Source organism: Ruegeria jejuensis, assembly GCF_041537905.1.
Lineage (GTDB): Bacteria > Pseudomonadota > Alphaproteobacteria > Rhodobacterales > Rhodobacteraceae > Ruegeria_C.
Genome location: NZ_JBGRUO010000002.1, coordinates 111652 through 166348 on the forward strand (window position 1 = coordinate 111652; position 54697 = coordinate 166348).

The following is a 54697-nucleotide window of genomic DNA, read 5'->3' on the forward strand; positions in this document are numbered from 1 at the left end:
CTTCAAGCGATCCCAACCGATTGAAACAGGCAGAGATCATCTCCGGCAAGCGCTCAACCCGTTGAATCATATGCAGATATCCGCGCGGACGCAAACGGCGCGCGGCGGTGTCGAACCACCAATCCAGCGGCGTCTCCTCCCCCAGCGCCTTGCGACGCCCCGAGTCTAAGGCTGGGCTGTGCGCGCCACCGCGAAAATAGGGCGGGTTGGCGAGGACATGATCGAACTGAGTGTCGCGCAGCGGCGCAGACAGGTTAGCCAAATCTCCTGCAACCACATCCAGAACGTAACCGTTATGCGCGGCATTGCGACGCGCCAATGCCGCATAGGCGGGCTGAATTTCGACGCCAGAAAGCGCAAGATCGGGCACGCGGGCGGCCAGCGAAAGAATCGCGGCCCCGGCCCCGCATCCCAGTTCCAGAATCCGTTGACCGGGCCGGGCCGGAACGCTGGCCGCCAGAAACACCGGGTCGACACCGGCGCGATAGCCCTTTTTCGGCTGGAAAAGATGCAATCGCCCGCCCAGAAAGGCATCGCAGCTTAAGTCCTGTTCAGTGAATTCAGTCATTTCCCCAGCGGGATATCATTGTCCTGCATCACCCGGATCGCGCGGTCATAATCATCCTGCCGCACCATCATACGACGCGGGAAAATACCTATGCCACCTTCGAGGATGCTCATATTTACGTCCATCTGAAAGCAGTCTATACCCTCGCCTTCAAGAAGGGCGGTTGCGAATGCCATGATGGTCGGATCGGTGCTGCGCAGAAGCTCTTTCATGGGGCAGGATGTAAGGGCAAGGTGGGACCAATGTCGAGCCTTGCAACGGGAGTGTGATGGACAGCGCCACGATCTCGAAACCGCATGAGCGGTTGGCCGAATTGCTTGAAACCGAGATGGAGGGGGTGAATACCCTGATCCGGGCGCGGATGGCGTCGCGCCATGCGCCGCGAATTCCCGAGGTCACCGCGCATCTGGTCGAGGCAGGCGGCAAGCGTTTGCGCCCGATGCTGACACTGGCAGCGGCGCGGCTGTTTGAGTATCCCGGCGATCACCACATCAAGCTGGCCGCAACGGTCGAATTCATCCATACAGCGACCCTTCTGCATGATGATGTAGTCGACGAAAGCGGTCAACGGCGCGGGCGTCCGACCGCCAATCTGCTCTGGGACAACAAAAGCTCGGTTCTGGTGGGCGATTACCTGTTCGCGCGCAGTTTCCAGTTGATGGTGGAAACCGAGTCGTTGCGGGTTCTGGACATTCTGGCCAATGCCGCCGCTACCATTGCCGAGGGCGAAGTGTTGCAGATGACCGCAGCCAGCAATCTGGCCACCGACGAAGAGGTCTATCTGCAGGTGGTGCGCGGCAAGACTGCCGCGCTGTTCTCAGCCGCGACCGAGGTGGGCGGCGTGATCTCTGGTGCGTCACCGGCGCAGATACAGGCACTCTTCGAATTTGGCGATGCGCTCGGCGTAGCCTTTCAGATTGCCGATGACCTGCTGGATTATCAGGGCGATGCCAAGACCACCGGCAAGAATGTCGGTGACGACTTCCGTGAGCGCAAGCTGACCCTGCCGGTGATCAAGGCCGTGGCGCAAGCCACAGAGGACGAGCACGCCTTCTGGCAACGCACAATCGAGCGGGGCCGTCAGAATGAGGGCGATCTGGAACAGGCGCTTGCTTTGATGGACAAATACGGCACGCTGGAGGCGACGCGCGCAGATGCCAACCGCTGGGCGGACAAGGCCCGCACGGCGCTTCAAGCCCTGCCGGAACATGAGATCCGCACACTGCTGTCCGATCTGACCGACTACGTGGTCTCGCGCCTCAATTAAGCGCAACCGCGCGGCACCACCAATGAGGGTGCGCCGCACCGATTTCGTAAGCGGCAAAATGGGCGGCTTTCATGGTGGGGTAGAGCGCAAAGCAGCTTGATCCCGAGCCGGACATGCGCGCCAGCAAGGCATTGGTGGTCGCGCCAAGTGCGTCAAGGACACGCGCAATCTCGGGTGCCACGCCGATGGCCGGGGTTTCCAGATCGTTGCGTAGATCACCAAGCCACATTGCGCAGTCCTGAGGCGTTTCAAACTCGGGCATGTCGACAGGCATTGCCGGGTTCGCGCGTGAGGCAAGGGCAGCGAATACCGAGCCAGTCGGTACCGGTACCCCCGGATTGATCAATACCGCTGGCAGCGATGGCACTCTGACGGGTGTGATCCGTTCGCCAATTCCCTGCATGCGCGCGGCTTTTGCCGCCACACAGACGGGCACATCCGCCCCCAGTAACAGAGGCAATTCGTCCGGGATATCCACTCCTTGTTCGGACAAGACCCGCAAGGTCGCGGCCGCATCCGAGGAGCCGCCCCCGATCCCCGCACCATGGGGCAGAACCTTGTTCAAGCGCACGGAACCCGTCCAGCCGACAGCCTGCGCCGCCTGCCAGATCAGGTTGCGATCATCTGCAGGAACACCCTCGGCATGTTCGCCGGTGACATCGATGGACATTCCCGGTCCAGCGGCAAACTCCAGATGATCGCCGATATCCGCAAATACGACCAGAGAATCCAGCAAGTGATAGCCGTCGTCTCGCTGGCCGGTCACATGCAGGGTCAGGTTGATCTTGGCTGGCGCAAAGGTCCTAACCGTCATTGGCCACTTGCAGCGGTTCAGCGCCCTCTTCGGACAGGACCGCGTCCAGACCGACCTCGATCTTGCGCCGAATGCGGTCAGGGTCGGCCTCACCGTCGGTCTCTTCGGGGTTGATGAAGGACAGTGCCCGCTTCCACTGGAACTCTGCCTCGCGCGTGCGCCCCACGGCCCAGTACACATCGCCCAGATGATCGTTGACCACCGGGTCGATGGGCATCAGTTCCACCGCCTGTTCCATATGGCCCACCGCTTCGTCATAGCGGCCTAAGCGGAACAGAACCCAGCCCAGACTGTCGACGATATAGCCACTGTCGGGGCGGCCCGCCACGGCGCGCTGGATCATGTCCAGCGCCTCGTCCAGCTTGATCTGCTTTTCGACCAGCGAATAGCCGAGATAGTTCAGCACTTGTGGTTGATCGGGGTTCAATTCCAGCGCCTTGCGGAAATCCGCTTCAGCCTCGTCCCAGTGATCAAGCCTCTCATGCGAGATACCGCGCGCATAAAGAACAAACCACAGTCCGGGATTATCCGATGCGGTCAACTCCAGCGAGCGGTCATAGGCCGATACGGCGGCTTCGTACTTCTCTTCCTGCCGCAGCAGGTCGCCCAGGGATGAAAACACCATCGGCTGATCGGGATAGTCGAGCGAGAGTTGTTCCAGCACTTCGATCGCCGCATCCGGTTTGGCCGAACGCCGCAGCGCTTCGGCCCGGCCAAGCTCGGCTGCGTGGTGGTCGGGGCTGCTTGCCGGGACCTGTTTGTAGAGATCAATCGCCAGATTGAGCTGACCCAGATCTTCAAGCAATTCGGCAGACAAGAGCAGAGCGTCGATATGATCGGGGCGCAGATAGCTGGCGGTGCGGATATATATCAGCGAGTAGTTGTCCGCCGCCTCGCCGTTAAGCGCCGCGCCGATGGTAAAGAAGACCTCTGCCATGCCTTCCTTGGCATTGCGCGCCTTCGAAAATGGCAGCCGCTCGCCGGCCTCCAAACGCTCGATCACGTCATCCAGACCGGGATCGGTGCGCGAGCCAAAGACCTCACCCATCATCGCCAGTGCGTCGTCGTTGCGGTCAAGTTGCGACAGAATCTCGGCCCGCGCGATGGCGGCACGGCGCGAAATGGTGGTCAACTGCCCGTCATTGGCCGCGAACAGCGCCTCTGCTCCTTCGAAATCTCCGACCGAAGCAAGCGCCAGCGCCTTGTGGTAGAGCGCAAACCCCTGCAAGCCGTCCTGCGCCGCAACCGCGTCAAATTGCTCCAACGCCTTGGCGGCGGCACCGGTTCCCAGATGCGCCCAACCCGCCAGCAAGCCGTCGATCAGCGGGCCAACACCCAGCTTTTCCGGATCGCGCGCCAGCAGCGCGTCATAATCTTCATCTGCGATCAGGCCGGCAACAGCGGCCATATGCGCGGCCTGGCTGCGCAGGCCCGCCTCTTCAAGCTGCTGCGCCACCGGCAGCGCGCCGTCGATATCGCCAATCGCAAGCCTGGACTGGACAACCCGTTCCATCAACGCGGGGTTGTTCGCGTCTTCGGACAGGGCGCGGGCATAGTAGCGCGCGGCAACCTCGAAGTCGCTGGTATAAACCGCCTGACGCCCGGCAAGGTAAGCACCCGCGCCGGAATCGGCCATGACGCCCTGGGATGTCATCAGGGTCAGCGCGATGGCGGCACATGCCGCCGGTCGAAGGAAGGAATACACGAAACCGCCTGCCTTTTATCATTGCTCGGCAGTCAAGCTAAGGATTCGCATGGCAAGAGGCAATGGCGCAAGCCTCACGACTGCGCCATTATCAGTGTCACGCCGAAGTGCTGCCTTTCTATTGCTTAACGACTGGACCGGCCCGCGCAGAGTGCGGCGGGTTTACTCTTATAGGCAAATCAATGCGATAGACCCTAATATTATGATCGGAAACAGAACCAAAAGCGCAAGATCGTACCGCACGGATTTTCTGATCACATGGTCGGGATAGTCATAGCTCCAACGACGAGTTTCTGCACACCGAGCCAAATCGTCCAATGTGATGGGCTGAAACGGAATAACCTGCCCATCTCTCGCGATCGGCAAAAGTCGGCGAAAAAACGGAGGTTCGTCGGCGATGTAATGAAACTCCCAGCGAAACTCTGAGAAATCAACGCCGAATTTCGCTCCGAAGTCATCCAAAAACTCGCTAGCATCATCGCCAGCCAAACCAAAGGCTCCGAGAAAGTCAGCTTCCTCGGAGCCATTTGAGTCACTGCCTGAATGGACGCTCGCGAGAGCAATAATCTCCTCACGCAGCGCCATAGCAATCACATATTTGGATAATTCGGCCCGTCTCCGCCCTGCGGCGTGACCCAGTTGATGTTCTGGCTCGGGTCCTTGATGTCACAGGTCTTGCAATGCACGCAGTTCTGGAAGTTCACCACAAAGCGCGCGTCCTTGCCGTCCTCTTCGACCACCTCATAAACCCCGGCCGGGCAGTAGCGCTGCGCGGGTTCTGCGAATTTGGGCAGATTGACCGAAAGCGGGATGTTTGGATCGGCCAATTGCAGGTGGCAAGGCTGGCTTTCCTCGTGATTGGTCATCGCAAAAGAGACATTGGTCAACCGGTCGAAGGACAGCTTGCCATCAGGCTTGGGATAATCGATCGGCTTGTGCTTGCTGGCCTCTTCGGTCGCAGCCGCATCGGTCTTGCCATGCTTCAGCGTACCGAACAGCGAGAAGCCCGCCGAATTGGTCCACATATCCAGCCCGCCCAGTGCCAGCGACGGCACAAGGCCCCATTTCGACCACATCGGCTTGACGTTGCGCACCTTCTTGAGGTCCTTGCCGATGGCGCCTTCGCGCACCTCGGTCTCATAGGCCGACAGTTCGTCGCCCGACCGCTCGGCCTTGATCGCGCCAAAGGCTGCCTCAGCCGCCGCTTTGCCGCTCAGCATGGCGTTGTGGTTGCCCTTGATGCGCGGCACGTTGACCATGCCCACCGAACAGCCCAGCAACGCCACACCGGGCGCAACCATCTTGGGCATCGACTGATACCCGCCTTCGGTGATTGCACGCGCGCCATAGGCCACGCGCTTGCCGCCTTCTAGCAGCTCAGCCACCATCGGGTGATGCTTGAAGCGCTGGAATTCCATGTAGGGGAACAGATAGGGGTTCTTGTAGTTCAGGTGCACCACGAAGCCCACATAGACCTGGTTGTTGTCCAGGTGATAGATGAACGAGCCACCTCCGGCATTGCTGCCCAGCGGCCAGCCCATCGTGTGGGTCACGGTGCCCGGCTTGTGCTTGGCCGGGTCGATTTCCCAGATTTCCTTCATGCCGACGCCGAATTTCTGCGGCTCTTTTCCGGCTTGCAGATCATATTTCGCGATCACTTCCTTGCTGAGCGAGCCGCGCACGCCTTCGCCCAGGAAGACATATTTGCCGTGCAGTTCCATACCCGGCTCATAACCCGGCCCCGGCGTGCCGTCGGGGTTCTTGCCAAACTCACCGGCAACCACGCCCTTCACTTCGCCATTGTCACCATAGACAATTTCCGAGCACGCCATGCCGGGGAAGATCTCGACGCCCATCTCTTCGGCCTGCTCGGCCATCCAGCGGCAGACATTGCCCATCGAGACAATGTAGTTGCCGTGATTGTTCATCAGCGGCGGCATTGGCCAGTTGGGGACGCGCAGCTTGCCCGCCTCGCCCAGCATATAGAAGTTGTCTTCTTTGACCGGCACGTTCAGCGGCGCGCCTTTTTCCTTCCAGTCGGGGATCAGCGCATCCAGGCCGCAGGGATCAAGCACAGCGCCGGACAGGATATGCGCGCCCACCTCAGAACCTTTTTCCAGGACAACGACATCCAGGTCCGCATCCAGCTGTTTCAGACGTATCGCCGCCGACAAGCCCGCAGGGCCTGCACCGACGATCACCACGTCATATTCCATCGCTTCGCGTTCAATCTCGGCCATCGCGGGCTCCTTGGTTCCTGTCCGAACTCGCCCTTCGGGCGCAACTTTGTTTCGAGGCTGATTACCTGCTGAACGACCTTCGGGTCAATCAGAACACGGCGTAACACCGCTGCAATGCGGCAAAATCAGACATCAGGGCGGTCCCCGAGCAAATATCTAGGTCCGCTGCCCTTTGCTTTTGCCGTGTCATCGGGATTGTAGAGCTTGCATTTGGGCAGGCTCAGGCAGCCGCAGCCGATGCAGCCATCCAGATTGTCCCGCAATCGCAGCAACGTGTCGATTCGCGCATCCAGATGCTCGCGCAACAATTCCCCGATCCGCGCCCAATCTTTCGGCGTGGGGGTGCGATTGTTGGGCAGGCCGGCCAGAACCTCGCGAATATCGGGCAAGGACAACCCGAATTGTTGTGCGATCATGATGAAGCTGAGCCTGCGGATATCGGCCCGCTGATAACGGCGCTGCCCGCCCGCATTGCGCCAGGGCTTCAGCAAGCCCTGCGCCTCGTAATAGCGAATGGCCGACACCGCCAGCCCCGTACGCCCGGCAAGCGCGCCGATCGGCAAGCCTTCTGATACCGCCATCTGATCCTCCAAAAAATACCTTGACCTAAAGTTAAGTTTAGAAATTAGAGTGGACCGTGGCAATGACATTTTCCGGAGAACGCAGATGACCGCCACGCTTGAACATACCAATTTCACCGTCGCCGACCCCAAAGCCACCGCCGCGTGGCTGGAGTCCGTGTTCGGTTGGAAAATCCGCTGGGAGGGCGCCGCGATGGATAGCGGCTACACGGTGCATATCGGCACCGGGTCCAGCTATCTGGCGCTCTATACCCCGCCCAGCGCGTCGCTCTCAGCCGAGCGCAGCTATGACGTGATCGGCGGGCTGAACCATCTGGGCATCGTCGTGGACGACCTGGACGCCATCGAGGCGCGCGTTATCGACGCAGGCTTCACGCCAAAATCCCATGCCGATTACGAGCCGGGAAAGCGGTTCTATTTCGACGATGACAACGGCATCGAGTTCGAAGTTGTGTCCTACAGATAGGCTGCAATCCGCCCGTAGCCGGGCATTGAACCCTTGCAATCCACCCCCGCTTTGGGTCAGGTAAACGACGACCCTTCCTGTCGCCCCGGCGCTTTGCGCGACGGGGCGACTCAATTTGTAGCGTGCGGGCAAGACGACCATGGAAAAAATCCCGATGACACCAGCCGGGTTCGCCGCGCTGGAAACCGAACTCAAGCAGCTCAAATCTGTCGAGCGTCCGGCCATCATCAAAGCCATCGCCGAAGCCCGCGAGCATGGCGACCTTTCGGAGAATGCCGAATACCATTCCGCCCGCGAAAAGCAGTCCTTTATCGAGGGCCGCATCAAGGAGCTTGAGGGCGTACTGTCGCTTGCCGACGTCATCGACCCGGCCAAGCTGAGCGGCGCGATCAAGTTCGGCGCAACGGTCACGCTGGTCGATGAAGACACCGACGAGGAAAAGACCTGGCAGATCGTCGGCGAGCACGAGGCCAATATCGAGGCCGGCCTGCTCAACATCAAATCGCCCATTGCCCGTGCCCTGATCGGCAAGGAAGAGGGCGACAGTGTCGAGGTCCGCACCCCGGGCGGCGAGCGGTCCTACGAGGTTCTCAAAGTCGCCTACGCCTGACGGAGCGATGCCATGACCGGCAAGAAACCCGGCGCCAAAACGTCACGCCCGACCCAGTTGGGAATCTATGACCGCCCTCCGGCGCGGCCTTCGATTTCCGGGATCGAGATCGCCGCTCTGGCGCTCAGCCTCGCGTGGCTGACGATCTCGGTGATCTTCTTTGTGGTCGTGCCCGTGGACGACACCAATTCCGGCGGTGTCAGCATGTTTGTCACCATGCTGGCGATTTTCATGCCAGTTGCGATGATCTGGGTCGCCGCGATGGCCGCACGGGCCAGCCGGGTGATGCGCGAGGAAAGCCAGCGCCTGCAAGCCGCCATTGACGCCATCCGCAACGCCTATGTCAGCCAGCAGCAAAACGCCGCGATCAGTTCCGAGCCGTCGGTGACCCGCAAGCTGGATGAAATCGTCAAGACCGCGAAGAAAACCGAAACCACGCTGGCCACCTTCTCGACCAAACGACGGGGCTCGGATCAGCCAAGCCCGGAACCCGCAGCCGAGCCCACACCGGCGGAGACCGACGAGCAGGCCACATTGGCCCTGGGAAATGCGCCCGAAGACATGGCACCGCCTATGCCGCGCGGGGATTTCATCCACGCGCTGAACTTTCCTGAAAGCGCCGACGACACGGCTGGATTCTCCGCGCTCCGGCGCGCCTTGAAGAACCGCCAATCGGCGCAGCTGATCCAGGCGGCGCAGGATGTTCTGACCCTGCTCAGCCAGGAAGGCATTTATATGGACGATTTGCGCCCCGACATGGCCCGCCCCGAGATCTGGCGGCAATTCGCACAGGGCGCGCGCGGCCGCGCAGTGGCGTCGCTGGGCGGCGTGCGTGATCGCTCGTCTCTGGCGCTGACTTCGGGCCGGATGAAGCAGGACCCGATCTTTCGCGACGCCGCGCATCACTTCCTGCGCCGGTTCGATCAGATGTTCACTGAATTTGAGCAGGATGCGAGCGATGCGGAAATCTCGGCGCTGAGCGAAACGCGAACCGCGCGGGCCTTCATGCTGCTGGGTCGGGTCGCGGGGACCTTCGACTAAGGGCCAAAGCTGGCATATGGGATGTATCGCACCGCGTCACCCGGCCTGATGTGGCAGGCGCCATCCCCCAGTTCGACAAGTCCCTCGGCCCAGCTTAGCCCACTGATCCGACCGGACCCTTCCGAAGCGAAGACCTCGACCCGGCCCTCCCGAACCCGGGCGCGCAGATATTCGCGGCGGCCCGGTTTCTTGCGCTTTTCAAACGCGGCGGGCAGGTCATAGCCCTGCGGGTCCGGCCACCCTGCCCCGGCCAAGAGTGCCAGCGCCGGTCGGGCAAAGATCAGCGTGCAGACCATCGCCGCGACAGGATTTCCAGGTAGCCCAAAGACCGGCTTATCCTGCCAAAGCCCCAGCGCCAGAGGCCGCCCCGGTTTGATCGCGATACGCCATTCCTGCATCGCGCCTGCGTCGCGCAACAGCGCCGACATATGATCCTCATCCCCGTCCGACGCGCCGCCACTGGTCAGGATCGCATCCGCCGCCTGCGCGGCCGCGTCCAAACGCTGTCGCAGCGCCGCGCGATCATCGCCAACCCGGCCTATATCCACCGGCTCAAACCCGAAGGCGCGTAGCGCGGCCAGCAGCATGGGGCGATTGGCGTCATAGATTCCGTCCCGCCCGGCATCTTCGCCGGGATCGGTCAATTCATCGCCCGTGGAAAGCACCGCCACTTTCAGCGTCTTCCGCACGCGCAGACGGGCGATCCCGACAGCGGTGACCAGTGCAAGATCGGCGGCACTCAGCACTCGACCTGCCTCCAGCACTATATCGCCCTGCACCACATCCTCGCCTGCCTGCCGCGCATTCGCACCCGGTTTGAGCGGCCCGTTCAGCGCGATCCGGTCCGGTTGGACCGTGACATCCTCCTGCAGAGCGATGGTGTCGACCCCTTCGGGTAGGGTGGCTCCGGTCAAGACGCGGATGGCATGGCCCGCAGGAACCGCCCCTGCAAACGCCGCGCCTGCGGCAGCGCGACCTTCGACCAGAGGCAGCACATGCGCGCCCTCGGGCAAGCCGCCCCAAAACCCATAGCCATCAACCGCCGTATTGGCCTGTGGCGGGTTGGACCGCAGAGCGATGCAATCTTCGGCCAGAACGCGACCCATTGCGTCCATCACCGGGACCTCTTCGATGCTGGTGACCGCGCGCAAGCGGTCACGCAACAGCGCCAGAGCGTCGTCGACCGGCGTCCAACTCACCCCGGCAGGCAGCGCGAAACAATCGTTGCGCAACGGCGGTGGCGTTATCGTGCTCTGGTTCTGATCCACACCCAATATCCACCCCTCTTCCGGTGCCTCCACGGTCAACCGGCGCGTCAACTCTTCGGCTGGCAACCCTGCCAAGTCACGCGCGACATGTTCGACCTGCCACGCATCCCTGATCCGATCCGCCGGAGACGCGCCCAGCGTCAATGAGGGCCAGATTTCGACAAAGGCAACGGGTTTGTCCAGCGCCTCGAACGGCCAAGCGGCGATTTGTCCGGCGAAGCGGTGGCGCAACCGGGTCAGAACCGGCAGCCCCATCATCACCTGGCCGCCAACCGCCCCGGCCCCTGACATCTGCCAGCAGGTGAAACTGCCCTTCGCCAGATGTTCGACCGCACGGCGGTCCGGGAACGGGTTCTGATACCCGGTTTTGTTACGCGGCAGACCCGCGATATCGCGCTTCAGGCCATTGCCCCAGAACGGCCCCACCCCGCCAAAGCGGCGGTTGATCTGCCCCGCCAGATCAAAGCGGTTGTTGTGTTCCGGCGTGTCCTCGATGTGGTCCGCGAACCACTCCCAAAGAGTCAGCGGATCATCCGTGCCGGTGATCGAGCGCGCAAAACCCGCCGGGTAGCCAAAGGGGAAGTCAAATCCCAGCATCAGGCGGCGACCGGCTGCCAGCTCCGTTTCGATCAAATCGCCAAGCCATGCCTCTGCCAGGACACGGTTGCGCAGATAGACGGGTGCCTCGCAAGCACCAGCCCGGAGGATACAGGCCCAGATCGCATCCTTTCGTGGCCTGGGTCCGGTGTCGTTGCCGCCTGACCAGTCGACCATCGCAATGGTCTGGAACGGTGTCACAACCCGACCTCGGAGAGGATGAAATCGGCGATCCTGCCTGTGTCGTCCAGATCAAAGACCGGGCGGTCGATCTCCAAAGCGCAATCGCTTGCCACCGCCCGGATGGCGGGATCATTTGGCGCGATCAATGCATGTCCTGCCTCGGCCCTGAACGCCTCGATCTTGGGGTGCGGTTCGCGCTTGTAGCCCTCGATCAGCACCAGATCGACCGGGGAGAGGCGACCCAGCAAGTCCGACAGCGGCGGCTCGGGCGCGCCACGCAGCTCCTGCATCAATGCCACGCGATGGGCCGAAGCCAGCAGCACTTCCTGCGCGCCTGCCACACGATGCCGGTAGCTGTCGCGCCCGGGCTTGTCCACATCGAACGCATGATGGGCGTGTTTGACGGTAGAGACAGAATGGCCCCGGCCAGTGATCTCGGCCACCAACCGCTCCATCAGCCCCGTCTTTCCGGCATTTTTCCAGCCGGTCACGCCATAGATCTTCATCCGCGCTCCAGCATCTGTTCGGCCCGCGCCAAATCCTCGGGCGTGTTGACATTGAAGAAGGGATCGACGCTGCCGGTCTCAAACAGCGCCTCGCGGCCCTGATGCGCCTCGGTCCAGAGCACAACCTTGCGCAAGCCCCCCGCCAGCGCCGCGCGCAGATCGTCGCGCAGGGCAACTGGCCACAGCCCGAAGGTGGGTTGCCGCGCAATGCCCCGTTTCGGGTCGGGCGTCGCTGCGAGTGCCAGCGGATGGTGCATCCCCTCCGCCGCCAACAGCAGGCGGGGCACCAGATCGCAGGGAAAGAAAGGCGTGTCCGCCGCCGCTGTTACAATCGTCTCCGCGCCCTGTTCGGCGGCCCAATCGAGCCCCGCCAACACCCCTGCCAACGGCCCCGCGAACCCCTCAATGCTATCGGCAAGGATGGGCAGGCCCAGCTTGGCAAACCGCGCCGGATCGCCATTGGCGTTCAGGGCCAGCCCGCTGACCTGCGGGTCCAGCCGATCAATCACCCGATCCAGCAGAGTTGTGCCGCCCAAGGATAACAGCCCCTTGTCGCCACCGCCCATGCGTGTGGCCAGCCCTCCGGCCAGAATGACGCCGAGCGGCTGTTTCATGATATTGCGTCCCCTGGCATCACTGCGCACTCTTGCGACGGTGTTTCTTGTCCTCGATCGGCACGGTGGCGGGATCAACGTCGCGCACCAATCTTTCCTCACCCGCAAGGCAGACAAAGCGCCGCCCGCGCATGCGTCCGATCAGGGTCAGGCCCAGCTCGCGGGCGATCTCGACCCCCCAGGCGGTGAAGCCGGAGCGTGAGGCAAGCGCCGGGATGCCCATCATCGCGGTCTTGATCACCATTTCCGAGGTCAGCCGCCCGGTGGTGTAGAGGATCTTGTCATCTGCCTGCACACCCTCGGACAGCATCCATCCAGCGATCTTGTCGACAGCATTATGCCGCCCGACATCTTCCATATAAACCAGCGCGCGGTTCTCCTTGCACAGAACTGTGCCGTGGATGGCCCCGGCCTCAAGGTAGAGCGACGGGGTACGGTTAATCTTGGACGCCAGTTCATAGAGCCACGAGGTGCGGACGGTGGTCTGCGGCAGGCTGATCCCCTCCAGCCCCTCCATCATATCACCGAATACGGTGCCGACCGCGCAACCACTGGTGCGGGTCTTTTTCTTGAGCTTGTCCTCGTAAGAGGTTTCACGCTGCGTCCTCACCACCACGGTCTCAAGCTCTTCGTCGAACTCGACCCCGGTGATCTCATCATCCTCCAGCAACATGCCCTGATTGCGCAGAAACCCCAGCGCCAGATAGTCGGGGTAATCACCGATGGTCATCGCGGTGACGATCTCTTGCGCGTTGAGGAAGATAGTCAAAGGTCGTTCCTCGACCACCGAGATAACCTCGGCTGAACCGTTCTGATCGACGCCTTCAACCGAGCGCGTAAGGCGGGCCGCCTTGGGGTCGGGGGCGATTATATAGTCCGAGACACTGTCCGATCTGGCCAATTGCAACCCTTTCGCAAGCCCGTTACTCCGGTGTTGGCCAACTTAGGATCGGATCATGGCAATCACCACCACGAAATCCTACTACTGGAGAGGTTTCCTCGATGGGTCGCCCTTTCTGCTGATGGCGCTCCCGTTCGGCATGCTCTTTGGCGTGTTGGCGACCGAGGCGGGCCTGAGCGTGGTGCAGACCATGTCATTCTCGGCCGCTGTCTTCGCCGGGGCGGCGCAGTTCACCGCGCTGCACCTGCTGAATGACAACGCCCCCACGATTGTGGCGATCCTGTCCGCCTTGGCCGTCAATCTGCGGGTGGCGATGTATTCGGCCTCGCTGACGCCCTATCTGGGTGCTGCACCGCTCTGGCAGCGGGTGTTTGCGGCCTATTTCACGATTGACCAGAGCTATGCCTGTTCAATGATGCAATTCGAAAAAGAGCCCAGGATGAGCGTGTCGGAGCGTCTTCGCTACTTCTTTGGCGTCGTGTCCCCGCTGACCCCCGCCTGGCTGGTGGCCACCTATCTGGGTGCGGTGGTCGGCACGCGCATTCCCGAAAGCTGGGGGCTGGATTTCGCGCTGCCGATCACCTTTCTGGCCATGATCGGCCCGATGCTGAGAACCCCGGCACATGTGGTCGCCGCGCTGGTCGCCATTGTTGTCGCATTGCTGACCACCACGGTGCCCTTCAACCTCGGCCTGCTGATCGCGGGCTGCGCCGGGATGATGGCGGGCGCGCGCTGCGAGTTGATCCTTGACCGGCGGAGGGCCGCGGCATGAAAAATCTCGACCCGACCACGATCTGGATCGTGATCGCCAGCCTTGCGGTCGGCAGCTTTGCGCTGCGGTTCGTGTTCATCGGTTTTGTTGGTGGGCGCACCATGCCGGACTGGCTGCTGCGACACCTGCGCTACACTGCGGCTGCAATCATCCCGGCCATGGTGGCGCCGCTGGTGGTCTGGCCCAGTGCCACGGATGGCAAGCCGGACCTCGCCCATATGAGCGCTGCATTCATGGCGCTGGAAGTTGGCTATATCACCAAGAACGTGATCTTCGGGATCGTCGCCGGGGCCGCCACGCTCTACGGGCTACTCTATCTGGCGAACTGACGCCTAACCCTGAGCCTGCTGGTTCAGGGCGGTATTTCCGTCGGTCAGGCCCTTTTGCAGGTCCTCATCGTCATTTTCGTAGTAGCGGTCGGTGACCACGCCCGGAATTTGCTCGAACTGCTCCTGCAGTTTGACAGGCTGATAGACCACATCAATCTGTTCAAACCCCGGCACCTGCTTGAGAAGGCGCGCGGTGGCGTTTGAGCAGAACGCGCCCATCACCCGACCGTTCTGTTTGGCAAGTTGCAGCGCGATCTCGGCCTGTTCCGGCGTCACTTCCACCCGTTGGCGCACCACATGATAGGTGCTGCGCGCATGGGCACCGCGATAGGCCTGCTCAACCGCAGGCGTAATCCCATAGAGCACGTCATTATATTCCGGCACGATATCAGCGTGAAATGATCCGGCCGGATCGAAAATCACCCGCTCGCTGCCATTGATCAGCAACGATGAATGACCGCCGCCGCCGGTCCGGTTGTTCACCATCGTGTAAAGGGTCAGATAGGCTGGCCCCGCATCACGGTAAGACACCGCCGCAATGGTTTGCGGATCGGCATTGGGCGCGCTTTGGGTGCAGCCGACAAGTGTCAGCGCAACGGCGCAGGCCAGAAGCGGGCGGAACAAGGGGAAATCCAGCGTGATCAGGTGGCGAAAACGGCCAGGAACACCAGGATCCCGAGAATCGCGACAACGGTCCAGGTGGTGAACTTGACGAAACCGTCAAAGGTCGAGATCTGTTCCTTGATGTCCATTTCGCCGTGCTTATGGTCTGCCATGGGTCACTATCCTATTCGCGTTTTAACAGGTGGATACTGGATTCGCGGGCCCATGTCACCACGTCAATCGCGCGCAGGGCTGGTCCAGCCGAAGGGATCGCAGGACGGATAGCCATAGCCCCAGCGCCACGGCAGGCCAGAGCATGGCCCGCCACCAAACCGCACCGCAAGAAACATCGCCCCCGCGATATTTGCGTAGGCCTGCCGCACGGTGTTCCGCGAGACATCATATCGATCGGCGAGCGCCTGTTCCTGCTCGGCCCCGGTGGCAACCACACAGGCGCGCAGGGCCTGATCGGCGACCAGCCGTGCCTCATAGCTCTGATCTGCCTCTTGCGTACCTGAAGCATCGTGATAGGCGCGGTCATGGGTGACGCAGCAATCCTCCCATGGCGGGGCACCGTCGAAGCTCTCCTCGAAATCGGGGAAGGTTTCGGCGACCAGTTCCCACGAACTGGACAAACCGCCGGAACAACCATCGGTTTCGAACGGGCGCAGCTCGGCCGTTGCGCGAAGCGCCATCAACGTGCGATGCGCAGGCATTTCCAGCGCTTTGCCGACGTCCTGCGCGGAGGCGGGCAGCGCCAGAAGGCAGAAACCGAGGACGAGATTACGGGCTGTTGTCACGATAGCTGCCCTGTGTAAGATCGACGCCCATTTCCTCGACAAACCACAAAAGAACCCGCTCACTCGGGCCTAGTTCCTGCCGGATGCGGATCACTTCCTTGGCCAGCGCGGGCTCATCGGTGATCAGCCCGTCCACCCCCAGCGAGATCATCTTGGACATTTCCAGCGGGTCGTTCACCGTCCAGACATAGAAATCCTTGCCCGCCTCCTGCACCGAGCGGATCAGGCCGGGACGCGCCGTTGTGGTGCTGACGGCGACGAAATCGCCCTCCAGCCCCGCCAGATCGCCAACGGCTGTTGCCGCCAGCACGCCGGTGCGCCAATCGGGGCGCAGCGCGCGCATCTTCTGCACCGCTTGGTATTTCAATGACATTGTGGCGATCTGGTCGGCCATGCCCAAATCCTCGACAATGTCGATCACCCGGTTCTCCAGGTCTTCGTCATGACCGTAATATTTCAGCTCGATCAACACGTTGGATTTGCCGCGTGCGGCGGCCAGAACATCGCGCAGGGTAGGCGTGCGCTCTTCCCCATAAGCAGGATCGAACCAGCTGCCGATATCGATCTCGTCCAGATCGGCCATGGTGGCGTCCCAGATTTTCAGATCGACGCCGGACAGCTTCATGTAATCGCTGTCATGCATGACCACGACCACGCCATCTGCCGTTTCCTGCACATCGATCTCGACCCAGTCGGCCTGATCCTCGATGGCTTTCTGCACCGACGCCATGGTGTTTTCCGGACGCAGACCCGCAGCCCCGCGATGGGCGATCACCGCGACCGGCTTGTCATCCTGCACCCGCGCCAGAACCGAATTGCCGACCCAGCCGCCCGCAACCACAGCCAGCACCGACAGACAGGCCGCCAAGATCAGACGACCCCTTAGACCCGCCTGCCCCTGATGCGGTTTCAGATGCACCGGATGATCCAGATATCCGTCCAGCAGCACCGCCAGCGCCCCCAGCGCCGTGGCCGCCAGCACAAGGCCCAGCACCGCCCAGAGGACAACCACCGCCATGCTCAGTCGCAATACAAGGGTCAGCCCACCCCCCTCAGGCACCGGCATAATACCCAGCGCTGCGCCTGCCAGCGCGGCGATCAGTACGGCAATCGCGGCCCGCAGGGCCAGCCACAGCGCCAGCCGCAGCTTGAGTGCGGTCTGCTTGCCCTGCATCAAGGATACGCTCACCGCAAAGGACGCCTTGGGGCGCATATCTTCGAACAGCACCATGTGAAGCGCCAAGGCCCAGCCCGACAGCCGCCGGATCAGAACCCAGGCCATGACAAGGACCACCAGACCAATCAGACCGGCAGCTATCAGAAACGAGGGCGGCTTGAAGGTCAGGTAGTAGTTGATGTCATATTCCGTCAGGGCCCACCACGCGATGAACCCGGCAATAGCGGCAAACGGCACCACCAGCAGCAGCACCCGCAGCACCAGCCGCAGCGCAAATTCGAGCAGCCGCATCAGCTTGCCCAAGACAAGCCGCAGCGCCACCGACCCCGCCTGCCAGAGATTGCCGGTCTCGACCCGCAAGCAGGCGGTCATGACGGCAAAACCCAGAATCTCGGCCACCAGCACAATGCTCAGAACAACGACACCAACAACGAACCCCACCGGCGAGAGCAGGAAGAGCGCAATGTCCTGATCGGTCAGCGCCGATTGATGAGACAGCGACACCGCAAGGTTGATGGCAAGGGCCACGCCCGGCGCAATCAGGGCAACAGTCAACAGGCGGAGAACCACATAAAGCGGCACAAAGATGCGCCGCCTTTCCCAGGCGTCGCGATACGCCCGCACCACTGCGGTCAAATGCGCCATATCTGTCCCTCCGTCCGTTTGCCCTCATAGAATCGGTCAACGGCCCGGAGGGCAAGCGAAACCGCTCAGCCCGTGTTGTTTTCCAGATCAGCAGCCAGCCGGAAACCGATGCGATTGGCCGGTTCTTCTTCGGACGGGATCGGCAGCGCCCGCAGCATCACGTTCAGCTGGCTTACGTGCTGGACCAGCTGGGTTTTTGCGCCGCTCCCATCACTGCCGTAGAACGTGACGATATCGGGGTCGTAATAGCCCATGCCCTCGATCCGCAGCACGCCGGCATCGCCGCCGGTAAAGCCCATGGCAACCTCGTGCCTGGCATCGAGCTGTTTCTCGAAATTACGGATATAGATGATCAACCGCTCATAGGCCCATTGCGCCGGGCTTTTCTTATGCGCGGGTTCCGGCACCGGGTGCGGTCCCTGATCCATCCGCGCGGGGCTTTTGGGATCGGCATGCACCTCGTGGCAGCGCGGCAGCGCATCGCTTTCGATTGCTTCTGCAGCCGTCTCGATCTGGTCACCCATGCTTTACCCCTTGCACTGATAGAGCCAGGCGCCATCGGCCCGGCGGTCACGTTCGACCTCTCCAATGTGGTAAAGATGGTTGAGATGCGCAACTGCTTCGACCAGGGCCAGCCCATACTCGCCCTCGCCGATCTTGCGTTTGAACAGCGGCAGGAAACAGTCCGAGGCTGGTTTCGGCACATCCAGATGGTCCTTGAGCCGGTCCAGCGCGCTGTGATGATTGTCAACCAATTGCCGCATGCGGAAGGGCAACCCGGTGAAGGGCAGCTTGTGCCCGCCCAGCGCCAGATGTCCGGGCTGTGCAAGGCCCGAGAGCCGCTCGCAGCTTTCCAGCCATTCCGCCAGCGGGTCAGCCATCGGCTCGGTCGGGTAAACGCCGATATTGGGGCTGATGGAACTGAGGATCTGATCTCCGGTGAGTACCAGATCGCCGTCTTTGCTCCACAATGTCGCGTGTTCCGGTGCGTGGCCGTTGCCTGTATGGACCTCCCAGTCGCGCCCGCCAATGCGGATCTGGCTGCCCTGCTTGATCCGGGTAAAACCCAGCGGCATGGGATAAACCATATCGGCAAAGTTGAAGGGCCGCTGCGCCATGCGCGTCTCAAGGATTTCAGATGCCATCCCGGCGCTGCGGTAGAAATCCAGTGTCTCTTCGGGCCAGACCTCCTGCACATCCAGAGTCAGCATCCGGGCAAACAACCAGGAAGTGCGGGTGGTGACCAGTTCGGCGCCGAACTCGCTCTGGAACCAGCCTGCATTGCCAATGTGGTCGGGATGGTGATGGGTGACCAGAACCCGCCGTACGGGCTTGCCCGCCAGTGGCCCGTCAATCAGCCCCTGCCAGATCGCGCGGGTTTTTTTCGACGAAAAGCCGGTATCAACCAGCGTCCAGCCATCGCCGTCATCCAGCGCATAGACATTCACATGATCCAGCTTCATCGGCAATGGCAGGCGCATCCACAAGACGCCCTCCGCCACCTCGATTGTCTCCCCCGGCGCGGGCGGCTCGGGCCAGGGGTAACGGATACCGGTTTGGGGCGTGCCGTCCATCAGGCAGCCAGATCGTCGGCGCTGAGCGCAAAGAGGTCAGCCGCCCCGTTTTGCGCCTGCACCAGCAGACCGGAATATTCCGGCAGCAGCGCGTGGATGTAGAACCGTGCCAGCTTGGCTCGCGGTCCCTCGGGCTCGGCCAGTGCCGCAACCAGATGGTAATGCGCGCCCAGCACCCGGGCAAAGGCCCGCAGATAGGGCAGCGCGCCCGCAAAGCGGTCGTTCATATCGCCCTGAGCGACCAGCCACTCGGTGGTTTCACGCAGCGATTCCGTGGCCTCCCAGACTGGCTCTGCCAGTTCCGGCAGGGTGGCACGGGCCTGTTCGGCGTGATCTTCGATCTCGTCCAGCAAGTGCGCCGCCGCCTCGCCACCATCCATCATCTTGCGACCCACCAAGTCCATCGCCTGAATGCCGCTGGTCCCCTCATAGATCGCTGTCACGCGCACATCGCGATAGAATTGCGCCGCGCCGGTTTCCTCGATAAAGCCCATGCCGCCATGAACCTGAACGCCGGTCTCCGCCACGCGGATGCCCGTTTCAGTGCCGAAGGTCTTGGCAATCGGCGTCAGGAAGGCCGCCCGGGCGATCCAGTTCGCATCACCGGTGGCGTGGCCCATGTCGATGGCACCGGCACAGGCCAGCAGAATGGCCCGCGCAGCGAACGTGTCGGCGCGCATCTCCATCAGCATGCGGCGCACATCGGCATGATCGAGGATGGTTCCGGTTGGCGCGCTGCGCCCCTGCTTGCGTTCCTGCGCATAGGCCAGCGCGTGCTGATAGGCCCCTTCGGCGATGCCGACACCCTGCCCGCCAACACCCAGACGCGCGTTGTTCATCATGGTGAACATGGCCGCCATGCCCTTATGCGGCTCACCCACCAGCCAGCCCTTGGCGCCATCATACTGCATTACGCAGGTCGGCGATCCGTGCAGGCCCAGCTTGTGCTCCAGCGAGACCACTTTCAGCGTGTTGGCCACACCAGCTGCGCCGTCTTCATCGGGCAGGTTGCGCGGAACCAGAAACAGCGAAATCCCCTTGGTGCCCGGCGCGGCATCGGGCAGGCGCGCCAGCACGAGATGGCAGACATTATCGGTAAAGTCGTTATCGCCCCAGCTGATGAAGATCTTCTGACCGGTCACCGCATATGTACCGTCATCGTTCGGCTCGGCCCGCGAGCTGAGCGCGCCAACATCTGATCCGGCCTGCGGTTCGGTCAGGTTCATGGTTCCGACCCATTCGCCGGAAATCAGCTTTGGCAGATAGAGTGCCTTGAGCGCGTCGCTGGCGTGGTGTTCCAGCGCCTCGATCTGGCCTTGCGTCATCAATGGTGCGATCTGCAGCGACAGGCAGGCCGCGCTCATCATCTCGTTCACCGCCGTGGTGACCGCCATCGGCAAGCCCATGCCACCGAATTCGGGATCGCTGCTCATGCCGACCCAACCGCCTTCGGCAATTGCCTGCCAGCCATCACCAAACCCCGGAGACGTGCGCACCACGCCGTTTTCCAGCACTGCCGGGTGCAGATCGCCGACGCGGCGCAGCGGCTCCAGCACATCCCGGCACATCTTTCCGGCCTCATTCAGGATGGCGGAAACGACATCACGATCAGCATCGCCAAACCGATCAGTGGCGGTGATCCCGCCCAGATCCGCAACGTTGTAAAGCAGGAATTCGTAATCAGAGAGCGGTGCTGTATAGGACATGGGAACCTCGGTCACGGAAGGCGTGTCTGCCAAGCTGGCAGGGCAACGCCTGAGTCAATTCTGTATTGAACTTGGTTTTGTAAATAACTAACCGGCACCCTATTGCAAGCAACCTGAACGCGGCGTCACCGACAATGATGGGCAAAAAAACCGAACGTCTGAGCGCCGCACCCGACGATATCACGCGGGCGGCACGGATTTTGAGCACCGGCGGTCTGGTCGCCTTCCCGACCGAGACGGTCTACGGGCTGGGCGGCGACGCCCGCGATGATCGCGCCGTGGCCGCGATCTATGAGGCCAAGGGACGGCCAAGCTTCAACCCGCTGATTGCGCATCTGCCCTCGGTTGAAGCCGCAAGGCGCTATGTGGCTTGGTCCGATCAGGCCGAAGCGCTTGCGCAGGCCTTCTGGCCCGGACCGCTGACGCTGGTTCTGCCCTTGCGCGATGGGCATGGCATATCGTCTCTGGTCACTGCCGGGCTCGACACGCTTGCGGTGCGGGTGCCCGCGCATCCGGCAGCACGCGCGTTGCTGAGCGCCTTCGATGGCCCGGTTGCAGCGCCCTCGGCCAACCCCTCGGGTCGGATCAGCCCGACTACGGCAGCACATGTCAGCGCCGGGCTTGATGGGCGCATCGACGCCATACTGGATGACGGCCCCTGTACGGTCGGGCTGGAATCGACGATTCTGGGACTGTTCGAGCACCCCGCTTTGCTGCGCCCCGGCGGCGTCAGCGCCGAAGAGATCACGCAGGTGCTTGGCTCCGCCCCGCAGGTCCATGACGGCGCCAAGAAAATCACCGCGCCGGGTCAGTTGCAGTCGCATTATGCGCCCGCCTCCAGCGTCCGACTTAACGCGTCTGAACGGCGGGGCAATGAGGTCTTGCTGGGATTTGGCGATATGGCGTGCGATCTGAACCTGTCGCAATCAGGTGATCTGGTTGAGGCAGCGTCTCGGCTTTTTGCAGCGCTGCATGCGCTTGACCGGACCGGCCGTCCGATTGCGGTGGCCCCGATCCCGCAGGAGGGGCTGGGCGCGGCGATCAACGACCGGCTTGGCCGGGCCGCAGCACCGCGCGACTCAGGCGTGCCCGGCGCTGGCTGAAAGGGTCAGCGGGTCGATCCCCAGCAGCTTCAGCGCTGCTTCCCATTTGCGGTCATCGGCAATGTCGAACACCAGGGCCGGGTCGGCCTGAACCGTTAGCCAGCCGTTTTCGCCAATCTCGCTTTCCAATTGCCCCGGCCCCCAGCCCGAATAGCCCAGCATCAGCAGCCGCTGCGCGGGCCCGGCGCCATTGGCCATGTCCTCGAGAATGTCGAGGGTCGCGGTCATGCTGAACGCGGCATCCACATTCATCGAATGCAGGTTGGCGTCATAGTCGGTGGAATGCAGCACAAAGCCACGCGCGGTTTCGACCGGCCCACCAAACCGCACCGGTGTGTCATTGACAACCGGTATCTTGCAGGGAATGTCCAACTGCGTCAGCAGGGCCGAGACGCGCAGGTCGGCAGGCTTGTTCACGATCAGGCCCATCGCCCCATCTTCGCCATGACTGCAGATATAGACAACCGAGTGTTCAAAGCGCGGATCGCCCATGCCCGGCATGGCGATCAGAAGCTGTCCGGTAAGGTCCATCATGTTCCGGCAAATCTCCTTACTGTAACAACAATGGCCCCGCCTGCTGCCGGACGCAAGAGCAGCGGCACGCATGGGTTGAAAATACCCACGTTAACCTTAACGTGAGTTGGAATTTTCCGGGCAAGACCGCATGTAGGAACCATGATGAAACACGCGTTCCCCTTTCTGATGCTCGCCACGCTGGCGACCACCCCGGCCCTGTCGCAAAACATGGACGATATCGTGCAGCTCGACGTGCTGGACGGGGGCCGGACCGAGGATGGTACCTATCTGGGCGCGCTGCGCCTGACCCTGGCCGATGGCTGGAAGACCTATTGGCGCGCGCCCGGCGATGCCGGGATACCGCCGCGCTTTGACTGGGGCGCCTCACGCAATCTGGGCGGGATCGACATCACCTGGCCAACGCCTGAAATCCACGACCAGAACGGAATGCGCAGCATCGGCTATACAGACCAGCTTGTCCTGCCGGTCGAGATCTCGCCGCGAAACGCCAACCAACCGGTTCGCCTGCGCGGCGAAATGGAGCTTGGCATCTGCAAGGAGGTCTGCATCCCCAGCACGCTCGATTTCGATCACAAGCTCGATTCCGATGCGGGTCGCAACCCGGCGATCATCGCGGCCTTCGCGCAGCGGCCCTATTCCAGCAAAGAGGCCGGTGTGACCTCGGTCACCTGCCGCCTGCAGCCCACCAGTGACGGCGTCCGTATCGAAGCGCAGATCGCCATGCCCTCGGCGGGCGGTGCCGAGGTTGCCATATTCGAGCCCGGCGATCCGGCGATCTGGGCTGCTCCGGCGCAAACCCGCAGACAGGGCAATACGCTGATCTCTTCGTCGGAATTCGTGGGTGAGAGCAATCGCCCGATGACGCTGGACCGGTCTGAGATTCGGATCACCGTGCTGGGTTCGAAACATGCGGTCGACATTCAGGGCTGCCCGGCGGCGCCCGGATGACGCAGCTTCCCAGGATCGGCGCGCTGGCCGTGGTTCTGCGCGACGGTGAGGTGCTGCTGGCCCGACGCCGCAACAAGCCCGATGCCGGGCTTTGGGGGTTTCCCGGTGGCCATGTGGAATGGGGCGAGACCGTGCTTTTGGCCGCAACGCGCGAGCTGCGCGAGGAGACCGGCATCCATGCCGAGCCGATCGACTACCTGACCAATCTGGACCTGTTGCAGCATGGCGAGGATGGCAGTGTCGATCTGCACTACCTCCTCGTTGGCGTGGCCTGCCGTTACATCGGTGGAACGCTACAGGCGGCGGACGATGTCTCGGACGCGCGCTGGTTCAAGACCAAAACGGTGCTGGCCGGAGACCTGCCAATGAGCATCCGTGTGCCCGACCTGCTGCAACTGGCGCTCAGGAGCGGGTTCTGGTGAGGCGCGCCGCATAAAGCGCCGAGATCAACCAGCTCAACAGCAGGATCACCAACGCCCCGACAAAGAACAAAACCAGCCCGCTGCGGATTCCGCCACCGGAGGTGACGGATGCCAGTGGCGCGGGCAGCGCGCCAGTGACCAGCGGCCAGATCATGGTGGGAACCAGCCAGCCGAATGTGACAAGCCCGCTGATCAGGATCGCCAGCCCAACCCTTGGATCAGCGCCGCGCAGCGCGCGCCGCAGCGCGCTGACCGGCCGCCCGATATCGCGCTGAATGGCGATCAGAGCCGGTACCAGCAGCAGCACCATGAAGACACCAAAGCCCAAGCCATAGACCAGCGTGATCACCGTGGGTTTGAGGAACTGCGCCTGCTGTGACCCTTCATAAAGCAGGGGTGTCAGGCCCAGAACGGTGGTCAGCGTGGTCAGCATCACCGGGCGTAGCCGGTCGGCTGCGCCTTCGATGATCGAAGGGACGAGGCCGCGCTCTTCGGCATATTGATCAATTGTCGTGACCAGCACGATCGAGTCATTGATGATGATCCCGGTCATCCCCAGAAGGCCGACCACGGTGAACATGCTCAACGGCACATCCTGAATGTAATGACCCCAGATTGTACCCACGAGGCCAAAGGGGATCACCGCCATCACCACCACCGGTCGGGTCCAGCTGCCAAAGACCCAGGCCAGAACCAGATAGATACCCGTCAGGCAGAGGATCAGCCCGGTGCGGGCATCAGACAGGAACTCGTCCTCCTGCTCGCTCAGCCCGGCCAACCGCCACTCGACCTGCAGCGCGCTGGCGATCTCGGGCAGGATTTCGGTGCGCAGGGCGGACTCGATCTCTGCCGCGCGCGCCGGGTCATCTTCGGAGATATCGCCAGTGACGGAAATCACCCGCACGCCATTCTCTCGCCGCACGGTCGAAAACCCCGTCCGCTGCTGGACCGAGACAATATCGGCCAGCGGCACGTAAGTGCCTTCGGGCGAGCGCATCAATGTGCGTTCCAGAAAATCGGCGGTCAACTCGTTCTCGGGCAGTTCCACGCGGATTTCGGCACTGCGCGGGCCGTCGGGATAGGTGGCCGCCTCGATCCCGTTCAGCCGGTTGCGCAGCGCGCGGCCCAGCGTTTCGATGGTAAAGCCCAGCGCCTGCCCCTGCGCGGTCAGATCCAGTATCACCTCTTCCTTGTCATAAGCCAGATTGTCCTCGACCGCCGACACTTCCGGATAGCGCAGCACGGCAGCCTGCAGAGCTTCGGACGCCGCTTTCAGTGTGCTGACATCGGCACCATAGAACTGCACATCCAGCGCATCGCCACCGGGGCCGGACCGCCAGCCGCGGAAACTGACCACCTCTGTCAGGGGATGGCGGCGGATTTCTTCCTGCAGCTGGGCAATGAACTGGAAGCTGGAATAGGGAACGTCGTCGTTATCAAGGCGCAGGTCGGCATCAATCAGTTCGATCGAAAGACCACCCAGCAGGTCGGTTTCCTTGCCCTCCATCCCCGACAGGGCGCGCCCGGCATTGCCGCCGACCTCGACCATGACATAGTCAACGGGATACCAGCCATATTCCTGCTCAAGCCGGGTCGAGACCGCATCCGTGGCGCGTTGCAGTTCGGCCAGCATGTCCATCGTATCAGCGCGGCTCGCCCCCTCGACCATGGCGATATTGCCGGTGACAGAGCCGCGCTCGGGCGCGTTGAAGAAGCGCCATTGCACATCGCCCTGAATGAACAGCGCGATCTGGCTGGCAAGCAGCACCAACGCGCCTGCGATCACGACGTAGCGGGCGCGCACCACCCCTGCCATCAACGGCCGGAACCAGGTGTCGCGCACCCAGCGGAAGCCACGATTCACCACCCGGTTTGGCGCATCATACCAATGCTGCTTGGCCGAATGGGCAATGGCATGGGACATGTGGTTGGGCAGGATCAGGAAACATTCCACCAGCGAGGCCGCCAGAACGGCGATCACGGTGAAGGGGATGTCCTGGATCAACTCTCCAAACCGCCCACCGATTGCGGTGAGACCAAAGAAGGCGATGATCGTGGTCAGTGTCGCCGCCAGAACCGGCATCGCCATGCGCTGCGCGGCGCGTTCCGAGGCAACGATCGGGTGTTCCCCCAGACGACGGGCGCGGAAATCGGCGTGTTCGCCCACAACGATTGCATCATCGACCACGATGCCCAGCGTGATGATCAGACCAAAGAGGCTGACCATGTTGATGGTCAGCCCGCCAATATACATCAGCGCAATGGCTGCAAACATCGCGGCAGGAATGCCCGCCGCGACCCAGAAAGCGATACGCGCGTTCAGGAACAGGAACAGCAGGCAGACCACCAGACCAAGCCCGACCAGCCCGTTATCGACCAGGATGTTCAACCGCCCGGTGATCGCCTCCGCCCGGGTTCGGATCAGCTCGACCGTCACGCCTTGCGGCAGGCTGGCCTGCATTTCGGCGGCAACCTCTTCGACCACGCGCTGCACGTCGATGGCGTCTCCGCCATCGGCGCGATCGACGCGGATCGACATGGCCGGGTTCTCTGCCACGAAATAGCTGCGCTCGCGATCCACACCTTCGACCCGGATGGTGGCCAGATCGCTGACCAGCAGTTTCGAGCCATCGGCGTTGGAGCGCAGGACAATGCCTTCGATATCCTCGGGCGAGCGTTTTTCAACGCCGGTGCGCACGCGCGCATTGGCGCCGGTCACGTCTCCGGCGGGGTTGGTATCCACCTCGCCCGCAATGGCCTCGGCGATCTGCGCCATCGTGATGTCATTGGCGATCAGCTGCATCGTCGGGACTTCGACGATGGTGCGTGGCGCGGCGGCTCCGCGAATGGTCGTCCGGGCCACGCCAGCGGCAAAGAGGCGGGTGACCAGCTCATCCGCCAGCAAGCCAAGCTGCGCGGGTTCGACCGGGCCGGTGATGACCACATCGGTGACCCGGTCGCGCCAGCCGCCGCGCCGCACCTTGGGCTCCTCGGCGTCTTCGGGCAAGGTCGTCAGGCCGTCAACTGCCGCCTGCACATCGTCCGAGGCGCGCGACATGTCCCATCCGGGTTCGAATTCCAGCGTCAGATCTGCCCGTCCCTCGCGCGATCTGGCCTCGGAACCCGCAACGCCATCCAACGCCAGCAGCGTAGGTTCCATCACCTGCACGATGGCGCTGTCCACATCTTCGGGACCTGCACCATCCCATTCGACGCTGATGCGCATATCCTCGATGATCACATCGGGAAAGAACTGCGCCCGCATGTTGGGGATCGCCGCCGCGCCCAGCACCAGCAGTACCACCAGCAACAGATTGGCCGCCGTGCGATGCCGGGTGAAGTAGCTGAGCAGCCCGCCTGCCGCGCCTGGGATCTCGCGGACCATGGCGGGTTATCCTTCCATCCGGGATTCGATCCGCAGCACCAGATCTACGGGCACGCGCAGTTCAGCCAATTGCTCCAGCATCTGCGCCTTGATCTCGGGCGGCATGTCGTCGCTGCCTTCGACAAACGCCACAAGCCGGGCACGCCGCTCGTCGCTGAGTTCAAGCAGCGACGCCGCGGGCATTGCCTGCACCTCCTCGCGCACGGGCCGGACCTTGATCCCCGGCCCCAGCAGGGGCGTGCGCCCGACAATCACCTCGCGCCCGGCCAGCCCTTCGCCGCGCAGCAGCACCTCATCGCCCTGGCGGCGCACGAGACGGACGGGCAGCAACTCCAGCCGGTCCTCCGCGCCCAGGATCAGAACAGTCCCGGTGGCGTCATAGGCCGAGGCAGGCAACCGTGCGACCTCCTGCAAGGTGGGTTCCTCGACCGCGACGGTGACGAAATCCCCGGGTTTGAAGCCTCGTGCCGCCTCCAGCCGGGCAAAGATGAGCCGCCCGGACTGGCCCTCGCCCGCAGCCGCGCTGTCGCGGCTGATCACGCCGCGCGCGGTCAGGTTGGTGCCGGTAATTTCAAGCGAGGCAATGACAGGTGCCGCAATCAAATCGCCCTCGTCATCAAGCAGCCTTGCATATTGCGCGGTCGAGACCCGGAACGCCACTTCCAGCGCGTCGGGGTCGATCAGCTCGGCCAGCTTTTCATTGGCCGCGACCAAGCGCCCCTCAACCAGATTGACGTCATTCAACGTCCCGTCGAAGCGCGCGGTCACGGTTGTTTCGCCAAGATCCCGTTCAGCCAGGGACAAGGCACTGCTTGCCCGCATCAGGCGGGTTTCGGTCTGATCCACCCGCGCCTCGGCCTGCGCGACCGCGATCCGGCGCGCCAGAACCGCCTGCCGCGAAGATGCGGCCTCCAGCTCGGCGGATTCGACCGCCGCAGCCGTGCCAACGCCGCGCTCGGCCAGATCAAGCTGTCGTTGCAGCGCCTTGTCGCGCAGCTCTGACTGATCGATGGCCGCCTGCAACTCGTCGCGGGCCAGAATGAGCGAACGCTCGGCGTCGCGCTCTTCGGCCTCGGCATCCATCATGTCGGATTCGGCGCGATCCCAGACCGTCTGGGCATCTGCCGGATCAATGCGCACCAGCACGTCACCAGCACGAACGGTGCCGCCTTCCTCGAAATCCGGTGACAGTTCCAGCACCCGCCCGCCCGCTGCCGCGCGCAGTTCCAGCGTGCGGCGGCTTTGCACCTGACCAAAGGCTTCGAGAACCGGGATCACATCCTGCAATTCGGCGGTTTCGACATTGACCGCAAACACCCGCTCGCGCGCCTCGACGGGCCGCGCCTTGTCGGCCAGGCTTGTGCGCACCGCGTCAAATACCAGATGGCCGGCATACAGAAGCAGGGCCAGCGTCATGGACACCAGAAACACGCCGAGCAGACTCTGGCGTAAAAACCGCATCTTACATCCTTCTCCGGTGGCTTTTCGCTGCCTCACCAAAGGTTAGCGGGCCTGGTGAATTTGCCAAGCCTAACGACGCCTACAAGGCCTTTAACGTACGAAGAGTTTACTTCCGTCGCAAATGTTCGTCCAATCTGGGCATAATCTCGACGAAATTGCAGGGGCGATGGCGGTAGTCGAGCTGTTTTTGCAAGATCCCGTCCCAGGCATCCTTGCAAGCCCCCGGACTACCCGGCAGCGCAAAGAGATAGGTGCCACCCGCAACGCCCCCGGTCGCCCGCGACTGCACCGCCGATGTGCCGATTTTTTCCATGGAAATCAGGGTGAAAACGGTGCCAAAGGCGTCGATCTCTTTCTCATAGACATCCCTGTGCGCCTCGACCGTCACGTCGCGGCCCGTCAACCCGGTGCCGCCGGTCGAGATCACGACATCGATATCGGGGTCCTGCACCCATGCGCGCAATTGGTCAGCAATCGCAGTGCGTTCATCGCGCAGGATTTTGCGGTCGGCCACGGAATGTCCCGCCGCCTCGATCCGGTCCACAAGGGTTTGCCCGGACTTGTCCTCTGCCAGCGCGCGCGTGTCCGAGACCGTCAGAACCGCGATGCGGACCGGAAGAAACTCCGTGCTTTCATCAATGCGCGACATCTGTGGTCATGCCCTTTCCAAAACGGCCAAACGAACGGCAAGCGCCGCAAAGATACCACCCGTGATCCAGCCAAGAATGCGCCCGGCGCGGCGATTGCCGACAAGGTGCCTGCTGGCCCCGCCCGCCATCAGCCCGACACCCGAATTGACAAAAAACCCGCCCAGCGCGATCACCGCGCCGAGAATCAGGAACTGCATCAGGATCGGGCCTGCGCCGGGGTCGATGAATTGCGGGATGAAGGCGAGCACGAATAGGATCACTTTCGGGTTGGTCAGATTGACCACAAGCCCTTCTCGGAACGCATGCTTGGCGGGCTTTCCGGGGGCATCGGGCGGTGCGGCCCCGTTGCGGATCGCCGAGCCCGCCAGATAGAGTAGATACCCGACCCCGACCCAGCGGATCACATCAAAGAGCCACGGCATCGCGGCCACCACCGCACCCAGCCCGAGCCCGGCCAGCGTGACATGCACCAGCGAGCCCAGCGAAACCCCGGCACCGGCGGCGATCGCGGCGCGCGGACCGGACCTGAGCCCCTGGCCGAAACAGAACATCATATCCGCCCCGGGCGTCAGGTTCAGGGCCAGCGCGGCGGGCAGGAAGGCGATCAGCGTTACCGGATCGATCATGCAAAGACCTCGAACCAGTTGACCGTCGGACCCAGATTGGCCACCTGCGTTACCCCGATCCTGCCCCGCGCGCCCCAGCTGTCATGGATATGTCCGCAGACGGACAGTTTGGGTTGCAGCCTCTCGATGGCATCGCGCACAGCGGTCGAGCCGACAGACACCCCTTGCGAGGTCACATCCCCGGTTCCCTTCGGCGGAGAATGGGTGATCAGCACATCGGCGCGCTGGCAGCGATCCAGCAGTTCCGCCGCTTCCGCCTCGCTCAGATCGCAGGACCATGATCCGAAGGGCGTCATCGGGACGCCATAGCCCAGCCCGAAAACGGACAAGCCGTCGACTTCTACGGCCTGACCATGCAGCACATGCACGCCATCACGAGCCGCATCACTGAGTTCCTCGGCGCTTTCGGCGTTACCCGGCACCAGAACCAGCGGGGCAGAGATGCCCGACAGCATCTCCATCGCCTCCGCCAACCCCTGCCGCATGTTGCAAAAATCGCCCGCTCCGATCACCAATTCGGCCTCGGCACTGGCCTCGACAATCGCGGCGGCTTTTTTGCGGGCCATATGCAGGTCGGAAAAGGCCAGAATGCGCATCGCTATTGTCCTTCGAGCTTGGCGTTCAGTTCCAGCAAATCCGCCCAGGCTTGCCGCTTCATCTGCGGCTGGCGCAGAAGGTAGGCGGGATGGAACATGGGCATCACCGGCAGGGTCATCGCCTGATCCCATTTGCCGCGCAACCGGGTAATGCCGCGTTTGCCCAACACCGCCTGGCAACTGATATTGCCCATCAACACCAGCACGTCAGGCTGTGCCAGCGCCACATGCCGCTCCAGAAACGGCACCATCATTCCAATCTCATCCGGTTTCGGGTCGCGATTCTGCGGCGGCCGCCAGGGCAGGACATTGGTGATGTAGACCGAGCTGGCGCGGTTCAGACCGATCGCGTCCAGCATCCTGTCCAGCAATTGCCCGGCGCGACCCACAAACGGCTTGCCTTCGCGGTCCTCGTCGCGGCCCGGCGCCTCGCCGATGATCATCACGCGCGCATCAGGCGTACCATCGGCAAAGACCAACTGGCGCGCACCTTTCTTCAACTCGCAGAGATCAAAGGCCTCCATCGCGGCGCGCAGTTCAGCCAGCGACCCGGCGGAGTTCGCCGCCGCTTTGGCCACGGCAACCGGGTCGCGCGCGGCAATTGGCTGCGCCGCCTGCGCAACCGGCGCAGCCTTGGCTTTGGGCGCCTTGTCGGCCAGCGCGTAGCGGTCCACCGGCATATCGGCGATGGCATCTGTCGCGCCCAGTTCCACCTGCCATTCCAGCAGGGCCTTCGCCGTATATGGGTCAAACACCGATTCCATGCGGCCAGTCTAAACTCTAAGTGATCGGAGGAAAGGCGATAAGCGCTTGTCAGCGACGCCATGTCGCCCGACCATACGGGCATGTCACGATTGCTTGCTTTGTTCTGGTTCGCTTTGCTGATGTGCTGGGGTGTGCCCGCCCTGGCGCAGGGGTTCGGAGAATGCCGCGCCGGGCAGTTGCAATGTGGCGCCAACAATTGCTGCAGCGCCGGTCAACGCTGCAGCTTTGACGGTCATTGCGTCCCGCTTGGTGGTGAGTATTGCGGCGGCGGGCGCAGTTGCCCGGCGGGCCAACTCTGCATGAATGGCGGCCTGCGCTGCGCGCCGCAGGGATCGACCCGATGCACCGATGGCACCGTTTGCACGCCGGGTACGGTCTGCGCGGGCGCGGGCCGATGCAAACCAAAGCCCGGCACCCAGGATATCCAGCGCCCCGTTGACCGTTCGGACCCCGGTGGCTGCCTGCCCGGTCGCTGCCCTCGCGCGGGCTGGTTTTTGTGCGAAGAGACCGAATCGCAATGCCGTCCCGGCTTCAAGTGCTCACGCGGGCGCGGATGCGTTCCGGTCAAGGCGGTGGATTGCGGCTATGGCCGCTGGTGCAAGCCGGGCCAGCAATGCGGCACGGACGGCGCCTGCCTTGAGGCGGCAGATTGAGGCAGGCGGGATATTGCTCCGCCCCGCCGAGCTTTCTATAAGCGCTGGCAACACCGGTTCGGAGCCAAGCCATGTCTTTTGCCCATCGTCACCTTCTTGGCATCGAACAACTGTCCCAATCCGACATTACCGCGATCCTTGATCTGGCCGAGAAATATGTCGAACTGAACCGACAATCGCTGAAGCACGCGGATGAACTGGCGGGCCTTACCCAGATCAACATGTTCTTCGAAAACTCCACCCGCACGCAGGCGAGTTTCGAACTGGCTGGCAAGCGGCTGGGCGCGGATGTGATGAACATGGCGATGCAGGCCAGCTCGATCAAAAAGGGCGAGACCCTGATCGACACGGCTATGACGCTGAACGCGATGCATCCCGACCTGCTGGTGGTGCGCCATCCACAGTCCGGCGCGGTGGATCTGCTGGCGCAGAAAGTGAACTGCGCGGTGCTGAACGCGGGTGACGGGCGGCACGAACACCCCACCCAGGCGCTGCTGGACGCGCTGACCATCCGCCGCGCCAAGGGACGGCTGCACCGACTGACCGTCGCGATCTGTGGCGATGTCGCCCATTCGCGCGTCGCCCGGTCAAACTTGATCCTGCTGGGCAAGATGGAAAACCGCATCCGCCTGATCGGCCCGCCAACCCTGGTGCCCGGGCATTTCGCTGAGTTCGGAGCCGAACTCTACGAGGATATGAGCGAGGGGCTGAAAGACGCCGATGTGGTGATGATGCTGCGGCTTCAGAAAGAGCGGATGGATGGCGGTTTCATTCCGTCCGAGCGGGAATATTACCATCGCTACGGTCTCGACGCCGCCAAACTCGCGCAAGCAAAGCCGGACGCCATCGTAATGCATCCTGGGCCAATGAACCGCGGGGTCGAGATCGACGGGACGCTGGCCGATGACATCAACCGATCCGTCATTCAGGAGCAGGTCGAAATGGGCGTCGCCGTACGTATGGCCGCCATGGAGTTGCTGGCCCGACATCACCGGGAGGCTGCCGCATGAGCGATCCGGTCACGGTTGATGCAAACGAGTTTGATTACCTGCGCCTTTATGCGCTGGATGTGGCGCCGGAGCACGCCAAATTCCTGCGCGAGCCGGGCGCGGCTGAGCAGTTGCTAGGGGTTGAAGGACTCGACTCGAACGAGATCGAGATCTTTCCGGTCTGGGACCTCGAAGGGTTCGGTTTGCATGGCTACATGTCCGAAGGCTGCGGCATTCCCGAGGATCAACTGGACGCGGAGGCCCTGGACAAGATCATGGGTTGGGTCATGCTGGTGCGCAGCGCGGCGTTCCGGGGCAAGGCGATGGACCTGACGCTGGACAACCGCCTGGAACCGGTCGGCTGCTTTAGCGAGGACCGGATCGACTGGTCGGCGGAGCCGCTGATCACCAAAAGCGCTGAACCCTATTCGGCTCCGCGCACCCCGCCGCGCGAGGCGCGCGCCAGATCGGTTCGCATCGGCCTTGCGATCTTTTCCATCGTGATGATCGCCGTCCTTGCCGGACTTCTATGGCTGATCCTGTGATCCGCTTCGTGCCCGACAGGCAGGCTTATATCCGGGCCCATGCCTGGCTCGCCGCCTTGGGCATGGCGCTGGCGATGGCCCTGCTGTGGATGATGGGCAACCCCTATGTCTGGACCGGCGCGCCCGCCGGATTGGCGGCAATTGTCCTGCGCGGCTGGTATATGTCCTCGGAAGAGCTGAGCGCGGTTTGGGAACTGCGCGACGGTGCCCTGCGCGGCCCGGTGCAGACGATCCCGCTGCCTCAGATCGAAACCGTCCGCACGTTGGGCAGTGCCGTGCAGGTGATCACCCGAACGGGCGACAAGTATCTGATCAAGTTCCAGGCCGACCCGGTGGCCACCAAAGCCGCGATTGAAGGCGCACTGACATGACCTCAACCCTGTTCACCAATGCCAGTCTTATCGACCCCGAGGCGGAAACCGACGGCCCCGGCTGGCTGCTGGTCCGCGACGGTGTGATCGCCGCGCGGGGCACGGATGCGCCGCCCACGAGTGATGGCGCGGTGGTCGATTGCGGTGGCAAATGCCTCGCGCCCGGTATCGTCGATATCGGCGTCAAAGTCTGTGAGCCAGGCGAGCGGCACAAGGAAAGCTATAAATCCGCAGGTCTGGCGGCAGCGGCGGGCGGGGTCACCACGATAGTGACCCGCCCCGATACGCTGCCGGTCATCGACACGCCCGAGACGCTGGAATTTGTCACCCGCCGGGCGCAGGCGGATACGCCGGTCAACGTCCTGCCGATGGCGGCGCTGACCAAGGGCCGCGACGGGCGCGAGATGACCGAGATCGGGTTCCTGATGGATGCCGGTGCGGTGGCCTTCACCGACTGCGATCATGTGGTCAGCAACACCAAGGTGTTTTCACGCGCGCTGACCTATGCGCGCTCGTGCGGCGCGCTGGTCATTGCCCATCCGCAAGAGCCTGGCCTCAGTCAGGGCGCGGCTGCCACCAGCGGAAAGTTCGCAACGCTCTATGGCCTGCCCGCCGTGTCACCGATGGCCGAGCGTATGGGGCTGGATCGCGACATCGCGCTGCTGGAGATGACCGGCGCCCGCTATCACGCCGACCAGATCACCACCGCCCGCGCCCTGCCCGCGCTGGAGCGCGCCAAGCGTAATGGACTCGACATCACCGCAGGCACCTCGATCCACCACCTGACCCTGAACGAGTTGGACGTGGCCGACTACCGCACCTTCTTCAAGGTCAAGCCGCCGCTGCGCTCGGAAGACGACCGGCAGGCGGTGATCGAAGCGGTACGGAGCGGGCTGATCGACATCATCAGCTCGATGCACACCCCCCAGGACGAGGAAAGCAAGCGGCTGCCCTTTGAAGAAGCGGCCTCGGGCGCGGTGGCTCTGGAAACCCTGCTGCCCGCAGCGCTGCGGCTCTATCATGGTGAGCAGCTTGACCTGCCCACCCTGTTCCGCGCCATGTCCCTGAACCCCGCGAAACGGCTGGGGCTGGATACCGGCCGATTGGCCCCGGACGCGCCAGCTGATCTGGTGTTGTTCGATCCGGACACGCCCTTCATCCTCGACCGGTTCACACTTCAGTCGAAATCGCAGAATACGCCGTTTGACGGCCAGCGGATGCAAGGTAGGGTGCTGGCAACTTACGTGGCCGGGGCGGCCGTTTACCGGAGAGATTGATGTTCGCAAGCGACACGACAACCGACGCGCTGATCCTGTGGGTCGTCATCGGATACGGGCTGGGCTCGATCCCGTTCGGTATGGTCTTTGCGCGGGTCATGGGTCTGGGCAATCTGCGTGAGATCGGGTCGGGCAATATCGGCGCAACCAATGTCCTGCGCACCGGAAACAAGCTGGCCGCCGCTCTGACCGTTCTATTCGATGGCGCAAAAGGCGCGGTTGCCTTGCTGCTGGCGCGCCACTTTGCAGGCGAACAAGCCGCGCAGTTTGCCGCGCTTGCCGCCTTTCTGGGCCATTGCTTTCCGATCTGGCTGGGCTTCCGGGGCGGCAAGGGTGTGGCCACCTTTCTGGGCATCTGGCTGGCACTGGCCTGGCCCGTCGGCATCGCCTGCTGCCTGACCTGGCTGGCGGCAGCGGTCGTCTCGCGGATGTCTTCGGTCGGCGCGCTTGTCGCCGCGGCCTCCTCGACGCTATGGGTGATTTTCCTGGGCTTCGGGAACACACTTGTTCTTGGGATTATCCTGACCTTGTTGATCTATCTTCGCCATCTCGAGAACATCGCCCGGATCAAGTCCGGAACCGAACCCAGGATCGGCTCGAAATCCTGACCCGGCGCTGATCCAGCAAGTCTCTTGATCGAATCATTGTTATCTGTAATTTCTGATAATACAGAAGTTACAGGAACACATGATGCAACTATCGCAGGCCATGCAGGATTTCATCCTTCACTGGGGGGATATGGGCACCAAATGGGGCGTGAACCGCTCTGTGGCGCAGATCCATGCGCTGCTTCATATCGCACCCGACCCGATGACCGCCGATGAGATCTGCGACACCCTCGGTCTTGCGCGCTCGAATGTCTCAAACGGGTTGAAAGAGCTGCAAAGCTGGAAGCTGGTCAAGGCCAGTCGACAACTGGGGGATCGCCGCGATCATTTCCATTCGATCCGGGACATGTTCGATCTGACCAAGGCCGTGGTCGAAGGCCGCAGAGAGCGGGAATTTGCACCAACGCTGGCCGCGTTACGCGAAGTGGCGAAAGAGGCCGAAACCGACGGCACGCCGGTCAAAACCCGCGCGCGCATCGACGAGACGCTGGAGACGATGCAGATGTTCGACGACTGGTATGTCGATATGCGCAGGCTGCCGCGCGGCATACAGCTTGCCGTCGTGAAGCTGGGCGGGCGCATTGCCCGATTGTTACCGAAGGGGCAGAAGGAGACGTCAGAATAAAAAATTTTGACTAATAATTTCACTGATAACAGAAATAACCGTCATTGCCGTAAGACCATAAGGGCGGTTCACACGAAACAGGTTACGAAGGGAGCTTGCAGATGACCGATTTGAACAGACCCCACCAACCGGAACGCCCGCCCCGCGGCATCATCTGGACCGATCTGGTGACGCTGAGCCCTTGGGTGAAGGTGAAGGAATTGATGCTGCCGCTGCCCTGGCTGCTGCTGTCCCTGACACTCTATGGCACATCCCTGTGGCCGCTGGGCGGCATCGGCAGCTTCATGTTCTTCCTCTGTGCCCTGCGCCTCAATCACGAAGCGATCCATGGCAATCTCGGGCTGCTCCGCAAGGGTGACAATCTGGTGATGCATGTGCTGAGCGCCCTGATGCTGGGATCGAACCATGCGTTCAGCCATTGTCACCTGCTGCACCACAAACACGCGATGGGACCCGGCGATTGCGAAGGGAAATGCGGGCATATGTCCCTGCCCCAGGTGCTGATCTACGGCCCACGCTTTCCGGTGGATATCAATCGCGCCGCCTGGGCAGGCGCAAGCGCGAAAGGTCGCAGGCGTATCCTGATCGACTGGGGTCTCGTGCTTGGCGTTGTCGCCACCGCGCTCCTGACCGGATCGCAGATTCTGCTGCTGCATGTGGCCGCCATGAGCGTCGCCCAATGTCTTGCCGCCCTCTTCGCGGTCTGGATCACCCATCAGGGCACTCATGGCAGCGGTGTTGCGGCACGCAGCCAGCGGGGCGTGCTGGCGCGACTGGCCTATCTGATGTTCTACCATCGTGAACATCACCTGTTCCCGAAAGTCCCGGTCAGTCGCCTGCCGATTCTGGCGGATCGTCTCGACCGCTCGGTCGCGGGGTATGCCGCCAGCCGCAAACCCGTGATCGGGTGGCTGGAGCCGCGCCGCTTCAAGATTGAACCCTAGCTGCGTTGCCTAGACAGCGCGGGTCTGCGGCACCCGGAAAACACCGAAACCTGAGCGTCGCTGCACAGGTTTCGTTCGCTGACACACAATCACCATTACTTGTTTTGAACGTGAACACCCGGATGATCAGGTGAAGCTGCGTGAGGGCAAATTACGGGCCCCACAGAACCACATAGGCATCATCCGTTTCGCATTTCCGACAAAGGCCGGTGCCCCCCAATAGAAAGGTTACCACCATGAACAAGGTCAAAACTCTTATCAGCGGCGTCGCACTTTCGGTTGCTATGGCGACCACTGCACTGGCGGCAGGCGTTGAACTGAACGCGTCCTCCACCGGTCTCGCGCTGCAGGGACATGACCCCGTTGCCTATTTCACCGAAGGTGAGGCCACGCCGGGCAACTGGAAGATCACTTCAAGCTATAATGACGCCACCTACCGCTTTGCCTCGGAAGAGAACAAAGCCGAATTCGAGCGTAACCCCGAGGCCTACCTGCCGGTCTATGGCGGCTATTGCGCCTTTGGCGCCGCGATGGGCTTCAAGTTTGACGGTGACCCGAATGTCTGGAAGATTGTCGACGACAAGCTGTATCTGAACATTTCGCCCGACATTCAGGAACGCTGGGAAACCGACATCCCAGGCTTCATCGAAAAGGCGAGCGCAAATTGGGAAGATATCGCCGACAAGGAGCCTGCCTCGCTGCAGCAGTGATGCGACACTAGGACGGTACTTAAAGGGCGGTGAGGAAACTCACCGCCCCTTTTGCTGTCCTAGCACAGTAGAAACCGCTCAGCGCCGTCGTAGCAATACCGTCAGGTGCCAAATTTCGCAGGCATATCGGTCCGTGTGCTCGCGATAGAATGCGTCGAACCGGCGATAGAACTCATCCGCAAGCGCATCTGGGTCTTGCGGGCTGCGCGCAGCGGGTTCGAAAAGCTGGGTTCGCAGGGTGGAGTCAGCGAAAGCCTTTACACACCCGGTATAAAGTCGCGCGTATTCAACAGGATCGCCGATCGCGTCATGAAACAGATCGGTGGGGTTGGTCAGGGCGGGTGTTACCTCAATACCTTCGACCTCGACCAAATCCGACAAAACCTTGTCGGCGCCGATCCAGTCGCGCGCCTCTGCTTCTGTCATGAACCAGAACGGAAATACGAACCCGTTAAGCACATCCGGGTCGAGCATCCCGTCTTCGACCATGGCTGATGCAACCGCTTGGATGGCGCGATAAATGCCGCGCCCGGCAGACGCAGCGCCGTTGGGTTCTGCCGCGTCGGGAACCGATCCCATCATCGATGCCAGCAGATAGCCGCCTTGCCGAAGTTCCGCCGCGCGGTGACGCAGGAAGGTACACCAGTCGCGCTGCGCCACCTCAGTCAGCTGTGCGCGGGCTGCACCTTGCAGGTGGTCGAACAGAACCGTGCCCGGCGCATCCAGTCGCACCGCATGGCTCAGCCAGTGACTTGCAAAGAAACAGGTGCCCAGCGACACGGAGTTTTCCGCCGCCAGCCGCTCATAAAAGGACCCCACCGCCGCCTCGACACGCAGCGGAGCATTCCCCGCAAGATACCCGCCCGGACCAGCGACCAGCCCAAAAAGCGCGTTCCAGTCATTGCCCGCTTGATCCGCGTGGCAGACCACAATCGGCGCATCTGGATGGCGTGCACGATAGGCCGCAATCGCCGGGCGCACGGTTTCGATCGCACTCATCCCCGGGCCGCAGCCATAGTCGACCAGCCGCAATTCCGGCTCAACCCGGCCCAGCTTGCCCACCAGCCTCCGAATATGGTCGGCCTGCATGATCGCGTGCTGCTGCTGCGCGGTGGAGTTCCGGTTGTAATCAACCATGCCTTCGGTCGATTTGCGCGTCTCAATCGGATCGCTGGTCATGAAACTCCTTCGAGACCGTTTGACGGCAAACACGGCAGCGCTCAGCACCGTCGCTTCAATAGCTGAACTCGCGATAAACCCGGGTCAGATCGCCGTTCCAATCACCATTATAGTGATCGAGCAGTTCATCGGCGGGCACCTTGCCGGTCTCAAGACTGTCCTTGAGGGCGTTCAGGAAATGGGTCTCATCGGGCACCAGGCCGCCCACACCGGGCCGGGCGCGTGCCTTCAGGCCCGCCTCGGAAATCGCCACCACCTCGCGCGCCAGTGCATGCATGTCGATATCACGAACCTGCGCCTGCAAACCGTGGACCGACGCCTCAACCCGCAAGTTTTCGCGTGTCTCTGCATCCCAGCCCTTGACCAACTCCCAGGCCGCATCCAGCGCGCTCTGGTCATACATCAACCCGACCCAGAACGCCGGCAAGGCGCAGAGCCTGCGCCACGGTCCACCATCGGCGCCGCGCATCTCCATGAATTTCTTGATCCGTGCCTCGGGGAAGAGCGTGGTCAGATGATCACCCCAATCGCTGAGCGTCGGCGTTTCGCCCGGCAGCGCGGGCAGTTCGCCCTTCAGGAAATCACGGAAGGACTGGCCCAGTGCGTCGTGATAGACGCCATCGCGATAGACAAAATACATCGGCGTATCGAGCGCATATTGCACCCAGGCCTCGAACCCGAATCCGTCGTCAAAAACAAAGGGCACCATACCAGTTCGGTCCGCGTCCAGATCGCGCCAGACCCGGCTGCGCCAGCTTTTGTGACCATTGGGTTTGCCCTCGAAAAACGGCGAATTGGCAAACAGCGCGGTGGCGACGGGCTGCAAGGCAATTGCCACGCGCAGTTTCTGTACCATGTCCGCTTCGGAGGAGAAGTCGAGATTGACCTGCACGGTCGAGGTGCGCCGCATCATCACCCGGCCCATCGTGCCGACCTTCTGCATGTAGCTGTCCATGAGCTTGTAGCGGCCCTTGGGCATCAACGGCATGTCGTCATGGGTCCAGATTGGCGCGGCCCCAAGCCCGATAAAGCCCACGCCGATCTTGTCGGCGATGTCCTTCACGTCGCTCAGATGCGCGTTCACCTCGTCGCAGGTCTCATGAATGGTTTCCAGCGGCGCGCCGGACAGTTCCAACTGCCCGCCCGGTTCCAGACTGACATTGGCCCCGTCCTTTTCCAGCCCGATCAGCTTGCCGCCCTCCTCGACCGGAGCCCAGCCATGGCCGTCGCGCAGCCCCTCAAGCACCGCCAGGATCGAGCGCTCGCCCTCAAAGGGCAGCGGTTTCAGCGTGTCCTTGCAATAGCCGAACTTTTCGTGCTCGGTCCCGATACGCCACTGGTCCCTGGGCTTGCATCCGTCCGAAAGGTATTCGGCCAGTTGTTCGTGCCGTTCGATCGGCCCGCCGCCGGATTGGGGAATGGACATGGCTCGCTCCGATGTTGACTGCTTCGCTTAAACGCCAGTCGTGGTCACAAACGCGGCGGGTGTCAATGCAGCCGCATCTGTGGCGGGCGGCTTGAATGTCGTTCCCAGATCACAACCGGGTGTGGGGACCTGCCGCCAAGCTCTGCCAGCATGGCCTCGGTGCGCAGCCCCGGCAGCGCCGCGAACACATCAAACAGCGCCTCGGACCCTTCGGCATTGACGGGAATGTGCAAAGGGGACTGACCCGGTTGGCGCAGCACCCAATGTGCGGGTTTCGACGTCGGGTCGAGCGTCAGCTGATCCAGGTCAGCGGCTGCAACAACGCCGCCGGTCAGAGGGCCGAAATAGCTGATCTGTCCTTCGTCAACCAGCACCACGCCCGGCCCGCCACTGCCCGACCGGAAGCGCGCACGCTGGATACCGATGACGATCAGCGCAACGCCTGCGACCAGCAGCAGCCAGCCCAGCCATGCCAGCAACCCACCGGGTCCGACGATCCAGCTGAGACCGACCAGCAGCAGCGCCGCCGCAACCAGCACTTCGCGCCACTTCCAGAGGGCCAGCTTTGCTTCGGGGCGGATAAAACTCATGCGTCCGGCCTTTTTTCAGTGACATGCGCGTGGGCGGCTACGTCAATATGGTTAAAGTGTGCAGTGCCGTAAAATCTTCAAGCCCCAGGTGATCGCGATGCGGGATCAGCCGACCCGCTCGGGGTCCCTGAACAGACACATCGAATAAGACCCGATGATCCTGAAACCTGCGCGCTTGTAGACCCCCGCTGCCGCCTCGGAGGCCGCAAAGAGAATCGCGCGCATCTTGCCATCGCGAGCGGCCTCAGCCAGATGCAGGTGAAGCGCCCGGCCCGCGTAGCCACGTTGTCTGAGGTCCTTGGGTGTAAAGACCCCTCCGACCTGAACCACATCGCCACAAATCGCATTGAAGCCGGTCATGGCGACCGGGTCGTCTTCGATAAAAAGAGCGCGATGGGTATCCGCCCCGATGTAACTCTCGATATCGCGGCGCGCTACCGCCTCAGCCTGATCGGCCGGGGTGCCCAGAACCTCCCGGTGATAGGCCGCGCGCCAGCCTTCGATGATCTCTCGTGGCGCGGCTGCAAGCGGTACGAGCCGACCCACGCCCTCCTGCTCTGCCAAATCGCTGAGGTTCATTCGCATCAGCGGTTCATCATTGTCAATATTCATCTGCCGATCCTGCAACCCGCAGGCCATCAGCAGCGCGCGGACCTGATCGGTTTCGCCAAGGCAGCCTATCAATGGCCGGTCCAACAGCAAGGGTTTCAGCCGAGCCCACTCCCTGAAACCCGGCAGTTGCGGCAGGATCATGCCCTCACGCGTGACCGCAAGCATTCCGCCGGTGTCCAGGTCGATCCAGACCGAGATTGCGCGGGGATGCGATCCATCCAAGCCGTGGGTTCGCAGGTTGGAGAGGGGAAACATCGACGTCTCGATATGGGCCGCGAGGAACCGGTCAATCGCGGGGGCATCAGCTTGCGTCGCGCGCCGCATCTACCAATCTCCCAACACCTGCTGCCAGACCGTCATCGCCGCCACCGCCGCCGTGTCGGCGCGCAGGATGCGTGGCCCGAGGCTGACCGCGTGGGCGAAGTCGGCCCGCGTCAGCCGTTCTCGTTCCACATCGGAAAACCCGCCCTCTGGGCCGATCAAGATCGCCCATGGCCCCGGCCCCGCATCACGCAACGCCTCTCCGGCACCCACCAGAGCCTCGTCGCAAAACATTAACTGGCGATCCTCGGGCCACTCGGCAAGCAGGCGATCAAGCTTCTGCAACGCACCCACTTCGGGCACGAAAGTGCCACCGCATTGTTCCGCCGCCTCGACGGCATGGGCCTGCAACCGGTCCTGCCGGATGCGGTCGGAATTGGTGAAGGCGGTCTGCACCGGCATGATCCGCCGCACACCCATCTCGGCGGATTTTTCGACGATGAAATCCGTGCGCGCCTTCTTGATCGGCGCAAAGAGCAGCCAGAGGTCGGGCGGCATCTGCAGCGGCTTCGTCTGCTCGATACAGGTCAGAGACCCGCCGCGCTTGCCCGCCTCGACCACCTCAGCCAGCCATTCGCCATCACGTGAGTTGAACAGGGCAACAGACGCGCCCACCGCAAGCCGCATCACCCCAAACAGGTAATGCGCCTGATCCCGCGTCAAAGGAACCGATTGCCCCAGCCCCAACGGGTGTTCTACATACAGCCTGATCTTTGCACTCATGAGAGCCTACATATGCAAGGCGATGCGCCAACACCAGACGGTCAGGTCTCTGACTCGGTTTCGGGCAATTGGGTCGACAGCTATGCCCCCGGTTTTGCCCGCCCCTATCTGCGGCTCAGCCGTGCGGACAGGCCCATCGGTACGTGGCTTTTGCTGATCCCCTGCTGGTGGGGTCTGGCGCTGGCCATATTGGCGGGTGGCGATCCGGGCATGGGCGATCTGTGGATCGCGGCAGGCTGCGCCATCGGCGCCTGGCTGATGCGCGGCGCGGGCTGCACCTGGAACGACATCACCGACCGCGAGTTTGACGCTCAGGTCGCACGCACAAGATCGCGCCCGATCCCGTCAGGTCAGGTCACGGTGACCGGCGCCTATGTCTGGATGATCCTGCAATGCTTGCTGGCGCTGCTCATCCTGCTCAGCTTCAACCGGGCCGCGATTGCGATGGGTATTCTCAGCCTGCTGCCCGTCGCGATCTATCCGTACGCCAAACGCTTTACCTGGTGGCCGCAGGTGTTTCTGGGCCTTGCCTTCAACTGGGGCGCACTACTGGCCTGGACCGCGCATAGCGGATCGCTGGGATGGCCTGCGATCATCGTCTACGGTGCCGGGATCGCCTGGACGCTGTTCTATGACACGATCTACGCCCATCAGGACACCGAGGACGATGAGCTGATCGGCATAAAATCGACCGCGCGGCTGTTCGGACAGAATACCGCGCAATGGCTGAAGTATTTTCTGGTCGCAACCGTGGCGCTGATGGGTTGGGCCGTGATCGAGGCCGCGCTGCCCGACGCGCCGCTGATGGTGCTGGTCCTGGCGCTTGCCGGGCCCTGGGCGATGGGCTGGCATATGGCCTGGCAATTGCGCGGGCTCGACATTGAGGACAATGCGAAACTGCTGCAGCTGTTCAGGGTCAACCGCGACACCGGCCTGATCCCGCTGATCTTCTTCTGCGCGGCCCTGCTGGTTTGATTGCACCCCGGCAAACACCCTTGTAAGACATCCTGACCCAAAGGACGACAAACCGACTCGGCCCATGCGTATTTCTCAGACGTTCATCGTTGCCCTGACCTTTGCGCTGGCTGCCGGGCTTTGCATGATCGCTGCCAGTTTCGCGGTTCAGGCGGTCGAGGACGCTTCGGAAATCTCGGTGCGCCGCGCGCTTGATCTTGGTGGCCATGACTGGGCCGAGGTCGAGGCGGACGGCCTTCGGGTGGTGCTGACCGGTACCGCCAGCGACGAGGCGACGCGGTTCAACGCCCTGACCGTTGTCGGGGACGAGGTCGATGCCTCGCGCGTCATCGACGAGATGGAGATTGTTCCAACCGCCAATCTGCGTGCGCCACGGTTTTCGGCCGAGATTCTCAGGAATGACAGCGGCATCTCGATCATCGGGCTGGTGCCCTCGTCCATGGATCGCGAAGGGCTGATAAACCAACTGCGCGGAATTTCCGACAGAGGTCCCGTCACCGACCTGCTTGAAACCGCCGATTACGACGAGCCCGACGGCTGGGGCGAGGCGATAGAGTTTGCGGCGACGGCACTGTCCGTGTTGCCGCGATCGAAGATTTCGCTCGGGCCGGACCTGGTCAGCGTCACCGCGATTGCCGACAGCCCAGAAGACAAGACCCGCATCGAAAACACGCTCAACCGCGTGGCACCAAGCGGGCTGCGCATCCGGCTCGATATTTCCGCCCCGCGTCCGGTGATCACCCCTTTCACCTTGCGGTTTCTGATCGACGAGGACGGCGCCCGGTTCGACGCCTGTTCAGCGGACACAACGCAAGCGCGGGATCGGATCGCGGCGGCGGCCCGGCGGGCGGGCATCCTGGGCGAAAACAGCTGTGTGATCGGCCTTGGCGTGCCCTCGCCAAAATGGGCCGATGCCGCTGAACTGAGCATTGATGCGGTGCGGTCGCTGGGGCTGGGCTCGGTCACGATTTCGGACGCGGATATCACGCTGATCGCAGCCGAAGGGGTCGCGCAATCCGACTTTGACCGGATCATTGGTGAGCTTGAATCCGATCTGCCAGCGGTCTTCGCCCTGCACGCGGTGCTGCCCGAACCGGTCGAGGCCGACCCGGCCGGCCCGGTGGAATTCACCGCGACGCTCAGCCCCGAGGGTCTGGTGCAACTGCGCGGACGCCTCACGGACGAGAACATGCGCCGCATGGTGGACAGCTATGCCAAGGCCGCCTTTGGCTCGGACGTGGTGCACACCGCCACACGGATCGTGCCGGACCTGCCTGCGGAATGGCCGGTGCGGGTGCTGACCGGGCTGGAAACCCTGTCGCTGCTGCGCAATGGCGTGCTGACCGTCACCCCGGAGAACGTGACGCTGCAAGGCATCAGCCATCGCGAGGATGCAAGCGCCGAAGCTGCGCGGATGCTGGCCGAAAAACTGGGCGAGGCGCAGGGGTTCGACCTGTCGATCATCTATGAAGAGCCGCCCGAACCTGCCGACAAACCGCTCGATCCCGACGTGTGCGAAAGCCGGGTGGCTGAGATCCAGAGCGAGTCGAAGATCACCTTTGAGCCCGGTTCAGCCACCATTGCCGGAGAGTCACTGGATACGATGAACCGGATCGCCGATGTGTTGGATCAATGCGGTGGCATCCGGATGGAGATTCAGGGCTATACCGACAGTCAGGGCCGCGAAGAGATGAACCAGCAGCTCAGCCAGGCCCGCGCGCAATCGGTGCTGAACGAACTGCGCGCACGCCGGGTGCTGACCTCAAGTTTCACCGCTGTCGGGTATGGCGAGAACGACCCCATCGCCGACAACAAGACCGAAGAGGGCCGCGAAGCCAACCGGCGCATCAATTTCCATCTGATCCGCCCTGAACCGATCCCCGAGACCCAGACCGGGCTGGAAGCGGTCGAGCAGCAGCCCGATGCGGCGGTCGAAGAGGACGCGGAAAGCGGACAGGACGAGTAAATGAACAGAACCGAGTTTATCATCACCACAGCGATCATCCTGTTCGTCGCCTTTGCCATGGGCTGGTTCGCCAATTGGCTGGTGCATCGCTTTACCCGTGTCCGCCAAAGCGACGTCGCCGATCTGGACCGGATGAGCCAGGAACTGCACGAGGCCGAGGAAACCCGAGATCAGGCCATCACCTATCTGCAGCAGCGTGAGGCAGAACTGAGCAACCAACTGACTCAGACCGAGGCCGAGTTGCGCGCGGCGATGGAAGGGCTGCGCGACGCAAGACAGGAAGCGGAAGAACTGCGCGCAAGGCTTAACAGCGTCAACTGACTACCAGCGGTCGAGCGCGGCCTCGTCCTCATCCTTTGCGGCGACCCAATCGCTGCCCTCGCCTGAAATCTCTTTCTTCCAGAACGGCGCGCGGGATTTCAGGTAATCCATCAGGAATTCCGCCGCATCGAACGCATCCTTGCGGTGGCGCGCGGCGGTTGCGACCATCATGATCCTGTCGCCCGGTGCCAATCGGCCATAGCGATGGATCACCAGAACATCCGCCAATGACCAGCGCTGACGGGCGTCCTCGGCAATCGCGGCAATCGCCTTTTCGGTCATGCCCGGATAATGCTCGATCTCCATCACATCCAGATCGCCCTGCGCCAGATCACGCACCACGCCGGTAAAGGTCACGATGGCCCCGCTGCCGGTATCACCCGCCGCAAAGCGGTTGGCCTCGGCGCCCAGATCAAATGGCTCTTGCTGAACCGAGACGCGCATGCGCCTATCCGCCTGTCATGGGCGGGAAAAACGCCACCTCGCGCACGCCGGTCAGGGGCGCATCAAAAGCGCTGAGCTCCTGATCCAGCGCCACGCGCAGTGCGGAAAGATCGGCAAAGGCCGCAGCATAACGCTCTTCCCGGGCAACCAGTTCGCTTACCAGATCGGCCACTGTCGCGGCGTCTGTTTCAACATTTTCCTTCGGGATGCCAATACGCTCCCGGACCCATGCAAAATAGAGCACGTCCATTATCGCGTCTCCCTCAGATGCGGCATGGCTTTATTTAGGTAATCCCAGCCGGTGATCAATGTCAGTGTCGCCGCGATCCACAGCAGCCAAAGCCCGACCCGACCGGACCAGACGACCGCAGCATTCTTCCAGCGCAAGCCGACTTCATCGCTGACATCGCCGGCGAGGACTTGCTCGAACAAGGCCTGATCCATACCCCATGCTGACATGCCCAGGTGGTGTTCGAATATCCCCTGACTGAACAGGACCGCAATCGCGATCATCTGCGCGGTGGTTTTCCATTTTGCAAGCTTGGTCACCTTGAGCGTGCCCGCCGTATCGCCCAGATATTCGCGCAGGCCTGACACAAACACCTCACGAAAAAGAATGACCGTGGCTGGCAGGACCAGCCAGGGCGTCCAGTGTTCGGTGGAATAGCCCACAAGGATCATAAGCGCGATCACCACCATCGCCTTGTCGGCGATCGGGTCCAGCATGGCACCGATCTTTGTTTCCTGTTTCCAGGCCCGCGCAAGATAGCCGTCAAACCAATCGGTCACCGCCGCCGAGACAAACAGGATCAATGCAAACCAGTCCGCATAGGGTCGGGTGAAATACAAAAACATGATGGCGAGACCTGGTGCCGCGATAAGTCGCAGCAAGGTCAATATGTTCGGCACGTTCCATTTCATGAGCGGACTTTATCGCGGCCTTGCGGGAACTGAAAGACGAGGCGCGATAATTCTCGCACAGCAAAGTCAGCCCTTGTCATGAAAGAAGTCATAGACCTTTTGCGCCAACCCCGCCGAGATGCCGTCAACCGCCTTGAGATCAGCGAGATTGGCGCGGCTGACCGCCTTGGCGCTGCCGAAATGCGCCAGCAGCGCCCGCTTGCGTGCGGCACCGACGCCCGCGATCTCATCCAGCGGTGTCGCCCCCACCGTCTTGGCACGCTTGGCCCGGTGGGTGCCGATGGCAAAGCGGTGCGCCTCGTCCCTGAGACGTTGTACGAAATACAGCACCGGATCGTTGCGTTTCAGCGCAAAGGGGCGCTGCCCCGTGCGGTGGAACTCTTCCTTGCCGTGGTCGCGGTCGACGCCTTTGGCGACCCCCACCATCGCGACATCATCGACGCCATGGGCGGTCATGATCTCCTGCACCGCGCTGACCTGCCCGGCCCCGCCATCAATCAGCAACAGATCAGGCCAGAGGCCCTTTTCCCGGTCGGGGTCTTCTTTCAGCAGTCGGGTGAAGCGGCGGTTCAGCACCTCTTTCATCATGCCGAAATCATCGCCGGGGGTCAGATCGTCACCGCGAATGTTGAACTTGCGATAGGCGTTTTTCATGAATCCGTCGGGTCCGGCCACGATCATCGCGCCGACCGCATTGGTGCCCTGGATATGCGAGTTGTCATAGACCTCGATCCGTTCCGGTGACGCATCCAGATCAAAGGCCTCGGCCAACCCGCGCAACAGTTTCGCCTGGGTGGCGCTTTCCGACAGGCGTCGGCCCAGAGATTCGCGCGCATTGCGCAACGCGCCCGAGACCAGTTCGGCCTTTTCCCCGCGCTGTGGCACCAGAATCTCGACCTTGCGCCCGGCCTTCTCGGTCAGCGCCTCAGTCATCAGATCGGCATTTTCGATCCCGTCGGACAGGATCAGCTGACGCGGTGGTTCCTTGTTGTCATAGAACTGGCCCAGAAACGCCTCCATCACCTCGGCGGGCGAAACATCCGCGCCGACGCGGGGATAGAAATCGCGGTTGCCCCAGTTCTGGTTGGCGCGGATGAAAAACACCTGCACGCAGGCCTGACCGCTATCCATATGCAGCGCGATGACATCAGCCTCAGTCACCCCGCGCGGGTTGATGCCCTGGCTGGTCTGCACGCTGGTCAGCGCCTTGATCCGATCACGCAAACCGGCGGCGCGTTCGAACTCCATCGCGTCCGAGGCGACCTGCATCTGCTCGGCCAATTCCTCCTGCACGCGGGTGGAGCGGCCGGACAGGAACCGTTCGGCATCCTTCACGCGCGAGGCATACTCCGCTTCCGAGATCAGGCCAACGCACGGCCCCGAACAGCGTTTGATCTGATAGAGCAGGCAGGGCCGCGTCCGGCTTTCGAACATGGAATCCGAGCAGTTGCGCAGTTGGAACGCCTTTTGCAACTGGTTCAGCGTTCGGTTGACCGCACCGGCGCTGGCAAAGGGACCAAAATAGGTGCCTTTTTCTTTCTTTGCCCCCCGGTGTTTCTTGATCTGCGCAAAGCCATGCTGCTTGGACACCAGAATGTTCGGAAAGCTCTTATCGTCCCGCAGCAGCACGTTGTATTTTGGTTTCAGCTGCTTGATCAGGTTCTGTTCCAGCAACAACGCTTCTGTCTCGGTCCGCGTGGTCAGGAACATCATCGAGGCGGTTTCGCGGATCATCCGCTCGATCCGCGGTGAGTGGCCCGGGCGGGAATAATTCGACACCCGCGCCCGCAGATTGCGCGCCTTGCCGACATAGAGAACCCGCGCCTGCGCATCCAGCATCCGGTAGACGCCGGGCGAGCTGTCAAGCGTCTTCAGATAGGCCTGAATACAGGAATACCCCACCGGAGCGGGATCAGTGATTCTGTCGGGCGCATCATTCATGGACCACAGATATGATTCTCGGCTGGGGGCTGCAATCTTGTGGGCACCAGTTCAAGGGAAAACAAATCCACGACTTCTGTGGATAACCTTGCGTATATCTTCCGGCCAACCAGAGAAATTCGTTGAAAACAGGGGGCTTCCCTGATTTGCACAAAAATTAGGCGGCAATTCAATGCATTGTTTTTAAAGGAAATATTTTTGGACACATAGCAAGTATATGAAAATAAAGACATTTCTGTAACGGTTAAGTAACAGAAATGAGAGCGGTGCAAAACTTGCATCGCGAAGGCCTATTCAACCCCCAAAACATCCGGCGTCTGCCATCCCAGATGCTGGCCGCCATCGACACAGATCAACTGTCCGGTGACGGCGTGCGCCTCCAGCAGATAACCAAGCGCGGCGGTGATATCTGACGGGTTCGAACCCCGCCCGGAGATCGTGTTGGCGCGCTGCGCGGCGAAGTGTTCTTCGGATTGCCGATGCCCGCGCAAAGTCGGACCCGGTCCGATCGCATTGACCCGGATCGCGGGGGCCAGCGCCTGCGCCGCGGTCTGGGTCAGGGTCCATAACCCGGACTTCGCGATCGTGTAGGTCATGAATTCGGGCGTAAGCTTGCGCACCCGCATGTCGATCATGTTGACGATCAGCCCGGTGGCCTGCGGTTCGTCATTATGATCGGTTCTTGCCGCAAACCCCTGCGCCGCCATGGCCTGTGTCAGCACGAAGGGTGCGCGCAGATTGCTTTCCATATGCCGGTCCCAGCTGTGCCGGGACGCCGAGCGGATATTGTCATATTCAAAGACCGAGGCATTGTTCACCAGGCAGGTGATCGGGCCGCCAAGGGCGTCAACAGCGCGGGGTAGCAGCGCCTCGACCTCTGTCTCGTTCAGCAGATCAGCCTGCAACGCAATCGCCCTGCGGCCCAGTGATGTAATGGTGTCGACAGCCTCACGCGCAGGGCCTTCAGAGGTCGCGTAATGCACCGCCACATCAAAGCCGCGTTCTGCAAGATATATCGCCATCTCGCGGCCAAGCCGAATACCTGCACCAGTGACCAATGCCCGGGTCATGCCCAACCTCCACCCCAGCGGGTTACAGCAACACGCTCACGATATATACGACATAGAGGGTGGTCAGGATCACCCCCCAGGGCCGGGTGATGTCCTTTTTCAGGAACACGAACGGGAACAGCAGGACCGACGCGCCCAGCATCACCCAGAGGTCGAACTCCAGGAATTCCGGATCGACCGGAATCGGACCGAACCATGTGGCGATGCCGATGATGGCCAGCAGATTGAACATGTTCGAGCCGATGACATTGCCCAAAGCCACATCCGCCTGCCGGCGCAGCGCGGCCATCATCGTTGTCGCAAGTTCGGGCAGCGAGGTGCCAATCGCAACAAGTGTCAGGCCGATCACCGTTTCGCTGACATGGTAGGTGCGGGCAATCACCGTGGCGTTTTCAACCAGCAGATGCGCCCCCATGGGCAAGCCGATCAGGCCCAGGATCAAATAGATACCGATACGCCAGAACGGCATGTCTGGATCGGCCTCTTCCAGCTCATCAATCTCATCGACGTCATTGCAGGCCCGCCGATGTGCCTTGGCATCACGAAAGGCGTCCGCCAGCACAAGGGCCAGAACGGCCAACAGGATCGCCCCGCTCCAGAAGGTGAATGTGCCCAGAAAGGCCAGCCCGATGAACAATACCGATGCGAGCAGCATGAAGACATAAGTCTTGCGGCTGTTGCATTCGCTGGTGTGCAGGGTGGCCAGCAACGCAGGCAGGCCCAGTACAAGTAAGATATTGGCCGTGTTCGAGCCGACAACGTTGCCCAGCGCGATGCCCGGCGCGTGTTCTTCGACCGCCTTGATCGCGATCAGCAATTCGGGTGCAGAGGTGCCGAAGGCGACAATGGTCAGGCTGACGATCAGGGCGGGCACGCCCAGCCGCAAGCTCAGATTGACCGCGCCGCGCACCAGCGCGTCACCCGCGAGCAGCAGGATGACAAGGCCGAGGCCGGATAACAGCCAGGCCGTCATGAACGCCCCCCCTGTCCGCAGCGACAGGGACCCTTACCGATGCGAAACCGCCCGCAGCCGGTGCAGCGGGCGGAGCGCAAAGCGGACTGCCCCGGAAATCGCAATTTGCCGAACATTGCCAGAACCGCCATGCCTATGAGGAAAAGAAGGACAACTTTCAGGATCACGTCAGAGACCAAAGCGCGCGTAGGCGGCCCGCTCCTCCAGCCCGGCGACAGCGTCTTGTGCGACCTGTGTGCCCAGACGCAAGAAGAGCGGTTTCTTGAGGCCATAGCGGCGGAACTGCACCTTGTCCCCGAACCGCTCCTGCATTTTGGGCTTGAGATGGCCGATCCCGTCGATCAAGCCCAGTTCCTGCGCGCGCCGCGCCAGCCAGAACTCTCCGGTGAACAGATCACCATTGTCGTTCAGCTTGTCGCCTCGCCGGGTCTTGACCTGATTGATAAAGGTCTGGTGCATCTCCGCCAGCAATACCTTGAGGCGCGAGACATCCTCTTCCTTCTCAGGCGCAAAAGGGTCGAGCATGGATTTCGACCGGCCCGCCGTGTGGACACGACGTTCGAACCCTTGCCGCGCCAGAAAGATATGTGCGCCGAACCCGGACGAGATCACGCCGATAGACCCCACGACCGAGCTTTCATCGGCCCATATCTCATCCGCCGCCGAAGCCAGCCAATAACCGCCGGATGCGGCCACATCCTCGACAAAGGCATAGACCGGCACGCTCAGCTCTTCGGACAGGCGGCGAATGCGCGATCCGATCAGCGAGCTTTGCACAGGCGAGCCGCCCGGCGAATTGATCTGAAGTGCCACGGCAGCAGGCTTGCCGCGCCGGAAGGCGCGTTCCAGCATCGGGGCCAGCGTGACGTCATTGAGAGAGCCGCGACCGCTCATCCCGATGGCGCCCGACAGGCGGACCACGGCGACAAGAGGCGGGTTGTTAAGGAAAGGCAGGCGCAGTTTCATGAATGCCCATGTAGAATGCCGTCTCGTCGCAGACAAGGCACGCTGCCGCAGAGAAATGGTGCAAGGGCGCGTTTCACGGGCCGGGCGGGCATATTTGCAACGTGTTCCTAACTGCGGATGCGCCAGCCAGTCTTGAATATCCACCAGATGATAGCAAGGCAAATACCCGTGAAGGCGCCGATTGCCAGCAGGCTGAAAAAAATCGGCACGTCCGCAAGACCGTAAAACGACCATCGGAACCCCGAGACCAGATAGACCACCGGATTGAACAAGGTGATGGTCTGCCAGACCGGCGGCAGCATGGTGATCGAATAGAACGTCCCGCCCAGAAAGATCAGCGGCGTGATCACCAGTTGCGGGATCAGCGACATCTGTTCGAAATTACTGGCCCAGATGCCGATGATGAACCCCAGCAACGCAAAGCTGAGACAGGTCAGGATCAGAAACGCCGCCATAGCGATGGGATGCTCAACCCGGATATCGACAAAGAACGTGGCAGTCACCAGAATCACGAGACCCACGAACAGCGCCTTGGTTGCGGCGGCACCGACATACCCGATCACAATTTCGAGAAAATTGATCGGCGCGGACAGAACCTCATAGATCGTGCCCAGAAATTTCGGAAAGTAGATGCCGAAGGACGCGTTCGAGATCGACAGCGTCACCACCGACAGCATAACCAGCCCCGGCACAATGAACGCGCCATAGGACACGCCCTCGATTGTCTCGATGCGGCTGCCGATGGCGGTTCCGAAGACGATGAAATAGAGCGAGGTCGACAGGACCGGCGAGAAAAAGCTCTGCGCCAGCGTGCGGAAAAACCGCGCCATCTCGAAACGGTAGATTGCGGCGACGGCGGCCCAGTTCATGCCTGTTCTCCTGACACGAGGTTGACGAAAATCTCTTCGAGGCTGCTTTGGCGTGTCTGCACATCACGCAGAACCAGCCCGGCTTTGGCCAGATCATTCAAAAGCGAGGTGATGCCGGTGCGCTCGCCATGGATGTCATAGGAATAGACAAACGCATTCCCCGCCCCGTTCAGGGTCAGATCATAGTGCGCCAGCGCCTCAGGGATCGCGTCGACGGGCTCAGTCAGCATCACTTCGATGTGCTTCCTGCCCATCTGCGCCATTAGGCTTTCTTTATCCTCAACCAACAGCAATTCGCCGCCATTGATAACGCCGACGCGGTCGGCGATGGCCTCGGCCTCTTCGATGTAATGCGTGGTCAGGATGATCGTGACACCGTTTTCCTTGAGCTCGCGCACGATCTCCCACATGTCCTTGCGCAGTTCCACATCGACCCCGGCTGTGGGTTCGTCCAGAAACAGGATACGCGGCTCATGCGCCAGCGCCTTGGCGATCAGCACCCGGCGTTTCATGCCGCCCGACAGTTCCTTGACCGCATTCTTACGTTTGTCCCAAAGTGATAGCTTGCGCAGAATATCCTCGATCTTGGCATCGTCGCGCCCCAGCCCGAACAGGCCGCGCGACAGGCGAACGGTGTTCTGTACCTTTTCGAAGGGTTCCAGCGCGATTTCCTGAGGTACAAGGCCGATCATCCGTCGCGCTGCACGGTAGTCGTTCAGAATGTCGTGGCCACCAACGATCACTTGCCCCGAGCTCGGCATGGTAATCCCGCAGATCGTCGAGATCAGCGTGGTCTTGCCAGCCCCGTTAGGCCCCAGCAGGGCGAGTATCTCGCCCTCTTCGATGTCCAGCGAAACGCCTTTCAGGGCCTCAAAACCGTCCGCATAGGATTTCCTGAGGTCCTTGATCGAGAGAATTGTGGTCATGTACTGCCCCTGTTTCGCTGGCGATCCTATCGCGCGACGGATCGCTGCGACAGAGCGCAAATGCACAAAAAACCCTGCAGGACTGCGCAGATGGTTTCAGAGTTGCGACACATCCCGTCGCAATGCTTATGGACAAGGTGACGTTCTCTGATACCCCTGAGGACATCAGGCGCGCAAATTCACGGCCCGCCGGAGGAGCACCACATGGAGACCTTGGCCCAGAACCGGCCCGCCGCCGGTATCGCCTGCATTGTTGTCGGCATGATCTGCATTTCGATCAACGACATGATCA

The 54697-nt window shown here is 62.1% G+C and carries 61 protein-coding genes (2 of these 61 running past the window's edge); 22 read left to right on the forward strand and 39 right to left on the reverse strand.

Annotated elements, in window-relative coordinates; all coding sequences use genetic code 11:
• Positions 1 to 568 carry the 5' portion of a tRNA1(Val) (adenine(37)-N6)-methyltransferase gene (locus AB1E34_RS03055; RefSeq protein WP_372570868.1) on the reverse strand. It extends 197 nt beyond the left edge of the window, so only the first 568 of its 765 coding nucleotides appear in the window; its start codon is at positions 566 to 568; its stop codon lies beyond the left edge, outside the window.
• On the reverse strand, positions 565 to 780 hold the full coding sequence (locus AB1E34_RS03060; RefSeq protein WP_306196713.1) for a putative signal transducing protein: 216 nt from the start codon (positions 778 to 780) through the stop codon (positions 565 to 567). The genes AB1E34_RS03055 and AB1E34_RS03060 overlap by 4 nt, the downstream gene beginning before the upstream one ends.
• A 56-nt stretch (positions 781 to 836) precedes the next feature.
• Here AB1E34_RS03060 and AB1E34_RS03065 point away from each other — a divergent pair, with 56 nt between their 5' ends.
• The gene (locus AB1E34_RS03065) at positions 837 to 1835 is read left to right on the forward strand and encodes a polyprenyl synthetase family protein (RefSeq protein ID WP_372570869.1); all 999 of its coding nucleotides are present in this window, start codon (positions 837 to 839) and stop codon (positions 1833 to 1835) included.
• Here the strand turns inward: AB1E34_RS03065 and AB1E34_RS03070 are convergent.
• The 5 genes from AB1E34_RS03070 to soxR all read right to left on the reverse strand — a co-directional run bounded on the left by AB1E34_RS03070 (position 1828) and on the right by soxR (position 7175).
• Positions 1828 to 2649: a 4-(cytidine 5'-diphospho)-2-C-methyl-D-erythritol kinase gene (locus AB1E34_RS03070; RefSeq protein WP_372570870.1), complete on the reverse strand. Its 822-nt coding sequence runs from the start codon at positions 2647 to 2649 to the stop codon at positions 1828 to 1830. The two genes, AB1E34_RS03065 and AB1E34_RS03070, sit on opposite strands and share 8 nt — an antisense overlap.
• Positions 2639 to 4303 carry a tetratricopeptide repeat protein gene (locus AB1E34_RS03075; protein ID WP_372571097.1) on the reverse strand — a complete coding sequence of 555 codons (1665 nt, stop codon included), beginning with the start codon at positions 4301 to 4303 and terminating at the stop codon, positions 2639 to 2641. Before AB1E34_RS03075 ends, AB1E34_RS03070 begins: the two co-directional genes overlap by 11 nt.
• 219 nt (positions 4304 to 4522) lie before the next feature.
• A complete protein-coding gene (locus AB1E34_RS03080; RefSeq protein WP_372570871.1) occupies positions 4523 to 4939 on the reverse strand; it encodes a DUF1493 family protein in 417 nt (138 codons plus the stop codon).
• Between the two features lie 5 nt (positions 4940 to 4944).
• Positions 4945 to 6594, reverse strand: coding sequence for an electron transfer flavoprotein-ubiquinone oxidoreductase (locus AB1E34_RS03085; RefSeq protein ID WP_372570872.1), 1650 nt, complete (start codon positions 6592 to 6594; stop codon positions 4945 to 4947).
• Between the two features lie 125 nt (positions 6595 to 6719).
• Positions 6720 to 7175, reverse strand: coding sequence for a redox-sensitive transcriptional activator SoxR (gene soxR / locus AB1E34_RS03090; RefSeq protein WP_372570873.1), 456 nt, complete (start codon positions 7173 to 7175; stop codon positions 6720 to 6722).
• Between the two features lie 85 nt (positions 7176 to 7260).
• Between soxR and AB1E34_RS03095 the strand changes: the two genes are divergently transcribed.
• From AB1E34_RS03095 to AB1E34_RS03105, 3 genes are all read left to right on the forward strand, one after another.
• Entirely contained in the window at positions 7261 to 7641 is a 381-nt protein-coding gene (locus AB1E34_RS03095) for a VOC family protein (protein ID WP_372570874.1), read from the forward strand.
• A gap of 139 nt (positions 7642 to 7780) precedes the next feature.
• Complete coding sequence (gene greA / locus AB1E34_RS03100; protein ID WP_372570875.1) at positions 7781 to 8251, forward strand: transcription elongation factor GreA; 471 nt, start codon at positions 7781 to 7783, stop codon at positions 8249 to 8251.
• A 12-nt stretch (positions 8252 to 8263) separates the two neighbouring features.
• Positions 8264 to 9292, forward strand: a complete 1029-nt coding sequence (locus AB1E34_RS03105) for a hypothetical protein (protein ID WP_372570876.1) — start codon at positions 8264 to 8266, stop codon at positions 9290 to 9292.
• Here AB1E34_RS03105 and AB1E34_RS03110 read toward each other — a convergent pair.
• From AB1E34_RS03110 to AB1E34_RS03125, 4 genes are read right to left on the reverse strand one after another with little or no spacing between them, the layout of a single operon-like run.
• On the reverse strand, positions 9289 to 11358 hold the full coding sequence (locus AB1E34_RS03110) for a molybdopterin-binding protein (RefSeq protein WP_372570877.1): 2070 nt from the start codon (positions 11356 to 11358) through the stop codon (positions 9289 to 9291). The two genes, AB1E34_RS03105 and AB1E34_RS03110, sit on opposite strands and share 4 nt — an antisense overlap.
• Positions 11355 to 11846 carry a molybdopterin-guanine dinucleotide biosynthesis protein B gene (mobB, locus tag AB1E34_RS03115; protein ID WP_372570878.1) on the reverse strand — a complete coding sequence of 164 codons (492 nt, stop codon included), beginning with the start codon at positions 11844 to 11846 and terminating at the stop codon, positions 11355 to 11357. Before mobB ends, AB1E34_RS03110 begins: the two co-directional genes overlap by 4 nt.
• Positions 11843 to 12460, reverse strand: a complete 618-nt coding sequence (gene mobA, locus AB1E34_RS03120; protein WP_372570879.1) for a molybdenum cofactor guanylyltransferase MobA — start codon at positions 12458 to 12460, stop codon at positions 11843 to 11845. The genes mobB and mobA overlap by 4 nt, the downstream gene beginning before the upstream one ends.
• A 19-nt stretch (positions 12461 to 12479) precedes the next feature.
• A complete protein-coding gene (locus AB1E34_RS03125; protein WP_372570880.1) occupies positions 12480 to 13367 on the reverse strand; it encodes a formate dehydrogenase accessory sulfurtransferase FdhD in 888 nt (295 codons plus the stop codon).
• A gap of 49 nt (positions 13368 to 13416) precedes the next feature.
• Here AB1E34_RS03125 and AB1E34_RS03130 point away from each other — a divergent pair, with 49 nt between their 5' ends.
• Positions 13417 to 14133, forward strand: coding sequence for an AzlC family ABC transporter permease (locus AB1E34_RS03130; protein ID WP_372570881.1), 717 nt, complete (start codon positions 13417 to 13419; stop codon positions 14131 to 14133).
• Positions 14130 to 14462 carry a branched-chain amino acid transport AzlD family protein gene (locus AB1E34_RS03135; RefSeq protein WP_372570882.1) on the forward strand — a complete coding sequence of 111 codons (333 nt, stop codon included), beginning with the start codon at positions 14130 to 14132 and terminating at the stop codon, positions 14460 to 14462. Before AB1E34_RS03130 ends, AB1E34_RS03135 begins: the two co-directional genes overlap by 4 nt.
• Positions 14463 to 14465: 3 nt before the next feature.
• Here AB1E34_RS03135 and AB1E34_RS03140 read toward each other — a convergent pair whose 3' ends face one another.
• From AB1E34_RS03140 to AB1E34_RS03170, 7 genes are all read right to left on the reverse strand, one after another.
• The gene (locus AB1E34_RS03140) at positions 14466 to 15086 is read right to left on the reverse strand and encodes a hypothetical protein (protein WP_372570883.1); all 621 of its coding nucleotides are present in this window, start codon (positions 15084 to 15086) and stop codon (positions 14466 to 14468) included.
• Positions 15087 to 15103: 17 nt separating this feature from the next.
• Positions 15104 to 15238 carry an aa3-type cytochrome c oxidase subunit IV gene (locus AB1E34_RS03145; protein WP_306196738.1) on the reverse strand — a complete coding sequence of 45 codons (135 nt, stop codon included), beginning with the start codon at positions 15236 to 15238 and terminating at the stop codon, positions 15104 to 15106.
• 63 nt (positions 15239 to 15301) lie between these two features.
• Positions 15302 to 15865 carry a hypothetical protein gene (locus tag AB1E34_RS03150; protein ID WP_372570884.1) on the reverse strand — a complete coding sequence of 188 codons (564 nt, stop codon included), beginning with the start codon at positions 15863 to 15865 and terminating at the stop codon, positions 15302 to 15304.
• Entirely contained in the window at positions 15849 to 17687 is a 1839-nt protein-coding gene (locus AB1E34_RS03155; RefSeq protein ID WP_372570885.1) for a glycerophosphodiester phosphodiesterase, read from the reverse strand. Before AB1E34_RS03155 ends, AB1E34_RS03150 begins: the two co-directional genes overlap by 17 nt.
• Positions 17688 to 17752: 65 nt before the next feature.
• A complete protein-coding gene (locus AB1E34_RS03160) occupies positions 17753 to 18211 on the reverse strand; it encodes a DUF6173 family protein (protein WP_372570886.1) in 459 nt (152 codons plus the stop codon).
• Between the two features lie 3 nt (positions 18212 to 18214).
• Complete coding sequence (locus AB1E34_RS03165; RefSeq protein ID WP_372570887.1) at positions 18215 to 19261, reverse strand: MBL fold metallo-hydrolase; 1047 nt, start codon at positions 19259 to 19261, stop codon at positions 18215 to 18217.
• On the reverse strand, positions 19261 to 20967 hold the full coding sequence (locus tag AB1E34_RS03170; RefSeq protein ID WP_372570888.1) for an acyl-CoA dehydrogenase: 1707 nt from the start codon (positions 20965 to 20967) through the stop codon (positions 19261 to 19263). Before AB1E34_RS03170 ends, AB1E34_RS03165 begins: the two co-directional genes overlap by 1 nt.
• Positions 20968 to 21101: 134 nt before the next feature.
• On the opposite strand from AB1E34_RS03170, the gene AB1E34_RS03175 reads away from it, so the two are divergent.
• A complete protein-coding gene (locus AB1E34_RS03175; RefSeq protein ID WP_372570889.1) occupies positions 21102 to 22070 on the forward strand; it encodes an L-threonylcarbamoyladenylate synthase in 969 nt (322 codons plus the stop codon).
• Here the strand turns inward: AB1E34_RS03175 and AB1E34_RS03180 are convergent.
• Positions 22047 to 22601 carry a YqgE/AlgH family protein gene (locus AB1E34_RS03180; protein ID WP_372571098.1) on the reverse strand — a complete coding sequence of 185 codons (555 nt, stop codon included), beginning with the start codon at positions 22599 to 22601 and terminating at the stop codon, positions 22047 to 22049. The genes AB1E34_RS03175 and AB1E34_RS03180 overlap by 24 nt on opposite strands.
• A gap of 147 nt (positions 22602 to 22748) precedes the next feature.
• Here AB1E34_RS03180 and AB1E34_RS03185 point away from each other — a divergent pair, with 147 nt between their 5' ends.
• Positions 22749 to 23555 carry a protein-disulfide reductase DsbD domain-containing protein gene (locus tag AB1E34_RS03185; RefSeq protein WP_372570890.1) on the forward strand — a complete coding sequence of 269 codons (807 nt, stop codon included), beginning with the start codon at positions 22749 to 22751 and terminating at the stop codon, positions 23553 to 23555.
• Positions 23552 to 23977, forward strand: coding sequence for an NUDIX hydrolase (locus tag AB1E34_RS03190; RefSeq protein WP_372570891.1), 426 nt, complete (start codon positions 23552 to 23554; stop codon positions 23975 to 23977). The genes AB1E34_RS03185 and AB1E34_RS03190 overlap by 4 nt, the downstream gene beginning before the upstream one ends.
• Here AB1E34_RS03190 and AB1E34_RS03195 read toward each other — a convergent pair.
• The 6 genes from AB1E34_RS03195 to AB1E34_RS03220 form a co-directional block, all read right to left on the reverse strand.
• Positions 23958 to 27362 (reverse strand): efflux RND transporter permease subunit, encoded by a 3405-nt coding sequence (locus AB1E34_RS03195; RefSeq protein WP_372570892.1) that lies wholly within the window; start codon positions 27360 to 27362, stop codon positions 23958 to 23960. The two genes, AB1E34_RS03190 and AB1E34_RS03195, sit on opposite strands and share 20 nt — an antisense overlap.
• A gap of 6 nt (positions 27363 to 27368) precedes the next feature.
• Positions 27369 to 28823 carry an efflux RND transporter periplasmic adaptor subunit gene (locus AB1E34_RS03200; RefSeq protein WP_372570893.1) on the reverse strand — a complete coding sequence of 485 codons (1455 nt, stop codon included), beginning with the start codon at positions 28821 to 28823 and terminating at the stop codon, positions 27369 to 27371.
• Positions 28824 to 28929: 106 nt separating this feature from the next.
• Positions 28930 to 29472 carry a molybdenum cofactor biosynthesis protein B gene (moaB, locus tag AB1E34_RS03205; protein WP_372570894.1) on the reverse strand — a complete coding sequence of 181 codons (543 nt, stop codon included), beginning with the start codon at positions 29470 to 29472 and terminating at the stop codon, positions 28930 to 28932.
• A 6-nt stretch (positions 29473 to 29478) separates the two neighbouring features.
• Positions 29479 to 30099, reverse strand: coding sequence for a LysE family translocator (locus tag AB1E34_RS03210; RefSeq protein ID WP_372570895.1), 621 nt, complete (start codon positions 30097 to 30099; stop codon positions 29479 to 29481).
• Positions 30096 to 30695, reverse strand: coding sequence for a metallophosphoesterase family protein (locus AB1E34_RS03215; protein ID WP_372570896.1), 600 nt, complete (start codon positions 30693 to 30695; stop codon positions 30096 to 30098). The genes AB1E34_RS03210 and AB1E34_RS03215 overlap by 4 nt, the downstream gene beginning before the upstream one ends.
• 2 nt (positions 30696 to 30697) lie before the next feature.
• A complete protein-coding gene (locus AB1E34_RS03220; RefSeq protein WP_372570897.1) occupies positions 30698 to 31459 on the reverse strand; it encodes a uracil-DNA glycosylase in 762 nt (253 codons plus the stop codon).
• An 81-nt stretch (positions 31460 to 31540) separates the two neighbouring features.
• On the opposite strand from AB1E34_RS03220, the gene AB1E34_RS03225 reads away from it, so the two are divergent.
• The 9 genes from AB1E34_RS03225 to AB1E34_RS03265 all read left to right on the forward strand — a co-directional run bounded on the left by AB1E34_RS03225 (position 31541) and on the right by AB1E34_RS03265 (position 38182).
• Complete coding sequence (locus tag AB1E34_RS03225; protein ID WP_372570898.1) at positions 31541 to 32113, forward strand: scavenger receptor class F, member 2; 573 nt, start codon at positions 31541 to 31543, stop codon at positions 32111 to 32113.
• 71 nt (positions 32114 to 32184) lie between these two features.
• Entirely contained in the window at positions 32185 to 33123 is a 939-nt protein-coding gene (locus AB1E34_RS03230) for an aspartate carbamoyltransferase catalytic subunit (protein WP_372570899.1), read from the forward strand.
• On the forward strand, positions 33120 to 33647 hold the full coding sequence (locus AB1E34_RS03235; RefSeq protein ID WP_372570900.1) for a hypothetical protein: 528 nt from the start codon (positions 33120 to 33122) through the stop codon (positions 33645 to 33647). Before AB1E34_RS03230 ends, AB1E34_RS03235 begins: the two co-directional genes overlap by 4 nt.
• Complete coding sequence (locus AB1E34_RS03240) at positions 33632 to 34018, forward strand: hypothetical protein (RefSeq protein ID WP_372570901.1); 387 nt, start codon at positions 33632 to 33634, stop codon at positions 34016 to 34018. Before AB1E34_RS03235 ends, AB1E34_RS03240 begins: the two co-directional genes overlap by 16 nt.
• Complete coding sequence (gene pyrC / locus AB1E34_RS03245) at positions 34015 to 35295, forward strand: dihydroorotase (protein ID WP_372570902.1); 1281 nt, start codon at positions 34015 to 34017, stop codon at positions 35293 to 35295. The genes AB1E34_RS03240 and pyrC overlap by 4 nt, the downstream gene beginning before the upstream one ends.
• Entirely contained in the window at positions 35295 to 35903 is a 609-nt protein-coding gene (plsY, locus tag AB1E34_RS03250; RefSeq protein ID WP_372570903.1) for a glycerol-3-phosphate 1-O-acyltransferase PlsY, read from the forward strand. Before pyrC ends, plsY begins: the two co-directional genes overlap by 1 nt.
• An 82-nt stretch (positions 35904 to 35985) precedes the next feature.
• Complete coding sequence (locus AB1E34_RS03255; RefSeq protein ID WP_372570904.1) at positions 35986 to 36528, forward strand: GbsR/MarR family transcriptional regulator; 543 nt, start codon at positions 35986 to 35988, stop codon at positions 36526 to 36528.
• Between the two features lie 101 nt (positions 36529 to 36629).
• Positions 36630 to 37472, forward strand: coding sequence for a fatty acid desaturase (locus AB1E34_RS03260; protein ID WP_372570905.1), 843 nt, complete (start codon positions 36630 to 36632; stop codon positions 37470 to 37472).
• 236 nt (positions 37473 to 37708) lie between these two features.
• The gene (locus tag AB1E34_RS03265; protein WP_372570906.1) at positions 37709 to 38182 is read left to right on the forward strand and encodes a YHS domain-containing (seleno)protein; all 474 of its coding nucleotides are present in this window, start codon (positions 37709 to 37711) and stop codon (positions 38180 to 38182) included.
• A gap of 78 nt (positions 38183 to 38260) precedes the next feature.
• Here the strand turns inward: AB1E34_RS03265 and AB1E34_RS03270 are convergent, their stop codons facing one another.
• The 5 genes from AB1E34_RS03270 to AB1E34_RS03290 form a co-directional block, all read right to left on the reverse strand.
• Positions 38261 to 39361 (reverse strand): class I SAM-dependent methyltransferase, encoded by a 1101-nt coding sequence (locus AB1E34_RS03270; RefSeq protein ID WP_372570907.1) that lies wholly within the window; start codon positions 39359 to 39361, stop codon positions 38261 to 38263.
• Between the two features lie 55 nt (positions 39362 to 39416).
• A complete protein-coding gene (locus AB1E34_RS03275) occupies positions 39417 to 40787 on the reverse strand; it encodes a glutamate--cysteine ligase (protein ID WP_372570908.1) in 1371 nt (456 codons plus the stop codon).
• A 62-nt stretch (positions 40788 to 40849) separates the two neighbouring features.
• Entirely contained in the window at positions 40850 to 41377 is a 528-nt protein-coding gene (locus AB1E34_RS03280; RefSeq protein ID WP_372570909.1) for a hypothetical protein, read from the reverse strand.
• 105 nt (positions 41378 to 41482) lie between these two features.
• A complete protein-coding gene (locus tag AB1E34_RS03285; RefSeq protein WP_372570910.1) occupies positions 41483 to 42313 on the reverse strand; it encodes a GNAT family N-acetyltransferase in 831 nt (276 codons plus the stop codon).
• Positions 42314 to 43033: a 16S rRNA (uracil(1498)-N(3))-methyltransferase gene (locus AB1E34_RS03290; protein ID WP_372570911.1), complete on the reverse strand. Its 720-nt coding sequence runs from the start codon at positions 43031 to 43033 to the stop codon at positions 42314 to 42316.
• A gap of 12 nt (positions 43034 to 43045) precedes the next feature.
• Between AB1E34_RS03290 and ubiA the strand changes: the two genes are divergently transcribed.
• The 3 genes from ubiA to AB1E34_RS03305 all read left to right on the forward strand — a co-directional run bounded on the left by ubiA (position 43046) and on the right by AB1E34_RS03305 (position 46295).
• Positions 43046 to 44008 (forward strand): 4-hydroxybenzoate octaprenyltransferase, encoded by a 963-nt coding sequence (gene ubiA / locus AB1E34_RS03295; RefSeq protein ID WP_372570912.1) that lies wholly within the window; start codon positions 43046 to 43048, stop codon positions 44006 to 44008.
• Positions 44009 to 44072: 64 nt separating this feature from the next.
• Entirely contained in the window at positions 44073 to 45974 is a 1902-nt protein-coding gene (locus AB1E34_RS03300; RefSeq protein WP_372570913.1) for an OmpA family protein, read from the forward strand.
• Positions 45975 to 46295 carry a hypothetical protein gene (locus tag AB1E34_RS03305; protein WP_306196797.1) on the forward strand — a complete coding sequence of 107 codons (321 nt, stop codon included), beginning with the start codon at positions 45975 to 45977 and terminating at the stop codon, positions 46293 to 46295.
• Here AB1E34_RS03305 and AB1E34_RS03310 read toward each other — a convergent pair whose 3' ends face one another.
• The 9 genes from AB1E34_RS03310 to AB1E34_RS03350 all read right to left on the reverse strand — a co-directional run bounded on the left by AB1E34_RS03310 (position 46296) and on the right by AB1E34_RS03350 (position 54405).
• Positions 46296 to 46739, reverse strand: coding sequence for a molybdenum cofactor biosynthesis protein MoaE (locus AB1E34_RS03310; RefSeq protein ID WP_372570914.1), 444 nt, complete (start codon positions 46737 to 46739; stop codon positions 46296 to 46298).
• A 4-nt stretch (positions 46740 to 46743) separates the two neighbouring features.
• Positions 46744 to 46989 (reverse strand): molybdopterin converting factor subunit 1, encoded by a 246-nt coding sequence (moaD, locus tag AB1E34_RS03315; protein WP_372570915.1) that lies wholly within the window; start codon positions 46987 to 46989, stop codon positions 46744 to 46746.
• Positions 46989 to 47660, reverse strand: coding sequence for a CDP-diacylglycerol--glycerol-3-phosphate 3-phosphatidyltransferase (gene pgsA, locus AB1E34_RS03320; protein WP_372570916.1), 672 nt, complete (start codon positions 47658 to 47660; stop codon positions 46989 to 46991). The genes moaD and pgsA overlap by 1 nt, the downstream gene beginning before the upstream one ends.
• Before the next feature lie 66 nt (positions 47661 to 47726).
• A complete protein-coding gene (uvrC, locus tag AB1E34_RS03325) occupies positions 47727 to 49601 on the reverse strand; it encodes an excinuclease ABC subunit UvrC (RefSeq protein WP_372570917.1) in 1875 nt (624 codons plus the stop codon).
• 290 nt (positions 49602 to 49891) lie between these two features.
• Complete coding sequence (locus AB1E34_RS03330) at positions 49892 to 50671, reverse strand: SDR family oxidoreductase (protein WP_372570918.1); 780 nt, start codon at positions 50669 to 50671, stop codon at positions 49892 to 49894.
• A 22-nt stretch (positions 50672 to 50693) separates the two neighbouring features.
• On the reverse strand, positions 50694 to 51644 hold the full coding sequence (locus AB1E34_RS03335) for a calcium/sodium antiporter (protein ID WP_372570919.1): 951 nt from the start codon (positions 51642 to 51644) through the stop codon (positions 50694 to 50696).
• Positions 51645 to 51812: 168 nt separating this feature from the next.
• The gene (locus AB1E34_RS03340; RefSeq protein ID WP_372570920.1) at positions 51813 to 52610 is read right to left on the reverse strand and encodes a S49 family peptidase; all 798 of its coding nucleotides are present in this window, start codon (positions 52608 to 52610) and stop codon (positions 51813 to 51815) included.
• Positions 52611 to 52717: 107 nt separating this feature from the next.
• Entirely contained in the window at positions 52718 to 53479 is a 762-nt protein-coding gene (locus tag AB1E34_RS03345; protein WP_372570921.1) for an ABC transporter permease, read from the reverse strand.
• A complete protein-coding gene (locus AB1E34_RS03350; RefSeq protein WP_372570922.1) occupies positions 53476 to 54405 on the reverse strand; it encodes an ABC transporter ATP-binding protein in 930 nt (309 codons plus the stop codon). The genes AB1E34_RS03345 and AB1E34_RS03350 overlap by 4 nt, the downstream gene beginning before the upstream one ends.
• Before the next feature lie 204 nt (positions 54406 to 54609).
• On the opposite strand from AB1E34_RS03350, the gene AB1E34_RS03355 reads away from it, so the two are divergent.
• On the forward strand, positions 54610 to 54697 hold the start of the coding sequence (locus AB1E34_RS03355) for a DMT family transporter (RefSeq protein ID WP_372570923.1). Its footprint extends 893 nt past the window's final position; only the first 88 of its 981 coding nucleotides appear in the window; its start codon is at positions 54610 to 54612; its stop codon lies off the right edge, out of view.

Excerpts from the sequence above, each read along its gene's own strand:
- AB1E34_RS03060 (WP_306196713.1), bottom strand. The coding sequence starts at position 780 with ATGAAAGAGCTTCTGCGCAGCACCGATCCGACCATCATGGCATTCGCA.
- AB1E34_RS03065 (WP_372570869.1), top strand. The coding sequence starts at position 837 with ATGGACAGCGCCACGATCTCGAAACCGCATGAGCGGTTGGCCGAATTG.
- AB1E34_RS03070 (WP_372570870.1), bottom strand. The coding sequence starts at position 2,649 with ATGACGGTTAGGACCTTTGCGCCAGCCAAGATCAACCTGACCCTGCAT.
- AB1E34_RS03075 (WP_372571097.1), bottom strand. The coding sequence starts at position 4,303 with ATGACATCCCAGGGCGTCATGGCCGATTCCGGCGCGGGTGCTTACCTT.
- AB1E34_RS03080 (WP_372570871.1), bottom strand. The coding sequence starts at position 4,939 with ATGGCGCTGCGTGAGGAGATTATTGCTCTCGCGAGCGTCCATTCAGGC.
- AB1E34_RS03085 (WP_372570872.1), bottom strand. The coding sequence starts at position 6,594 with ATGGCCGAGATTGAACGCGAAGCGATGGAATATGACGTGGTGATCGTC.
- soxR (WP_372570873.1), bottom strand. The coding sequence starts at position 7,175 with ATGGCGGTATCAGAAGGCTTGCCGATCGGCGCGCTTGCCGGGCGTACG.
- AB1E34_RS03095 (WP_372570874.1), top strand. The coding sequence starts at position 7,261 with ATGACCGCCACGCTTGAACATACCAATTTCACCGTCGCCGACCCCAAA.
- greA (WP_372570875.1), top strand. The coding sequence starts at position 7,781 with ATGGAAAAAATCCCGATGACACCAGCCGGGTTCGCCGCGCTGGAAACC.
- AB1E34_RS03105 (WP_372570876.1), top strand. The coding sequence starts at position 8,264 with ATGACCGGCAAGAAACCCGGCGCCAAAACGTCACGCCCGACCCAGTTG.
- mobB (WP_372570878.1), bottom strand. The coding sequence starts at position 11,846 with ATGAAGATCTATGGCGTGACCGGCTGGAAAAATGCCGGAAAGACGGGG.
- mobA (WP_372570879.1), bottom strand. The coding sequence starts at position 12,460 with ATGAAACAGCCGCTCGGCGTCATTCTGGCCGGAGGGCTGGCCACACGC.
- AB1E34_RS03130 (WP_372570881.1), top strand. The coding sequence starts at position 13,417 with ATGGCAATCACCACCACGAAATCCTACTACTGGAGAGGTTTCCTCGAT.
- AB1E34_RS03135 (WP_372570882.1), top strand. The coding sequence starts at position 14,130 with ATGAAAAATCTCGACCCGACCACGATCTGGATCGTGATCGCCAGCCTT.
- AB1E34_RS03145 (WP_306196738.1), bottom strand. The coding sequence starts at position 15,238 with ATGGCAGACCATAAGCACGGCGAAATGGACATCAAGGAACAGATCTCG.
- AB1E34_RS03155 (WP_372570885.1), bottom strand. The coding sequence starts at position 17,687 with ATGGCGCATTTGACCGCAGTGGTGCGGGCGTATCGCGACGCCTGGGAA.
- AB1E34_RS03160 (WP_372570886.1), bottom strand. The coding sequence starts at position 18,211 with ATGGGTGACCAGATCGAGACGGCTGCAGAAGCAATCGAAAGCGATGCG.
- AB1E34_RS03165 (WP_372570887.1), bottom strand. The coding sequence starts at position 19,261 with ATGGACGGCACGCCCCAAACCGGTATCCGTTACCCCTGGCCCGAGCCG.
- AB1E34_RS03170 (WP_372570888.1), bottom strand. The coding sequence starts at position 20,967 with ATGTCCTATACAGCACCGCTCTCTGATTACGAATTCCTGCTTTACAAC.
- AB1E34_RS03175 (WP_372570889.1), top strand. The coding sequence starts at position 21,102 with ATGATGGGCAAAAAAACCGAACGTCTGAGCGCCGCACCCGACGATATC.
- AB1E34_RS03180 (WP_372571098.1), bottom strand. The coding sequence starts at position 22,601 with ATGGACCTTACCGGACAGCTTCTGATCGCCATGCCGGGCATGGGCGAT.
- AB1E34_RS03185 (WP_372570890.1), top strand. The coding sequence starts at position 22,749 with ATGAAACACGCGTTCCCCTTTCTGATGCTCGCCACGCTGGCGACCACC.
- AB1E34_RS03190 (WP_372570891.1), top strand. The coding sequence starts at position 23,552 with ATGACGCAGCTTCCCAGGATCGGCGCGCTGGCCGTGGTTCTGCGCGAC.
- AB1E34_RS03195 (WP_372570892.1), bottom strand. The coding sequence starts at position 27,362 with ATGGTCCGCGAGATCCCAGGCGCGGCAGGCGGGCTGCTCAGCTACTTC.
- AB1E34_RS03200 (WP_372570893.1), bottom strand. The coding sequence starts at position 28,823 with ATGCGGTTTTTACGCCAGAGTCTGCTCGGCGTGTTTCTGGTGTCCATG.
- moaB (WP_372570894.1), bottom strand. The coding sequence starts at position 29,472 with ATGTCGCGCATTGATGAAAGCACGGAGTTTCTTCCGGTCCGCATCGCG.
- AB1E34_RS03210 (WP_372570895.1), bottom strand. The coding sequence starts at position 30,099 with ATGATCGATCCGGTAACGCTGATCGCCTTCCTGCCCGCCGCGCTGGCC.
- AB1E34_RS03215 (WP_372570896.1), bottom strand. The coding sequence starts at position 30,695 with ATGCGCATTCTGGCCTTTTCCGACCTGCATATGGCCCGCAAAAAAGCC.
- AB1E34_RS03220 (WP_372570897.1), bottom strand. The coding sequence starts at position 31,459 with ATGGAATCGGTGTTTGACCCATATACGGCGAAGGCCCTGCTGGAATGG.
- AB1E34_RS03225 (WP_372570898.1), top strand. The coding sequence starts at position 31,541 with ATGTCACGATTGCTTGCTTTGTTCTGGTTCGCTTTGCTGATGTGCTGG.
- AB1E34_RS03230 (WP_372570899.1), top strand. The coding sequence starts at position 32,185 with ATGTCTTTTGCCCATCGTCACCTTCTTGGCATCGAACAACTGTCCCAA.
- AB1E34_RS03235 (WP_372570900.1), top strand. The coding sequence starts at position 33,120 with ATGAGCGATCCGGTCACGGTTGATGCAAACGAGTTTGATTACCTGCGC.
- AB1E34_RS03240 (WP_372570901.1), top strand. The coding sequence starts at position 33,632 with ATGGCTGATCCTGTGATCCGCTTCGTGCCCGACAGGCAGGCTTATATC.
- pyrC (WP_372570902.1), top strand. The coding sequence starts at position 34,015 with ATGACCTCAACCCTGTTCACCAATGCCAGTCTTATCGACCCCGAGGCG.
- plsY (WP_372570903.1), top strand. The coding sequence starts at position 35,295 with ATGTTCGCAAGCGACACGACAACCGACGCGCTGATCCTGTGGGTCGTC.
- AB1E34_RS03255 (WP_372570904.1), top strand. The coding sequence starts at position 35,986 with ATGCAACTATCGCAGGCCATGCAGGATTTCATCCTTCACTGGGGGGAT.
- AB1E34_RS03260 (WP_372570905.1), top strand. The coding sequence starts at position 36,630 with ATGACCGATTTGAACAGACCCCACCAACCGGAACGCCCGCCCCGCGGC.
- AB1E34_RS03265 (WP_372570906.1), top strand. The coding sequence starts at position 37,709 with ATGAACAAGGTCAAAACTCTTATCAGCGGCGTCGCACTTTCGGTTGCT.
- AB1E34_RS03270 (WP_372570907.1), bottom strand. The coding sequence starts at position 39,361 with ATGACCAGCGATCCGATTGAGACGCGCAAATCGACCGAAGGCATGGTT.
- AB1E34_RS03275 (WP_372570908.1), bottom strand. The coding sequence starts at position 40,787 with ATGTCCATTCCCCAATCCGGCGGCGGGCCGATCGAACGGCACGAACAA.
- AB1E34_RS03280 (WP_372570909.1), bottom strand. The coding sequence starts at position 41,377 with ATGAGTTTTATCCGCCCCGAAGCAAAGCTGGCCCTCTGGAAGTGGCGC.
- AB1E34_RS03285 (WP_372570910.1), bottom strand. The coding sequence starts at position 42,313 with ATGCGGCGCGCGACGCAAGCTGATGCCCCCGCGATTGACCGGTTCCTC.
- AB1E34_RS03290 (WP_372570911.1), bottom strand. The coding sequence starts at position 43,033 with ATGAGTGCAAAGATCAGGCTGTATGTAGAACACCCGTTGGGGCTGGGG.
- ubiA (WP_372570912.1), top strand. The coding sequence starts at position 43,046 with ATGCAAGGCGATGCGCCAACACCAGACGGTCAGGTCTCTGACTCGGTT.
- AB1E34_RS03300 (WP_372570913.1), top strand. The coding sequence starts at position 44,073 with ATGCGTATTTCTCAGACGTTCATCGTTGCCCTGACCTTTGCGCTGGCT.
- AB1E34_RS03305 (WP_306196797.1), top strand. The coding sequence starts at position 45,975 with ATGAACAGAACCGAGTTTATCATCACCACAGCGATCATCCTGTTCGTC.
- AB1E34_RS03310 (WP_372570914.1), bottom strand. The coding sequence starts at position 46,739 with ATGCGCGTCTCGGTTCAGCAAGAGCCATTTGATCTGGGCGCCGAGGCC.
- moaD (WP_372570915.1), bottom strand. The coding sequence starts at position 46,989 with ATGGACGTGCTCTATTTTGCATGGGTCCGGGAGCGTATTGGCATCCCG.
- pgsA (WP_372570916.1), bottom strand. The coding sequence starts at position 47,660 with ATGAAATGGAACGTGCCGAACATATTGACCTTGCTGCGACTTATCGCG.
- uvrC (WP_372570917.1), bottom strand. The coding sequence starts at position 49,601 with ATGAATGATGCGCCCGACAGAATCACTGATCCCGCTCCGGTGGGGTAT.
- AB1E34_RS03330 (WP_372570918.1), bottom strand. The coding sequence starts at position 50,671 with ATGACCCGGGCATTGGTCACTGGTGCAGGTATTCGGCTTGGCCGCGAG.
- AB1E34_RS03335 (WP_372570919.1), bottom strand. The coding sequence starts at position 51,644 with ATGACGGCCTGGCTGTTATCCGGCCTCGGCCTTGTCATCCTGCTGCTC.
- AB1E34_RS03340 (WP_372570920.1), bottom strand. The coding sequence starts at position 52,610 with ATGAAACTGCGCCTGCCTTTCCTTAACAACCCGCCTCTTGTCGCCGTG.
- AB1E34_RS03345 (WP_372570921.1), bottom strand. The coding sequence starts at position 53,479 with ATGAACTGGGCCGCCGTCGCCGCAATCTACCGTTTCGAGATGGCGCGG.
- AB1E34_RS03350 (WP_372570922.1), bottom strand. The coding sequence starts at position 54,405 with ATGACCACAATTCTCTCGATCAAGGACCTCAGGAAATCCTATGCGGAC.